The 57,043-nt window shown below is 54.5% G+C and carries 53 protein-coding genes and 4 tRNA genes (2 of these 57 running past the window's edge); 30 read left to right on the top strand and 27 right to left on the bottom strand.

Annotated elements, in window-relative coordinates:
- Positions 1-99, top strand: the 3' portion of a protein-coding gene (gene rpmG, locus AC2T6E_RS17000; protein WP_003024094.1) for a 50S ribosomal protein L33. Its footprint begins 69 nt before the window's first position; the window shows 99 of its 168 coding nt (coding positions 70-168); its start codon lies off the left edge, out of view; it ends in the stop codon at positions 97-99.
- Positions 100-171: 72 nt separating this feature from the next.
- Positions 172-981, top strand: coding sequence for a bifunctional DNA-formamidopyrimidine glycosylase/DNA-(apurinic or apyrimidinic site) lyase (gene mutM / locus AC2T6E_RS16995; protein ID WP_214606060.1), 810 nt, complete (start codon positions 172-174; stop codon positions 979-981).
- A gap of 2 nt (positions 982-983) precedes the next feature.
- Here the strand turns inward: mutM and coaD are convergent, their stop codons facing one another.
- The 7 genes from coaD to rfaQ all read right to left on the bottom strand — a co-directional run bounded on the left by coaD (position 984) and on the right by rfaQ (position 7,876).
- Positions 984-1,463: a pantetheine-phosphate adenylyltransferase gene (gene coaD / locus AC2T6E_RS16990; protein WP_042717767.1), complete on the bottom strand. Its 480-nt coding sequence runs from the start codon at positions 1,461-1,463 to the stop codon at positions 984-986.
- Between the two features lie 3 nt (positions 1,464-1,466).
- Positions 1,467-2,237, bottom strand: coding sequence for a glycosyltransferase family 2 protein (locus AC2T6E_RS16985; protein WP_486692579.1), 771 nt, complete (start codon positions 2,235-2,237; stop codon positions 1,467-1,469).
- Positions 2,237-3,511, bottom strand: a complete 1,275-nt coding sequence (gene waaA / locus AC2T6E_RS16980; RefSeq protein WP_010426410.1) for a lipid IV(A) 3-deoxy-D-manno-octulosonic acid transferase — start codon at positions 3,509-3,511, stop codon at positions 2,237-2,239. The genes AC2T6E_RS16985 and waaA overlap by 1 nt, the downstream gene beginning before the upstream one ends.
- Before the next feature lie 66 nt (positions 3,512-3,577).
- Positions 3,578-4,567, bottom strand: a complete 990-nt coding sequence (locus AC2T6E_RS16975; protein WP_108417291.1) for a glycosyltransferase — start codon at positions 4,565-4,567, stop codon at positions 3,578-3,580.
- Positions 4,568-4,581: 14 nt separating this feature from the next.
- A complete protein-coding gene (locus tag AC2T6E_RS16970) occupies positions 4,582-5,679 on the bottom strand; it encodes a glycosyltransferase (protein WP_108417292.1) in 1,098 nt (365 codons plus the stop codon).
- A gap of 2 nt (positions 5,680-5,681) precedes the next feature.
- Positions 5,682-6,809, bottom strand: coding sequence for a glycosyltransferase family 4 protein (locus AC2T6E_RS16965; RefSeq protein ID WP_260663238.1), 1,128 nt, complete (start codon positions 6,807-6,809; stop codon positions 5,682-5,684).
- Positions 6,809-7,876 (bottom strand): putative lipopolysaccharide heptosyltransferase III, encoded by a 1,068-nt coding sequence (gene rfaQ / locus AC2T6E_RS16960; RefSeq protein ID WP_260663239.1) that lies wholly within the window; start codon positions 7,874-7,876, stop codon positions 6,809-6,811. Before rfaQ ends, AC2T6E_RS16965 begins: the two co-directional genes overlap by 1 nt.
- A gap of 150 nt (positions 7,877-8,026) precedes the next feature.
- Between rfaQ and AC2T6E_RS16955 the strand changes: the two genes are divergently transcribed.
- Positions 8,027-8,983, top strand: a complete 957-nt coding sequence (locus AC2T6E_RS16955) for a polysaccharide deacetylase family protein (protein WP_260663240.1) — start codon at positions 8,027-8,029, stop codon at positions 8,981-8,983.
- 23 nt (positions 8,984-9,006) lie between these two features.
- Here AC2T6E_RS16955 and AC2T6E_RS16950 read toward each other — a convergent pair whose 3' ends face one another.
- The 6 genes from AC2T6E_RS16950 to rfaD are packed head-to-tail and all read right to left on the bottom strand — an operon-like array spanning position 9,007 to position 15,201.
- Positions 9,007-10,218, bottom strand: a complete 1,212-nt coding sequence (locus AC2T6E_RS16950; RefSeq protein ID WP_126815715.1) for an O-antigen ligase family protein — start codon at positions 10,216-10,218, stop codon at positions 9,007-9,009.
- Positions 10,206-11,114, bottom strand: coding sequence for a glycosyltransferase family 2 protein (locus AC2T6E_RS16945; RefSeq protein ID WP_148400197.1), 909 nt, complete (start codon positions 11,112-11,114; stop codon positions 10,206-10,208). The genes AC2T6E_RS16950 and AC2T6E_RS16945 overlap by 13 nt, the downstream gene beginning before the upstream one ends.
- 5 nt (positions 11,115-11,119) lie before the next feature.
- Entirely contained in the window at positions 11,120-12,229 is a 1,110-nt protein-coding gene (locus AC2T6E_RS16940; protein ID WP_174340352.1) for a glycosyltransferase family 9 protein, read from the bottom strand.
- Between the two features lie 3 nt (positions 12,230-12,232).
- The gene (gene rfaC / locus AC2T6E_RS16935; RefSeq protein ID WP_174340353.1) at positions 12,233-13,216 is read right to left on the bottom strand and encodes a lipopolysaccharide heptosyltransferase RfaC; all 984 of its coding nucleotides are present in this window, start codon (positions 13,214-13,216) and stop codon (positions 12,233-12,235) included.
- A 3-nt stretch (positions 13,217-13,219) separates the two neighbouring features.
- On the bottom strand, positions 13,220-14,266 hold the full coding sequence (gene rfaF / locus AC2T6E_RS16930; RefSeq protein ID WP_108417300.1) for an ADP-heptose--LPS heptosyltransferase RfaF: 1,047 nt from the start codon (positions 14,264-14,266) through the stop codon (positions 13,220-13,222).
- Positions 14,267-14,268: 2 nt separating this feature from the next.
- Positions 14,269-15,201, bottom strand: a complete 933-nt coding sequence (rfaD, locus tag AC2T6E_RS16925) for an ADP-glyceromanno-heptose 6-epimerase (protein ID WP_008502707.1) — start codon at positions 15,199-15,201, stop codon at positions 14,269-14,271.
- A 215-nt stretch (positions 15,202-15,416) separates the two neighbouring features.
- On the opposite strand from rfaD, the gene kbl reads away from it, so the two are divergent.
- Both kbl and tdh read left to right on the top strand, forming a co-directional pair.
- Entirely contained in the window at positions 15,417-16,613 is a 1,197-nt protein-coding gene (kbl, locus tag AC2T6E_RS16920) for a glycine C-acetyltransferase (RefSeq protein ID WP_042717746.1), read from the top strand.
- A gap of 9 nt (positions 16,614-16,622) precedes the next feature.
- A complete protein-coding gene (gene tdh / locus AC2T6E_RS16915) occupies positions 16,623-17,651 on the top strand; it encodes an L-threonine 3-dehydrogenase (protein WP_174340355.1) in 1,029 nt (342 codons plus the stop codon).
- A 27-nt stretch (positions 17,652-17,678) separates the two neighbouring features.
- Here the strand turns inward: tdh and AC2T6E_RS16910 are convergent, their stop codons facing one another.
- From AC2T6E_RS16910 to gpmM, 5 genes are read right to left on the bottom strand one after another with little or no spacing between them, the layout of a single operon-like run.
- Positions 17,679-18,593, bottom strand: a complete 915-nt coding sequence (locus AC2T6E_RS16910; RefSeq protein WP_010426382.1) for a hypothetical protein — start codon at positions 18,591-18,593, stop codon at positions 17,679-17,681.
- A gap of 15 nt (positions 18,594-18,608) precedes the next feature.
- Positions 18,609-19,814, bottom strand: a complete 1,206-nt coding sequence (locus tag AC2T6E_RS16905) for a glycosyltransferase (protein WP_486692572.1) — start codon at positions 19,812-19,814, stop codon at positions 18,609-18,611.
- A 9-nt stretch (positions 19,815-19,823) separates the two neighbouring features.
- On the bottom strand, positions 19,824-20,774 hold the full coding sequence (locus AC2T6E_RS16900) for a divergent polysaccharide deacetylase family protein (RefSeq protein ID WP_214606051.1): 951 nt from the start codon (positions 20,772-20,774) through the stop codon (positions 19,824-19,826).
- A gap of 3 nt (positions 20,775-20,777) precedes the next feature.
- On the bottom strand, positions 20,778-22,037 hold the full coding sequence (envC, locus tag AC2T6E_RS16895) for a murein hydrolase activator EnvC (RefSeq protein WP_486692684.1): 1,260 nt from the start codon (positions 22,035-22,037) through the stop codon (positions 20,778-20,780).
- Between the two features lie 33 nt (positions 22,038-22,070).
- Positions 22,071-23,615: a 2,3-bisphosphoglycerate-independent phosphoglycerate mutase gene (gene gpmM, locus AC2T6E_RS16890; RefSeq protein ID WP_316466887.1), complete on the bottom strand. Its 1,545-nt coding sequence runs from the start codon at positions 23,613-23,615 to the stop codon at positions 22,071-22,073.
- Between the two features lie 248 nt (positions 23,616-23,863).
- On the opposite strand from gpmM, the gene AC2T6E_RS16885 reads away from it, so the two are divergent.
- The 5 genes from AC2T6E_RS16885 to cysE all read left to right on the top strand — a co-directional run bounded on the left by AC2T6E_RS16885 (position 23,864) and on the right by cysE (position 26,973).
- Positions 23,864-24,295, top strand: coding sequence for a rhodanese-like domain-containing protein (locus tag AC2T6E_RS16885; RefSeq protein ID WP_010426372.1), 432 nt, complete (start codon positions 23,864-23,866; stop codon positions 24,293-24,295).
- Between the two features lie 11 nt (positions 24,296-24,306).
- Positions 24,307-24,558 carry a glutaredoxin 3 gene (gene grxC, locus AC2T6E_RS16880; protein ID WP_010426371.1) on the top strand — a complete coding sequence of 84 codons (252 nt, stop codon included), beginning with the start codon at positions 24,307-24,309 and terminating at the stop codon, positions 24,556-24,558.
- Between the two features lie 32 nt (positions 24,559-24,590).
- Entirely contained in the window at positions 24,591-25,058 is a 468-nt protein-coding gene (secB, locus tag AC2T6E_RS16875) for a protein-export chaperone SecB (RefSeq protein ID WP_003860835.1), read from the top strand.
- Positions 25,058-26,077, top strand: a complete 1,020-nt coding sequence (gene gpsA, locus AC2T6E_RS16870) for an NAD(P)H-dependent glycerol-3-phosphate dehydrogenase (RefSeq protein ID WP_108417309.1) — start codon at positions 25,058-25,060, stop codon at positions 26,075-26,077. Before secB ends, gpsA begins: the two co-directional genes overlap by 1 nt.
- A gap of 74 nt (positions 26,078-26,151) precedes the next feature.
- Complete coding sequence (gene cysE, locus AC2T6E_RS16865) at positions 26,152-26,973, top strand: serine O-acetyltransferase (protein WP_010426365.1); 822 nt, start codon at positions 26,152-26,154, stop codon at positions 26,971-26,973.
- A gap of 55 nt (positions 26,974-27,028) precedes the next feature.
- Here cysE and ppiC read toward each other — a convergent pair whose 3' ends face one another.
- Positions 27,029-27,310 (bottom strand): peptidylprolyl isomerase PpiC, encoded by a 282-nt coding sequence (ppiC, locus tag AC2T6E_RS16860; protein WP_006812396.1) that lies wholly within the window; start codon positions 27,308-27,310, stop codon positions 27,029-27,031.
- A gap of 85 nt (positions 27,311-27,395) precedes the next feature.
- Between ppiC and rep the strand changes: the two genes are divergently transcribed.
- Complete coding sequence (gene rep, locus AC2T6E_RS16855; RefSeq protein WP_042717736.1) at positions 27,396-29,420, top strand: DNA helicase Rep; 2,025 nt, start codon at positions 27,396-27,398, stop codon at positions 29,418-29,420.
- A gap of 51 nt (positions 29,421-29,471) precedes the next feature.
- Here the strand turns inward: rep and gppA are convergent, their stop codons facing one another.
- Positions 29,472-30,956 (bottom strand): guanosine-5'-triphosphate,3'-diphosphate diphosphatase, encoded by a 1,485-nt coding sequence (gene gppA, locus AC2T6E_RS16850; protein ID WP_108417311.1) that lies wholly within the window; start codon positions 30,954-30,956, stop codon positions 29,472-29,474.
- 6 nt (positions 30,957-30,962) lie between these two features.
- On the bottom strand, positions 30,963-32,231 hold the full coding sequence (rhlB, locus tag AC2T6E_RS16845; RefSeq protein ID WP_010426359.1) for an ATP-dependent RNA helicase RhlB: 1,269 nt from the start codon (positions 32,229-32,231) through the stop codon (positions 30,963-30,965).
- 144 nt (positions 32,232-32,375) lie between these two features.
- Here rhlB and trxA point away from each other — a divergent pair, with 144 nt between their 5' ends.
- The 17 genes from trxA to AC2T6E_RS16760 all read left to right on the top strand — a co-directional run bounded on the left by trxA (position 32,376) and on the right by AC2T6E_RS16760 (position 47,526).
- A complete protein-coding gene (trxA, locus tag AC2T6E_RS16840) occupies positions 32,376-32,705 on the top strand; it encodes a thioredoxin TrxA (protein WP_004386384.1) in 330 nt (109 codons plus the stop codon).
- A gap of 341 nt (positions 32,706-33,046) precedes the next feature.
- Positions 33,047-34,306 (top strand): transcription termination factor Rho, encoded by a 1,260-nt coding sequence (gene rho / locus AC2T6E_RS16835; protein WP_001054528.1) that lies wholly within the window; start codon positions 33,047-33,049, stop codon positions 34,304-34,306.
- A 240-nt stretch (positions 34,307-34,546) separates the two neighbouring features.
- Positions 34,547-35,650: a UDP-N-acetylglucosamine--undecaprenyl-phosphate N-acetylglucosaminephosphotransferase gene (wecA, locus tag AC2T6E_RS16830; RefSeq protein ID WP_174340360.1), complete on the top strand. Its 1,104-nt coding sequence runs from the start codon at positions 34,547-34,549 to the stop codon at positions 35,648-35,650.
- Positions 35,651-35,662: 12 nt separating this feature from the next.
- Positions 35,663-36,709, top strand: coding sequence for an ECA polysaccharide chain length modulation protein (gene wzzE / locus AC2T6E_RS16825; protein WP_126815769.1), 1,047 nt, complete (start codon positions 35,663-35,665; stop codon positions 36,707-36,709).
- 56 nt (positions 36,710-36,765) lie between these two features.
- A complete protein-coding gene (wecB, locus tag AC2T6E_RS16820; RefSeq protein ID WP_174340361.1) occupies positions 36,766-37,896 on the top strand; it encodes a non-hydrolyzing UDP-N-acetylglucosamine 2-epimerase in 1,131 nt (376 codons plus the stop codon).
- Positions 37,893-39,155, top strand: coding sequence for a UDP-N-acetyl-D-mannosamine dehydrogenase (gene wecC / locus AC2T6E_RS16815; protein ID WP_444508411.1), 1,263 nt, complete (start codon positions 37,893-37,895; stop codon positions 39,153-39,155). Before wecB ends, wecC begins: the two co-directional genes overlap by 4 nt.
- Positions 39,152-39,829: a dTDP-4-amino-4,6-dideoxy-D-galactose acyltransferase gene (gene rffC / locus AC2T6E_RS16810; protein WP_444508410.1), complete on the top strand. Its 678-nt coding sequence runs from the start codon at positions 39,152-39,154 to the stop codon at positions 39,827-39,829. The genes wecC and rffC overlap by 4 nt, the downstream gene beginning before the upstream one ends.
- Positions 39,830-39,833: 4 nt before the next feature.
- Positions 39,834-40,964, top strand: coding sequence for a dTDP-4-amino-4,6-dideoxygalactose transaminase (gene rffA, locus AC2T6E_RS16805; RefSeq protein ID WP_486692682.1), 1,131 nt, complete (start codon positions 39,834-39,836; stop codon positions 40,962-40,964).
- Position 40,965: 1 nt separating this feature from the next.
- A complete protein-coding gene (gene wzxE, locus AC2T6E_RS16800) occupies positions 40,966-42,216 on the top strand; it encodes a lipid III flippase WzxE (protein WP_108417314.1) in 1,251 nt (416 codons plus the stop codon).
- Positions 42,213-43,292: a TDP-N-acetylfucosamine:lipid II N-acetylfucosaminyltransferase gene (locus AC2T6E_RS16795; protein WP_108417315.1), complete on the top strand. Its 1,080-nt coding sequence runs from the start codon at positions 42,213-42,215 to the stop codon at positions 43,290-43,292. Before wzxE ends, AC2T6E_RS16795 begins: the two co-directional genes overlap by 4 nt.
- Complete coding sequence (gene wzyE / locus AC2T6E_RS16790) at positions 43,289-44,641, top strand: ECA oligosaccharide polymerase (protein WP_089598259.1); 1,353 nt, start codon at positions 43,289-43,291, stop codon at positions 44,639-44,641. Before AC2T6E_RS16795 ends, wzyE begins: the two co-directional genes overlap by 4 nt.
- Positions 44,642-44,653: 12 nt before the next feature.
- On the top strand, positions 44,654-45,394 hold the full coding sequence (wecG, locus tag AC2T6E_RS16785; protein ID WP_108417316.1) for a lipopolysaccharide N-acetylmannosaminouronosyltransferase: 741 nt from the start codon (positions 44,654-44,656) through the stop codon (positions 45,392-45,394).
- Positions 45,395-45,590: 196 nt separating this feature from the next.
- Entirely contained in the window at positions 45,591-46,976 is a 1,386-nt protein-coding gene (gene thrP / locus AC2T6E_RS16780; RefSeq protein ID WP_108417317.1) for a bifunctional threonine/serine APC transporter ThrP, read from the top strand.
- A 102-nt stretch (positions 46,977-47,078) separates the two neighbouring features.
- A tRNA-Arg gene (locus AC2T6E_RS16775) sits at positions 47,079-47,155 on the top strand.
- A 64-nt stretch (positions 47,156-47,219) separates the two neighbouring features.
- Positions 47,220-47,295: transfer RNA gene (locus AC2T6E_RS16770), tRNA-His, on the top strand.
- 22 nt (positions 47,296-47,317) lie between these two features.
- A tRNA-Leu gene (locus AC2T6E_RS16765) sits at positions 47,318-47,403 on the top strand.
- A 46-nt stretch (positions 47,404-47,449) separates the two neighbouring features.
- Positions 47,450-47,526 (top strand) — tRNA-Pro (locus AC2T6E_RS16760).
- A 505-nt stretch (positions 47,527-48,031) separates the two neighbouring features.
- Here AC2T6E_RS16760 and AC2T6E_RS16755 read toward each other — a convergent pair.
- From AC2T6E_RS16755 to hemC, 5 genes are all read right to left on the bottom strand, one after another.
- Positions 48,032-49,243 carry an MFS transporter gene (locus tag AC2T6E_RS16755; protein ID WP_486692561.1) on the bottom strand — a complete coding sequence of 404 codons (1,212 nt, stop codon included), beginning with the start codon at positions 49,241-49,243 and terminating at the stop codon, positions 48,032-48,034.
- A 171-nt stretch (positions 49,244-49,414) separates the two neighbouring features.
- Positions 49,415-50,614, bottom strand: coding sequence for a protoheme IX biogenesis protein HemY (hemY, locus tag AC2T6E_RS16750; RefSeq protein WP_029484909.1), 1,200 nt, complete (start codon positions 50,612-50,614; stop codon positions 49,415-49,417).
- A 2-nt stretch (positions 50,615-50,616) separates the two neighbouring features.
- Positions 50,617-51,810 carry a uroporphyrinogen-III C-methyltransferase gene (gene hemX / locus AC2T6E_RS16745; RefSeq protein WP_126815698.1) on the bottom strand — a complete coding sequence of 398 codons (1,194 nt, stop codon included), beginning with the start codon at positions 51,808-51,810 and terminating at the stop codon, positions 50,617-50,619.
- A 20-nt stretch (positions 51,811-51,830) separates the two neighbouring features.
- Positions 51,831-52,571, bottom strand: coding sequence for a uroporphyrinogen-III synthase (hemD, locus tag AC2T6E_RS16740; RefSeq protein ID WP_108417320.1), 741 nt, complete (start codon positions 52,569-52,571; stop codon positions 51,831-51,833).
- Entirely contained in the window at positions 52,568-53,509 is a 942-nt protein-coding gene (gene hemC, locus AC2T6E_RS16735; RefSeq protein WP_139157908.1) for a hydroxymethylbilane synthase, read from the bottom strand. Before hemC ends, hemD begins: the two co-directional genes overlap by 4 nt.
- Positions 53,510-53,859: 350 nt before the next feature.
- Between hemC and cyaA the strand changes: the two genes are divergently transcribed.
- Entirely contained in the window at positions 53,860-56,403 is a 2,544-nt protein-coding gene (gene cyaA, locus AC2T6E_RS16730; protein ID WP_108417322.1) for a class I adenylate cyclase, read from the top strand.
- A 75-nt stretch (positions 56,404-56,478) separates the two neighbouring features.
- Here cyaA and cyaY read toward each other — a convergent pair whose 3' ends face one another.
- The gene (gene cyaY / locus AC2T6E_RS16725; protein ID WP_126815696.1) at positions 56,479-56,799 is read right to left on the bottom strand and encodes an iron donor protein CyaY; all 321 of its coding nucleotides are present in this window, start codon (positions 56,797-56,799) and stop codon (positions 56,479-56,481) included.
- Between the two features lie 135 nt (positions 56,800-56,934).
- Here cyaY and lptM point away from each other — a divergent pair, with 135 nt between their 5' ends.
- On the top strand, positions 56,935-57,043 hold the 5' portion of the coding sequence (gene lptM, locus AC2T6E_RS16720; RefSeq protein ID WP_042716806.1) for an LPS translocon maturation chaperone LptM. 95 nt of this gene lie beyond the right edge of the window; 109 of the gene's 204 nt are visible here — the first part of the coding sequence; the start codon lies at positions 56,935-56,937; the stop codon falls past the right edge of the window.

Here is a 57,043-nt window from a genome sequence, read left to right as displayed (position 1 = left end):
ACGAAGAACAAACGTACTAAGCCGGAAAAACTGGAACTGAAAAAATTCGATCCAGTTGTACGCCAGCACGTACTGTACAAAGAAGCTAAAATCAAATAATTTTAGTCTCCTTGTATTGAAAAACCCCGCATCTGCGGGGTTTTTTGCATTCTGCATCTCAACGGAGGAACCATGCCTGAATTACCAGAGGTAGAGACCAGCCGTCGCGGCATTGAGCCCCATCTGGTCGGCGCAACCATTCTTCACGCAGTTGTCCGTAATGGGCGCCTGCGCTGGCCGGTGTCCGATGAGATCCACGCGTTAAGTGACAAACCCGTCCTTAGCGTGCAGCGTCGCGCCAAGTACCTGCTGCTGGAGCTGCCTGACGGCTGGATTATTATCCATCTGGGGATGTCCGGGAGCCTGCGCATCCTTACTGAAGAGCTGCCTGCGGAAAAGCACGATCACGTTGACCTGGTGATGAGCAACGGTAAAGTGCTGCGTTACACCGACCCGCGGCGTTTTGGCGCATGGCTGTGGACGAAGGAGCTGGAAGGGCACAACGTGCTGGCGCATCTCGGGCCTGAACCGCTGTCAGATGCGTTTAATGCGGAATACCTGAAAGAGAAGTGCGCAAAGAAAAAGACCCCGATTAAGCCCTGGCTGATGGATAACAAGCTGGTGGTCGGCGTGGGGAATATTTACGCCAGCGAATCGTTGTTTGCGGCCGGGATCCATCCCGATCGGCTGGCCTTGTCGCTGTCGTCGCAGGAGTGCGAACTGCTGGTCAGAGTGATTAAAGCGGTACTGCTGCGTTCTATTGAGCAGGGCGGGACAACGCTGAAGGACTTCCTGCAAAGCGACGGGAAGCCGGGCTATTTTGCCCAGGAGCTGCAGGTATATGGCCGTAAGGGTGAACCGTGCAGAGCCTGCGGGACGCCAATTATTGCCACGAAGCACGCCCAGCGCGCCACGTTCTATTGCCGTCAGTGCCAGAAATAGCGTTACTTTAGCTTTTCCATCAAGGCCTGGTGGACGTTAACCGGCAGGAAGTGGGTGACATCGCCGTGATGACGCGCCACCTCTTTTACCAGCGTGGAAGAGATAAACGACCACTCTTTGGAGGGCATCAGGAACACGCTCTCCAGCTCCGGCATCAGATGGCGGTTCATGTGCGCCAGCTGCATCTCATACTCAAAATCTGCTACGGCGCGTAAACCCCGGATCAGAATGTTTGCCTGCTGAGCGCGGGCGAAGTTAGCCATCAGGTCGCTAAACCCAACCACCTCAACGTTCGGCAGATGCGAAATGGCATCGGTGGCGAGCGTAACGCGCTCGTTCAGGTCAAACATCGGCTTCTTGCTGGGGCTGGCGGCAATCGCCAGTATCACTTTGTCGAACATGCACGCCGCACGGGTGATGATATCAACATGACCGTTGGTGATCGGATCGAAGGTACCCGGATAAATCGCTTTTGTGCTCATGGCTCACGTTTTCTCAGAGTAGCCGCGGCAGAGCGCCCACAGCTCGGTGTATTTGTTGAAAGTATACTGGGCATTGACCACCGCGAGTAACCAGCCCTGTTTACCGTCCAGTATGCCACCACGCAGTAGCAGCGTTTTCAGAAACGCGCCCAGCGTGTGGGTGAAGATACCCGTCAGCGAGGCCTTCTTGCCGCGCTGGTGACGCTCCTGCGCCCATGCGGTGGCATAGTTGAGCTGTTTACGCTGGAAGCTCGCGAAATCACGGCAGGTCAGGTGCAGCAAATCGCCCGTCAGGGGGATGACCTGGGCGCTATCGCAGCTCAGGGATTCATGCACCAGATTGTCGTTGTACTGATACCGCTCGCGCTCGTAGAGGCGCATCACGCGGTCAGGATACCAGCCGCTGTGGCGCATAAAGCGGCCAAGAAAGTAGTTGCGGCGGGCAATGCTGTATACCGCACCTGGCTGAGGCGAGGAAAGCACTGCCTGAATAGCCTGCTGCAGTTCTGGCGTGATGCGTTCGTCAGTGTCGAGCATTAGCACATAATCGCCGGTGGCATATTCCTGCGCGCGCTGGCGCTGAATGCCATAACCTTGCCAGTCAGTATTGGTATAGATTTTCGCGCCCGCCGCGCGGGCGACGTCTACCGTGTTGTCCGTGCTGCCGGAGTCCAGTATGACGATTTCGTCAGCCCAGGCGACGGAGGCCAGGCAGTCCGGAAGCAGGTCGGCGGCGTTTTTGGCGATCATCACGACCGACAGACGCGTTGACATTAGTGGCTCCGCTGAGGCAGATAAGGTTGCAGAAGCTGCAGCAGACGGGTCAGTGCGCCCTGGTTCTGGTGCAGCACTTCGACGGCATGACGCCCGTACCACAGGCGATAATCTTCGTCAGTCAGAAGGGTAGACACCTCTTTGACCACCGAATCCGCGTCGGTCACGGTAATTAAACCATCGGCCTGCTGCAATTTCGCGCAGATATCTTTGAAGTTAAACGTGTGCGGTCCCATCAGTACCGGAATGGCGTGTGCTGCCGGTTCCAGTGGGTTATGACCGCCGCGCTCGACCAGGCTGCCGCCGACAAAGGCGAGGTCAGCAATGCCGTATAAAAGCATCAGCTCGCCCATCGTATCGCCAATCACTACCTGAGTGCTGCCGGAAGGGATCTCACCGCTGCTGCGCAGGGTGTAGCTGAAACCCCCTTTTTGCACCATATCGCGGGCATCTTTGAAGCGCTCAGGATGGCGAGGCACGAGGATAAGCAGTAAATCAGGGAATGTTTCCAGCAGCTTGCGGTGCGCCTGGAGGATGATCTCTTCTTCGCCGTCGTGGGTGCTGGTCGCAATCCAGACCTGACGTCGCGGGGCCCACTGGCGACGCAGTGTGATAGCACGGGCGGCGAGTTCAGGCGTGACGGAAATATCGAATTTAAGGCTGCCCGTTACCGCAAGCTGGTTGCGTTTCAGGCCTAGCGCGATGAAGCGCGCCGCATCTTCTTCATTCTGCGCCGCAATCAAGGTGATTTTACTCAGCAGGCGACGCATAAATTTGCCCAGCTTGCCGTACCCTTTCGCCGAGCGCTCAGACAGGCGGGCATTAGCGATAACCAACGGGATCTTACGGGCATGAAGGGCGGAAATCATATTCGGCCACAGCTCGGTTTCCATCACGATCACCAGTTTCGGGCGAACGGTATTCAGGAAACGGTTCATGGCGCAGGGCAGATCGTAAGGCAGATAGACGTGATGCACGTCTTTTCCGAAAGCGGATAACGCACGCTCAGAGCCGGTGGGCGTCATGGTCGTGACGGTGATCGGCAGTGACGGGTATCGGTGACGCAGGGCGCGAACCAGCGGGATAGCCGCCAGCGTTTCACCAACTGAAACGGAATGGAGCAAAATACCGTCCGGGGCAACTTTATTACGGCAGTAGCCATAGCGTTCAGCCCAGCGTTTTCGATACGCGGGTGCTTTACGGCTACGAAGCAACAGTCGCAGCCACACCAGTGGCTGAATGAGATAGAGCAGGGCGGTATACAACAATTCCAATCGATTATCCGTTTTTTTAGTTTCGGCGGGCAAATTCTAAGCATTTAAGCCAGGTAAAGCTATCTCTTATGCCAGATACCGCTTTAAGCGGAAGTAACGGCGGCCCAGTCGCCAGCGCAAACGCGGACTTTTTGCACTTTTCCAGATGAGTTTCCAGATGCCCGTTTCGAAGAACTCTTTAATAATCATGGATTTCTTCTTCTCATCCTTCATGTTGTCGAAGGTGTGAATAATCCCCAGTCCCTCTTTGGCGATTTGCCAGTGGCAAGCCGGGATACCTTTCACTTTATCCGGGTAGCGCTGATTGATGGCATCAAGCATCTGCAGGATTTTCATGTAATGGCGCGCCGAGCGAATGAGCGTGTCGTCATTGTCTGGCATATGGGACACCGATGCGGAGTGAATGTAGTAGTCATAATAACGTTCACTGGTGTACTGAACCCGCTCAGCCGCGAGCAGCACTTCAGTCGTCCACGGGATATCCTGATGGCGCAGGCCGGGTTCGAAATGGAAACTGTGTTTACGGATAAAGTCGTGGCGATAGATATTCAACCAGGTGACGTGGAGGAACTTACGAGAATCCAGCGCCATCTTTAACCATGCCGCGCCAGTCATAACGCCTGTCGAGGCCAGTTTGTCCTCAGGGAAAATCGGGCGCGAGGGTTTTTTATTATTTTCCCAGACGTAGTTCCCGTTACAGGTGGCGACGTCCAGATCCTGCGTAACGGCCATATCCAGCAGATGCTGATACATGCCGGGTTTAAAGACATCATCAATATCCGGGAAGGAAAGATATTGACCCGTCGCGATGGCCAGACCGCTATTCCGCGCGATGGAGACACCCTGGTTTTGCTGCTCAATGACCTGCAGCTGCGGCAGCTTTTCTCGCCAGTTTTCGACGATCTCCATCGAGCGGTCAGTGGAGCCGTCATTGACGATGATGACTTCCATGCTGTCGATGCGTTGATTGACAAGGCAGGTAAAGAACTGATCCAGGAACGCTTCGCCGTTATAAACGGCAACCACCACGCTTAATAATGGCGCTGAATTTTGCATAAGAAACCTGATTATTATGGATTGTCGACCAAAGCAATATATTGCTGGCAGATGGCATTGATGCCGAACGATGCGATCGTTGCGCGATCAACGACTGGCGGAGAGGCATAGATATCTGCCAGCGTTTTTGCCAGTGACTCATCATTTAATGCTGTCAGCCCGCGCGCTAAGTCGCCTGTGAGGATTTCAGCGGGTCCACCCGGACAGTTTGTACTGACGGGCGGTGTCTGACAGATAATGGATTCGACCAATACATTACCAAAACCTTCACAGTCAGAGCTTAACACTAAGAGGCGTGCGCCTTTGATCCATGGATAGGGATTGGGCTGGAACGGACGGAAAACAATTTTGTTTTCAATGCCCAACTCGATAGCCAGCTGTTTTAGTTTTTGAATTTTAGCGTCGGCGCCATTTCCCATCATGACCAGTGTTGTCTCTATCTGGCTCAGTGCAAAGGCGCGTAAGAGACGATCGTGACGTTTGTGCTCGTGGAAGCGGCCGACGTGAATGAGGTAATCCTGTCCCTGCATCTCATAGGGTTCGTCCGCCAGACGCTGGATTTCTGGAATATCGAAAGGATTATGGATAACGGCCTGGCGACGAAGATCGATTGCCAGCGTTTCCGAGAGGTCTTTCAACACGGCGGCTGAGACGGCCACAACATTGCGGTTTTCGTAGGTATGACGAATCTTATAATGTTTAAACCAGCGCGAAAGACCGCTGCGATGGCGCAGATAGGAGAACGAGAACATGCCATGTACGCAGAACCAGACTTTATCGCGTTCCAGTGCGCGGCAGTGCGCCACGATGCGGTCAGTTTTATGCAGGTGGGAGAACACCACATCAAATTTTCCACTGCGTTCAGCCTGCTTAATCGCATTATCCAGCAGTCGGGCGCGGCGCGGGATCTCCGTCAGCTTCCGCCACGGTTTTTTACACGTATCCTGAATAACCTGAAAATCGATGCCTTCCGGGATGGCGTAGTCGCACACTTTCCGCAGGGAGAACAGGGAGACCTGATGTCCCATTTCGATCAATCCGCTGGAAAGTGTAAGAACTGTTTTTTCAGCTCCTCCACCGGGTAAACCATCAATAATCATTAGGATGCGCATTTTTAATCCAGTAATTTTTGATAAAGCGAAATAAGCTGACTTGATAGTTTTTCGGGGGTGGCCTCTTTTACACGTTCACGTGCCGCTAGCCCCATATTGTTATTCTTTTCCAGAGAAGGAATGGCGGTTACTGCCTCCTTCAATGTGTTGATATCAAGTGCGTCACAGTAAAATCCGTTGTTGCCTTGCACAATAAATTCGGCTCCGCCGCAACTCTCTGAAGTAATGACAGGTAAACCGCAGGCCATCGCTTCAAGAATAACGTTAGGAAAGGGATCATACAGCGTTGGCAGCAGTAAACCATCGGATAGCTGGTAAAATGGCAACGTCTCTTTTTGCATCCCCAGGAAACGGATTTGCCCTTCACAGCCGAGTGAACGGGCGAGTTCACGATAACGATTTTCCGCTTTATCCTGCCCAACCACAATCAGCCACGCCGCGGTTCCCGCGATAGCGCGTATGGCGCTGGCTAATCCCTTTCGTTCAAATCCTGAGCCTACAAAGCAAAACACAACGGCGGTGGTGGGTAAACCAAACTGCTGACGCAGCGCGGCACGCTGTGCTTCCTCGGCCGGAACGAAGCGGCTGGAATCAATTGAATTATAAATCACATGTATCTTTTTTGCGTCAATATCAAAGTCTTCGACGATTTCGCGTTTGATCATCTCCGCATTACAGATAACGGCCTTCAACTCAGGAGCCTGGTACATTTCACGTTCGGCATTCATCACGTAGCGGTGGTAGCGATCGTGCATGAGCATTTGTGCGCGCCAGGCGGGCAGAATCCGCGCACGCTGCAGCAACCAGCGGCGATGAACGCCATCGCCTGCGCGGTAAATATCGCAGCCCGGGATGCGCTCGTGGCTTTGTACAATATCAAATTGCTGCTGCTGCCACAGTGCGCGGGCGGCATGCGCAAAACCGCGTTCGCGGCTGATGCGTCCCCACTTGCGCGGGTCACAAATGTGGATATGCCAGTCGTCCTGCTTTTCTCCCTGCCATTCGCGGGTGATAACGTTGAGCTCTAGGTTTTGATTGCTTAACGCCGTCAGCGCGCGGGAGACGAAACGTTCCGCTCCGCCATCAGGGCGATATTTTTGGCGAACAATCGCCAGGCGATGGTGTTTCATTACAGGTATCTCTTTGCAGCGGAGACGACAGCATCTACGGGAATGGCGTCGAGATAGCGTTCTTTGGTGTTGGTATCAATGGCGTCCGGATTGGGGAGCGGGCCGTAGTCACCGGCCCAGATAACCTCCCCGTTGACCTGCCACGGAGACCAGAACGTCAGCTTTGAGGGGCCAAACAGCGCCACGCAGGGTGTCTGAAGCGCCGCGGCCATATGCATCGGCACGGAATCCACGCCGATAAACAGACGCGCATGATCGATAAGGGATGCCAGTTGACGCAGCGTCAATTGACCTGCCAGCGAGACGACACCCGTTTTCGGTGAGGCAGCGAGAATGCGATCGATCATTGCCATCTCTTTTTTATCCGGGCCAGCCGTGAGAACGATGGTGTGGCCTTTCTGCTGCAGGGCGGTAATGGTTTGCGCCATCTTTCCTTCATCCCAGCATTTGAAGAACCAGCGCGACGTGGGTTGAATCACGATGTATCGCTCTCCCACACCTTTTTGCGTCAAGAGGTGGTGTGCGTGTTGCCAGTCATCCGGGCGGTAAGCCATGGTGACGGCGGGTTTTGGGTCAACCGGCAGCGCTGAAAGGATGGAAAGATTTTGCTCAACGGTGTGCAGTGACGAGTGATTGGCGACAGAGACCAAATTGCTATGACAAAAACGCCAGAATGCACTCTTGCGCTTATTAAAGGCAAACCCAAGGCGAACCGGGGCACCGGTGAAGCGCGTGACGATGGCGCTGCGCCACTGATCGGCAAGGTTAATCACCAGGTGATAATGCTGTCTTCTTAATGTGCTAAGCAGTTGCCACTCTTTCTGGAGATGCTTCAGCGTGCCCAGCTGCTTCCATTTGCGATCGATACCATAAATTGTGCCGATCGCCGGATGCGCGGCGAGCATATCGCGTGTCTCTTCATAAAGAAGCACGTCGATTTGCGCCTCAGGCCATTTTTGGCGTAACGAATCGATGACGGGGGTGGTGAGTAACATGTCACCATGATGGCGAAGTTTGATCAGTAAAATGCGCAAATCAGGCGTGTCAGGTAAGTTATTCATCATCATCTTATCGGCGTTGTACTGTTGGCAATTCTAATAGACCTGGTAGCGACTTGCACTCTTTCTCCACAATGTCAGGAATTTCCCTGGAAGGGTTTACTCCTGCTTTGAGGCGTGCGTAACATAGCGCTAACTACTTTGTCTCATGGACTCATTATGAAAAAACCAGCGTTTATCATCACGATCGATACCGAAGGCGATAATCTCTGGCAAAACCATCGGGTGATCAAAACGGAAAACGCACGCTACCTGGCGCGCTTTCAGGCGCTTTGCGAACGTTTTGGTTTTAAGCCCGTCTGGCTGACAAACTATGAGATGGCAATCGAGCCCGTTTTCATTGAATTCGCAAGGGACGTTATTGCTCGCGGTCAGGGGGAAGTGGGTATGCACCTGCATGCCTGGAATAGCCCGCCGGAGCACGATCTCACGGGTGATGACTGGCGCTGGCAGCCGTATCTGATTGAGTTTTCAGACGAGATGATGCGCGAAAAAGTGCTCTTCATGACCCGCCTGCTGGAAGAGACCTTCCAGATCAAAATGCTGAGCCATCGTGCCGGGCGCTGGGCCTTTGATAGCCGCTATGCCAAATTGCTTATTGAACTGGGCTATCAGGTTGATTGTTCCGTTACGCCGCGCGTGAACTGGCGCAACGCGAAAGGTGCCCCGCAGGGGAGTGGCGGAACGAATTATCAGCATTTCCCTGACCATGCCTACTTCATGGACACGGATGATATTTCCCGGGCGGGTAATAGCCCGCTACTCGAAGTCCCGATGAGTATTCAATATAAACACCCGGCCTGGTTGAATACCGTCAAGCAGGGCTACGATCGTCTTCGCGGTAAATATCGCTCACCGTCCGTGAACTGGCTACGACCGTCTGGTGGGAACGCCGCGCAGATGATTCAGGTCGCGCAACAGTGCTTATCGCAGGGGAATGATTACGTGGAGTTTATGCTTCATTCATCTGAGTTTATGCCTGGCGGGAGCCCCACGTTTAAGGATGATGCGGCGATTGAGGGCTTGTATCGCGATCTGGAAGCGCTGTTTACGTGGTTGTCAGATAAAACCGTAGGGATGACGCTGGCGGAGTTTTATCAGTACAAAAAAAATTAATGCCCGCGCAGCGGGCATTATCATCAGCGTTGTCTGGTTTGCGAAAAGGGTGTACTCAAGGCAAACAGGGTAACAAAGAAGATCAAGGCTTCTGAGCTCAACAATATAACGTCGGTCAGGCCATATAGTAAAAGCAGGAGCATGGTTGTCAGCAGTAGGCCATTTTTATTTCTCATCGCATAAGCGATGACGGAAAAAAAGAAGAAACACAATATTACAACCCCTGGTATTCCCTGCAGCGAAAATCTCTCTATGAATTCATTATGTAAATGAATTTTAATGTAACCAAGCGCTGCTGCTACATGAGAATGACCATTTTTGACGTAATCCCGAGCCCACAACTCCCTACTTTCAATGGACTGTCCCAGTGGATGCGCAATGCCAGTCATAAGACCAACATTCCACATTGAAAAACGAGCACCCAGGGAAGTTGCATCATGACCTTTCTGATAATTCTCTATTTCACTTACTGTTTGTTTTATTTTAGGGGAGATGAGCGGCTTGTAACTAACAATAATGATGCCTGCAACTATGCATAAAAAAATCATCAAGGAATTAAGATGTATTTTTCTGAACTGATAGAGGGTGAGAAAAATAGCCAGTATGAGATAAAGTCCCATGGCGGCGCGCGTAGCAGTCAATAGAATCAGGAAGAACGATATCAAGACGACGAAGCCCGCCAATACATAAAACGTCACATTTTTCTTAAGGTACAAGCAATATACAAGTGCTAATGATAGAACAGAGTAGATATAAGCTGCGATGGTTGGGCGATTTATAGCCATCTCTACACGAATAATCCCTTGTGTAGCCTGATAAATACCATAGCCTGTAGCCAGGATAAAACCGAACGCCGTTGTGACTAAAAAATATTTCTCAAAATCTTCTTTTTTTACATAACTTTTAAAACGGTCAAGATAAAAGATTAAGAGACTGGATAGAATTAATTTTTTACTGGCTCCAAGATAATCGCTGTAAGCATTAAGGCCCTCATTGTGTAGTTCATAAGTAAAATACCAAATTAGATTAAGTAACCCTACTAACATTACAGGATAAGCTATGCTAAAAGGACGCCAGAATATTTTTTTATATTCAAATGCTAAACCGACTATACTGATATAGATAGCAATATAGAAAAACTCTCTTTGCTTTCCAGAGTTAACAAGTACCAGAGCTAAAGAGATAAGGCTCAATACTAGTGTTAACTGATAAAGTCTTAACTTTACTTTTTCCATAATGCCTCAATAACCCTTTTTTTATAGCTGAAACGAACATCGCTGGATAAGAAAAATGATAGCGAATAAAGCGCATTTACCCGTGATTTAACGAATTTGAGCTGCTGATCGGTAAGGTGTTGCCGATGGTTACTGTAGATATCAAACCAGTGACAATTAATCAGATTTTTAAACGCTTGCGGAAACGTTTTTTCCATCTTTAATGTACATTCAACAAGTGTCGTAATTTTACTGGCGTCTAGACGACTCGACAAACTGTCGCTACGTTTGATGTAATAGTAATGGCCCTGGCGTTGATAGCTGATTTTTTCTGCCTGCATGAGCATGGCAGGAAATACCGCAAAGTCTTCGTAACAGACCATCGATGGAATGGGATTGCTCTCGTACAACTTCCGATGAATAAATTGACCGATGAGATGTGCCTGAAACTCTTTATGCTGCAAGAAACGCTTTATCGCCTCTTTCTGTGATAAAGCGATGGGTGTAAAGCCCTGCCAGAACGCGGTGATTTTCCTGATATCACGAATTTCCAGCAAGCGCGTCAGGAGCATATCTGGACGCTGTGCTTTTAAAAAAGCCACTGCGTCCCTGAGGCTGCAAGGCTTCAGTCGATCATCACTATCCAGCATCGTGATGTAATCGCCTGATGCCAGAGACACTGCACTGTTCCGAACATGACCGACGTTACGGTACTCAACGTACCGGGATTGCGCGTGCGGGAACGCAGGCAACCATTTCTCGATAATATCCTGGGTGGCATCATCGGAACTGTCATTAAAGATAATGACTTCAACAGCATCACCCGCATTATCAATCGCGGCGTGCAGGCTTTCTAACGTAGCATGAAGCGTATCTTCGGCGTTATGCGCGGCAATAATGACGCTAAGAAAAGCCATAGAAATTAGTTTCCCTGAGCATCAAAAGCATAGGTGGTTGCGTTAACGGTAGGTAACTCGCAGATAAAATGTTTAAGCTCGCGTAGCGCGTCTTCTGTTACCGCGAATAACGCTTCGCGTTCTTGTGAAAAATAATAACGCGTTTCAAACACATAAGAACAAATATTGTCGTCATTACCAATCAACAACACATTGCCAAGCGGACGCTGTTCATAGTGACAGCATGGTCCAAACAGCAACACCACCGGCACACCTACCGCGTCGGCAATATAAACGTTCCCCGAATCCGATGCGATATAGCAATCCATCTTTGAAATCGCCCAGGGAAGCTCTTCAAGGGAGATTTGCCCGATGAGGTTGGTGAAATTAGGCATTTCACCATAAGCACGGGTGATATCATCCATCCACGGCTGCTCATTGGGCGCACCAAATACATAAAACTCGCAGGGCAGGTCAGCGAGATGCTCAACAATTCGCTTCCAGATAATGGGCGGAACGGTTTTCGCTTTATTCCCGGCAGCGATACTGATGCCGATGCGGATAACGCCGGGTTTATCAAGGATTTCCGGCCAGGTCTGCGGCTTAAAAAGTGGCCTGGTAGCGTGCTTTGGGGAGTCTTGCCACGTTAGCGAGCGGTCCGCCAGCTTTAGATAGTTTGTGACCGACAACGTTTGTTTACCATGCTCAACGGTACCGTCAGCCGTGGTATAGAAAATGCCGTGATACCATCTGCGCGTATAAGTGCTTAAAAATTGTTTGTTTTTTGCATTACAGACGGAAGCGAAAAAGAGGTTCACGCTGTTGGGTTGCAGGAGATACACGTTGTCATAGCGATTCATGATCCTGCAGGCAAAGCAGAGCTTACGCCACAGATTGCGCTTATGCTGCTCGATAAAATAAATCTGCTCGATAGTGTCATCATGCTTCGCCAGCGCACCCACGCTGCGACTGATAAGCACGTCGCTTTTTTGCAGGTACGCCAGGAGGGGCGTAGCATTAACAAAGTCACCGATTTTGGCTGTTTGAATGACAAGGTTTTTACCTGTGTCCTTACGAAACAGCTTCCGGATGAGCTTCACCGGAAAGAGTAAAATCAGCAGAAATACATAACTCATGGGTTAAATATCCCTGTTGGAAAGCCAGTGGCTACCCTGTAAAAATAAAAAAATCGCATCTGCGCTAATATCCTTTGTTTGCTGAGTCGGGCTGACCATCTGATGCTGGTTTTTACCGTAACCCCCAATCAAACCCGGATCGGTCGGGCCAAAAATCGTCAGATTTGGACGATCCAGCGCAGCGGTTAAATGGCTTAATCCCGTATCAACGGAAACGACAGCATTCGCACCCGCTAACTGCGCAGCAACCTGTGCCAGCGTGAGTTTAGGCAAAACCTCAACATGCGAAAATCCTGCGGCCAGACGCTCCGCACGCTGTCGTTCATGTTCAGCGCCCCACGGGAGTTTAATATGGATACCGCAAGGTTGCATTAGTTCAATCAGCCTTCGCCAGTGCGTTTCCGGCCAGTGCTTATCGTCGCGCGTTGTGGCATGCAGGAAGACAAGATAAGGCTGAGTGTAGGGGGCCGTATTACGCAAAAAATGCTGCGCAATGGCGTAATCGCCCTGAGTGTCGGGTTTCGCATAGCCGAGGCTTTTCGCGAACAGCTCCCGGGTGCGTTCGACGGCGTGCTGCTGTTTTGCAATGTGGTGGCGACGGTTATAGAACAGGCTTGCCAGCGGTTCGCGGGCGGTGTGCCAGTCCATACCGTGCTTTACGCCGTGCGCCAGACGCGTCACCAGCGCGGCGCTTTTGACCAGCCCCTGCGCGTCGATGATGGCATCGTAACGCTGAGCCTGCACCGCATCGCGAAAGGCTTTGCGCTCGGCTTTAATGGGGGCGGAGAACCACGCTTTGCGCCAGCGGCGAATCGCCACCGGGATCACGCGATCAACCGCTTCATGCCAGGTGGGGATCTGCGCGAAGCCTTCTTCCACCACCCAGTCGAAACGAATGCCGGGAATGGCCTGCATCGCATCCGTCAGCGACGGCAGCGTATGCAGAACATCACCCATTGAAGACGTTTTAACGATCAATACCCGCATTCGTTATCCTTCTTCGCTCAACAGCAGGGCGTTGAGCTCTTCAAGGACGCGCTCTGGCGTAATGTCGATCAGGCTCTGATGATAACCCTCAGCAGCATCACCTTTACGCACCTTGTGGTAGCCGGTGATGAGACGAATGACGCGCGCTTTATGCGACAGCGGCGGCGTGAAGTCCGGGCTGCTTGGGCCATATAGCGCCACCAGCGGGCGGTCCAGCGCGGCGGCCACGTGCATCAGGCCAGAGTCGTTGCTGACCACGGCCTTACAGGCGGCGATCAAAATAACCGCCTGCTCAAGCTGCGTTTCGCCAGCCAGATTGCGGCACCAGGCCTGCTGCTCGTTGCTCAGCGTGGCGAGAATTTCGTTACCCGCCTCGTGATCTTTCGCCGAGCCAAACAGCACAATCTGGTAGCCTTCGTCGATCAGCTGTTTCGCCAGTTCGGCGTAGTGATAGTGCGGCCAGCGTTTCGCCGGACCGAACTCTGCACCGGGGCAGAAGCCAATCATCGGGCGTTCGGATGAAAGTCCAAACGCATTGCAGGTGTGGGATTTCTCCCCGTCGTTAACCTGAAGCTGTGGCCAGAGCAGCGGCTGCGGCAGGTCTTTCGCGCTGCGCATCACCCCTTTGTCGTAGGCCAGCGCCACGTAGCGCTCCACCATCAGCGGCCAGGCCTCTTTATCCAGCACCCGCGCGTCGTTCAGCAGGCCATAGCGCATTTCACCGCGCCAGCCGGTACGGTGCGGAATGCCCGCAAAGAAAGGCACGAGGGCGGACTTAAAGGAGTTTGGCAGCACGTACGCGCGGTCATAGCGCTTCTCGCGAAGGCTGTGGCCGAGCTTGCGGCGTTCACCGATTTCCAGCGCCCCGTGGCCGAGCGGCATCGGGATCGCCTCGTTCACTTCCGGCATACGCGACAACAGCGGACGGCACCAGGCGGGTGCCATCACGTCGATTATCGCCTGGGGATAACGCGCCTTGAGCGTGCGATAGAGACTTTGCGACATCATCATGTCGCCCACCCATGACGGGCCGATCACCAGAATCTTCATACTTATGCGTCGCGGTTCAGCCAGGCCATATATTCCGTTACGCCTTCGGCAACGGTCTTGAACGGCTTGTCGTAGCCTGCGGCGCGCAGGTTGGTCAGGTCCGCCTGCGTGAACGCCTGATAACGGCCTTTCAGCTTATCCGGGAACGGAATGTACTCAATGCTGCCTTTCTTGTGGTACGCCAGCGTCGCGTCTGCCACCGCCTGGAAGGATTCCGCGCGGCCGGTGCCCAGGTTGAAGATACCGGACACGCCGTTTTCCCAGAACCACAGGTTTACGGCTGCAACGTCGCCTACGTAGACGAAGTCACGCTTGAAGCCGTCGCTGCCTTCAAACAGTTTTGGACTTTCGCCGTTATTCAACTGGGTGTTCAGGTGGAACGCCACGCTTGCCATGCTGCCTTTGTGGCCTTCGCGCGGCCCGTAAACGTTGAAGTAGCGGAAGCCGACGATCTGCGAGTTCGCTTCTGGCAGAACCTGACGCACGTATTCGTCGAACAGGAACTTAGAGTAACCGTAGACGTTCAGCGGCTGCTCGTACTCGCGCGATTCGATGAAGTCAGAGGTGCGGCCGCCGTAGGTTGCCGCGGAAGAGGCATACAGGAACGGAATTTCACGCTCCAGGCAGTAGTGCAGGATCTCTTTGGAGTACTGATAGTTGTTGTCCATCATGTACTTGCCGTCCCACTCTGTGGTGGAAGAACACGCACCTTCGTGGAAGATGGCTTCGATCTCGCCGAACTCTTCACCCGCCATAATCTGGATAAGGAAGTCTTCTTTATCCATGTAATCAGCGATGTTCAGATCCACCAGGTTTACAAACTTGGTGCCGTCTTTCAGGTTGTCCACCACCAGGATGTCGGTGATGCCTTTGTCATTGAGGGCCTTAACAATATTGCTGCCGATAAAGCCCGCGCCGCCGGTAACGATGATCATAACTGTAACCTTTGAAGTGTGGAGCCCGGGGACAATCCCGGACGCTAATATTCATATCATATCATTAGTATGGCGACCCTTCAGCCATTCACCGATATGCAGCAGGGTTACACGTGATTTATGCTGCAAAAACGAGAAGAGATACTGCGTCATCTCGTCATGAACTATAGGTTTGGGTAATATGTGCCGAAATTTGCCGAGTCTGGAGAATTGCAATGCGTGGTGATTTTTACAAACAGTTAAACAGCGACCTCGACACCGCACGTGCGGAAGGGTTGTTCAAGGAAGAGCGTATTATCACGTCTGCTCAGCAGGCGGACATCACCGTTGCCGACGGCAGCCATGTGATCAACTTTTGTGCGAATAACTACCTGGGTCTTGCGAATCACCCTGAGCTGATTGCCGCTGCAAAAAAAGGCATGGACACCCACGGTTTCGGCATGGCCTCCGTACGCTTTATCTGCGGTACGCAGGACAGCCACAAGCAGCTTGAGCAAAAGCTGGCGAGCTTCCTCGGAATGGAAGACGCGATTCTGTACTCCTCCTGCTTCGACGCTAACGGCGGTCTGTTTGAGACCCTGCTTGGCGCAGAAGATGCGATTATCTCCGACGCCCTGAACCACGCCTCCATCATCGACGGCGTACGCCTGTGTAAAGCGAAGCGTTTCCGCTACGCCAACAACGACATGGTTGAGCTGGAAGCGCGTCTGAAAGAGGCCCGCGAAGCGGGGGCTCGCCACGTGCTGATCGCCACAGACGGCGTGTTCTCCATGGACGGCGTGATCGCTAACCTGAAGGGCGTGTGCGACCTGGCAGACAAGTACGACGCGCTGGTGATGGTCGATGACTCTCACGCGGTCGGCTTTGTCGGCGAAAACGGCCGCGGTTCCCACGAATACTGCGACGTGATGGGCCGCGTGGACATCATCACCGGTACGCTGGGCAAAGCGCTCGGCGGCGCATCTGGCGGCTACACCGCCGCGCGCAAAGAGGTGGTTGAGTGGCTGCGTCAGCGCTCTCGCCCGTATCTGTTCTCCAACTCCCTGGCACCGGCGATTGTTTCTGCCTCCATCAAAGTGCTGGAGATGGTGGAGTCCGGCGCTGAGTTGCGCGACCGCCTGTGGTCCAACGCCCGTCTGTTCCGTGAAAAAATGAGCGCCGCAGGGTTTACCCTGGCCGGAGCTGACCACGCGATCATTCCGGTCATGCTGGGCGATGCGGTCGTTGCGCAGAAGTTTGCCCGCGAGCTGCAGAAAGAAGGGATTTACGTCACCGGGTTCTTCTTCCCGGTGGTGCCAAAAGGTCAGGCGCGTATCCGCACCCAGATGTCTGCGGCGCATTCGCCTGAACAAATTGAGCGTGCGGTGGAAGCCTTTACCCGCATCGGCAAACAGCTGGGCGTAATTGCCTGAGGACGTGTGATGAAAGCGTTATCCAAACTGAAAGCGGAAGAAGGGATTTGGATGACCGACGTGCCGGAGCCGGAAGTCGGTCATAACGATCTGCTGATCAAAATTCGTAAAACAGCCATCTGCGGCACTGACGTTCACATCTACAACTGGGACCAATGGTCGCAGAAAACCATTCCGGTACCGATGGTTGTCGGTCACGAATACGTCGGCGAAGTGGTCGGTATCGGCCAGGAAGTGAAAGGCTTCAAAATTGGCGATCGCGTTTCTGGCGAAGGCCATATTACCTGCGGCCACTGCCGTAACTGCCGCGGCGGACGTACGCACCTGTGCCGCAACACCGTCGGCGTGGGCGTAAACCGTCCGGGCTGCTTCGCGGAATACCTGGTGATCCCGGCGTTTAACGCGTTCAAAATTCCGGACAACATCTCTGACGATCTGGCCTCTATCTTCGACCCGTTCGGCAACGCGGTACACACGGTGCTCTCCTTCGACCTGGTGGGTGAAGACGTGCTGGTCTCCGGCGCAGGCCCCATCGGCATTATGGCGGCAGCCGTAGCGAAGCACGTAGGGGCGCGCAACGTGGTGATCACCGACGTGAACGAATACCGTCTGTCGCTGGCGCGTAAGATGGGCGTTACCCGCGCGGTGGATGTCTCGAAAGAGAGCCTGACCGACGTGATGGAAGAGTTGGGCATGACCGAAGGCTTTGATGTGGGTCTGGAGATGTCCGGCGCGCCACCGGCGTTCCGCACCATGCTCGACACCATGAACCACGGTGGCCGTATCGCGATGCTGGGTATTCCGCCGTCAGATATGTCCATCGACTGGAACAAAGTCATCTTTAAGGGGCTGTTCATCAAGGGTATCTATGGCCGCGAGATGTTCGAAACTTGGTACAAGATGGCGGCGCTGATCCAGTCCGGTCTGGATCTGTCCCCGATTATTACTCATCGTTTCTCCATTGATGAGTTCCAGCAGGGCTTTGACGCGATGCGTTCCGGCCAGTCAGGGAAAGTGATCCTGAGCTGGGATAAGTAATCAAAAAGGGGCCTGCGGCCCCTTTTTTCACTGATTCTTTTTCTCTTCGTCCGTCAGGTAACGCACCTTGCGGGTGTAGTCCTGACCTTTGAACAGCAGCGCGTTATCCGGCGATTCAAGATACTTCTGCCATTCGGAGAGAGGGAAACCGCCGTGCGCGCCAATCACCTCTTTCGGTACAACGGCTTCCTGACCACCGATCTTCTTGGAGACCGGCCAGTTCATCCAGTCACCCAGGTTAACCGTTTTTAAATCCAGCATGTCCAGCAGCGCGGCGAGCGGCAGCTGATCGGTCGGCGGCTGCGTGTCGTCCATCAGTTCCCAGGTATCCTGGAACAGCGTCAGCCACAGCGGGCAGATGCGGCGCCAGGTTTTTTTGGTTGCCGCAAGAAACGCGCCGTTAACGTGATCGACCAGATATGGACGCACCGTCTCCTTGTAATACGCCGGCACTTTCTCCGCTGGCGCGCCGTCCAGCTTGGCAATCATTTTGCCCTGACGGAAGCTGGAGTAGATGTGCATGTCTGCCATGTTGATCTCGGGCATCTTGAGCAGGTTGAGATCGGAGTCGATCATCAATACGCCTTCACCGCGCGCCTGCAGCGGGGCGTTAAGCTTCACCAGACGGCTGAGGTAGATCTGCTTATAGCGGTAACCTTCCTCACGAACCGGAAGATTCAGCGTCACTACGCGGGTTTTCGGCGGCAGTACCCCGAAGGCGGATTCAGGCTGATCGCTGACGATGACGATCTCGCTGACGGCAGTGGCGTAACGTTCTGCAAACGTCGCTGACAATAACGCTTCTTCGACGAAATCTGCGCCCGTACACGGGATCACGATGGAATCCACCGCAACGAGATCGCGCGTGACCGGAAGGGAAGCGTACGGAATGTTATGTCGCCCGGTGATGTGGCGGTAGCGAGCATTCAGGAATTTAAACATGTTCTTCTCGTTTGGTTAGTGCGCGCCAAGAACGGCTTCGACACCACTGACATAGTTTTCGATAGCGTAGGTATGGCAGACGTTCTGGTATGCCGCCGCAGCCAGTCGAGCCCGCAGGTCTGCATCCGCCCAGATATTATTCAGATGCTGAGCAAGCTGTGAAACATCGCTCCAGGGGAAGAGCAGCCCCGTTGACTCATGATCAATCAATTCAGCCGTACCCGTCACCTGAGAGCCAATAACAGGGATTTTAAGCAGCATCGCTTCCAGCACTACCCGAGGCAACCCTTCGCTTTTTGAGGCGAGTATAAACGCGTCAAACGTGGCAAGGTAGTCAAATGGCGTATTCTGGAAGCCCGTGAAAATCACGTTGTTCTCAATGCCCAATTCTTTGGCTTGCGCGGTTAATGCGGCACGCTCTGCACCTTCACCCACCAGCACCATCTTCCATTTTGCGTCGGGTTCCCTGCGGCTGAACTGTGCCAGCGCCGCCAGCGTGTGGTGGTTGGCTTTGCGAGGAATTAACGATCCAATGCTGCCAAAGACAAACGTATCGTCATCAATGTTCAGGCGATGACGCATGGCGCGTCGATCCGGTAAAGGCTGGTGGATGTCGATGGCATTGTTGACCGTTGTGCACACCTCTGGCCGGACGCCATGCTGAAGTAACACGCGCTCAACGCCGTGCGAGACGGCGATGATTTTTGTGGCATGGGCATTCACCAGCTTTACCAGCGGCGGCGTCAGCACCGGTTCAATGCGGCAGTGCTGGATGATCCGCGCACGCAGTTTAGCTCCCGCCAGGTAACCCTCTTCGTTAGAGCCTGGCTGGTTGTTCATGTACAGCGTATCGAAACCGCCTTCCCTGAAAATCGTCTCGATTTTGCTAACGTTGGGGCGAATACGCCAGAGCGTATCAATATGGCGCGTGACGGCCTTGCGGCCGCTGCGCGAGAGGAAAAGCAGGCTGCGACCCAGTTCTTTTGCAATCTTCGCCCACGCGGGCTGCTTATGCTGAGGGATGACAATTAACGGGATGCCAATGCCATTCAACACCTGACCGATGGTTTGCCCTTCGGCCCGGCTGTAGTCGGAGTAAAAACAACAGGTGATATCAAACTTCTCGCGATTAATGCGCTTCAGAAGTTCGAGCATGCTGTTGGTGCCTCCTCCCCATTCTTTACCGGTATCGAGGAGCAGGATTTTGTGTCGTTGCGGCATCTTTCTACCTTAGTCACCTGTCGCGGGGAAGGGTTTTTTACCCCAACCTTGCCACTGATGCTGGAAATATTGCACCAGCGTACTCTGGCTCACGCTTTCGCTAATTACTGTGAAGAAGCGGGTCGCATGCACCGGTTCAAGCGGCCGTTTTGGCTTGCAGTTTTTTACGCCGCTGAACGGATTACGCGGCTGCGTTGCTGGCGGCTGTGTGCTGCCAGGACGAGACGTATCCACCTGCGGTTCATTGAGTAGATCGCTCGGTCGCACCAGCGTGATATCAGCAGGTAAGGTCGGCAGCATCTGTTGCAGCACGCGCACCGTTGAAGGATGCGGATGACCGATGGCAATGGCTGAGCCGTTGCGGCGGGCTAGCTGTACAGCACGATTAAACTGCACCCGAATATCCGCTTCATTTTGCGTGTCATCCAGGAACACCTTGCGCTTGATCACCTTCACGCCGGTTCCCTGAGAGGCTCGCAGGGCCTGGCTGTTGCCGATGGTCATGCTGTCGAGGAAATAGAGGTTGTAGCGCTCCAGCGACTGCATCACTTTCAGCATTCCGTACAGACTGGACGTCATCGCGCTGCCCATGTGGTTATTCAGGCCGACGGCATACGGCACTTTATTGTAGGCGTCGCGGATGATGCGGTCGATCTCATCGCTGCTCATGTCCGGACGAAGCGTGTCTTTTTCCAGCGGCTGTTTGCTAAGCGGTGCCATAGGCAGGTGGATCAGGACCTGATGACCGCTGTTATGGGCCTTGGTCGCCATTTCCCGCGCGTGAGGCGCATTGGGGAGGACCGCAACGGAGATCGCTGACGGCATCGCCAGCACCTGATTTTCATAGTGCGGACGATAACCGAAGTCATCAATGACAATAGCGAGTTTGCCGGCGTATACCGGTGCAGCCAGCGCCAGTGCGCTGGCGACGGAGAGAATCATTCGACGAAATTGAAGCAAAACTTATCTTCCCAACCACGGCTGTGGATTGACCGCCTGACCCTGGCGACGAATTTCGAAATAGAGTGACGGGCGGCCCTGACCGCCACTGCTGCCCACAAGGGCGATGGGTTGACCTGCGCGCACCTGAGTGCCGACGCTGACCAGCGCGCTCTGGTTGTAGCCGTAAAGGCTCATGTCGCCTTTACCGTGTTCAACCACCACGACCAGCCCGTAACCCTGCAGCCAGTCGGCCAGGATCACGCGGCCATCGGCGATGGCTTTCACTTCGCTACCTTCAGACGCACCGATAACGATCCCTTTCCAACGTAGTTCACCCTGCAGCTGTTCGCCATAGCGATGCAGAATGGAACCGCGAACCGGCCAGTAAGCCTGGCCGCGAGGCGAGCCTAAACCGCCGGTGCGCGCCATCAGAGAACGTTCGCTTTCGCTTGGTTTGTAGGTGGTACCTTTACGGGACGCTTCCTGCTGCTTGTTGCGAACGGCCTGCGCCTCGCGCGCCTCTTTTTCCGCGCGCGCTTTCGCCGCGGCTTCTGCTCGCGCAATGCTGTTACGCAGTTTCGATTCGTTGGCGCGCATTTCGCTCAGCTGGCTCTGACCTTGCTGAATGGAAGACTCAAGGCCGGACAGGGTTTTCTTACGCTCGTTGCGCGCCTGCTCCAGCTTCGCCTGCTGGGCCTGCTGATCGTAGAGCAACGTCTGCTGCTGGGTCTGCTTCTCTTCCAGCTCGGCTTTTTGCGTGGTGACCTCTTCGCGCGTCTGCTTCAGCTGCGCGATCGTCTCCTGACGCGCCTGGTTCAGGTAGCCAAAGTAGGCCTGCAGACGCTGGCCGCGCTGGCTCTCTTCCCCACTGAGGATCAGCTGGAGGCCGGTGTGTTCACCCTGACGAAACGCGGCGTCAAGCTGTGCGGCAAGATTGCGCTCCTGGGCATCACGCTGGCGTTCCAGTTTGGCTATCGACGCGTTCATCTCATCGATCTGTTTGTTCAACTGGGCGAGGGTGTTTTGCGTTTCACGGAGTTTGCGTGCGGCGGCGGAGATCGCCTCTTCCTGCTGCTTAAGCTGGGCAAGAAGTGAGGAACGCTGTTGCTGTTGCTGGCGTACCGCACGCTCTTTGGCGGCGATATCGGCCTGAATGGATTTCAGCTGGTCGCGGTCATCCGCGTGGGCGGATGCGGCGCACAGCAATACGCCAGCGCTGAGTGCGCTGGCGTAAAACAGAGGTCTGACTGATAACCTAAGCGGCTTCACGACCCATGTGATTGAAAAAATCGCCTTTCCCCTCATGGGGAGCGATTATTCCACGATGAACAGCGGCTTACCAGTCATCTCTTCAGGGATCGGCATGCCCATCAGCGTCAACATGGTTGGCGCGATGTCGGAAAGCTTGCCGCCTTCCACTGCTTTCAGTGATTTATCACCCACATAAATCAGCGGAACAGGCAGGTTAGTGTGCGCGGTGTGTGCCTGGCCGGTCGCCGGGTCGCGCATTTGCTCTGCGTTACCGTGGTCAGCGGTGATCAGCAGCTGGCCGCCCACAGACTCAACGGCTTTTGCTACCTGCTCGACACAGTTGTCCAGCGCTTCAACTGCTTTAACCGCTGCTTCCATCACGCCGGTGTGGCCCACCATGTCACCATTCGGGTAGTTACAGATGATGGTGTCGTACTTACCGCTTTCGATGGCCGCAACCAGTTTTTCAGTCAGCTCGGCAGAGCTCATCTCTGGCTGCAGATCGTAGGTAGCGACTTTCGGCGAGTTGATCAGAATGCGGTCTTCACCTTTGAACGGCTCTTCTACGCCGCCGTTAAAGAAGAAGGTGACGTGCGCGTATTTTTCGGTTTCAGAGATACGCAGCTGCGTTTTGTCGTTCTTCGCCATCCACTCGCCGAAGGTGTTTGCCAGAGATGCTGGCGGATAAGCGCAAGGCGCTTTGATGTCTGCGGCGTATTCAGTCAGCTGGATGAAGTCCAGTTTCACCACTTTCTTGCGGGCGAAACCGTCGAAGTCGCTGTTCACGAATGCACGGGTGATTTCGCGCGCGCGGTCAGCACGGAAGTTCATGAAGATCAGCGCGTCGCCATCTTCCAAGGCGGCATCAGCCTGGCCTTCAGCACGAATGACGGATGCTTTCACGAATTCATCGTTTTCATCGCGTGCGTAAGCGGCTTCCAGTGCTTCAACGGCGGTCGCGAACTGGAATTCACCTTTTGCCTGGGTCATCAGGTCATAGGCCTGTTCAACGCGATCCCAGCGGTTGTCGCGGTCCATCGCGTAGTAACGACCAATGATGGACGCCACGCGGCCTTTGCCCAGCGCGGCGAATTTCTCTTCGAAGGCGTGCAGAGAGCCTTTTGCGCTGCGTGGCGGCGTATCGCGGCCGTCCAGGAAAGCGTGCAGATAGATTTTTTCCGCACCGCGCTCGGCGGCCAGTTCAACCATCGCCATGATGTGATCTTCGTGGCTGTGCACGCCGCCTGCAGAGAGCAGGCCCATAATGTGCACGGCTTTACCTGCGGCAACGGCTTTATCTACCGCACCTGCGAGCGTTGGGTTGGAGAAGAAGGTGCGTTCTTTGATTTCAACGTCCAGACGCGTCAGGTCCTGATACACGATACGACCCGCGCCCAGGTTAACGTGACCGACTTCGGAGTTGCCCATCTGGCGGTCCGGCAGGCCCACTTCCAGGCCAGACGCGTCAATCAGGGTATGAGGGCGTTTCGCCCAAAGTGCATCCATCACTGGCGTTTTGGCGTTGAAAATAGCGTTATCCTGGCTGTCTTCACGGTAGCCATAGCCATCCAGAATCACCAGTACCATAGGTTTTTTAGAAACCGACATTGCGACAACCTCATGCTCAAGAGACGAAAAATTTGCGTAATTTTACTACAGCTGAATCGATCAAATAGCCGCAGAAGATCAAAGAATGCGTAGGGGCAAGGCACTTCCCCGGACATTTTGAGGCTTTTTTTTCGTGGCATGCCGCAGAAAATCGATTAGCTTATTGTCGCTGGCTGTATTTGCCACAACGCACAGGTATACTCCTGTCCTGGTTTTTTTAATCACTTAGTCGGGAGTTGTTACCCCCCATGCAAGAAATTATGCAATTCGTTAGCCGCCACCCGGTTCTGAGCATCGCGTGGATTGGCCTGCTGGTCGCTGTGCTGTTCACCACCTTTAAGGGACTGACGTCTAAAATTAAGGTGATCACCCGCGGTGAAGCGACACGTCTGATCAACAAAGAAGACGCCGTCGTCGTCGACTTGCGTCAGCGCGACGATTTCCGCAAAGGTCACATTGCAGGCTCTATTAACCTGCTGCCTGCTGAAATCAAAGCGAACAACATTGGTGAGCTGGAAAAACATAAAGCCCAGCCGATCATCGTTGTTGACGGCACCGGCATGCAGGCGCAGGAATCTGCCAACGCACTGCATAAAGCAGGCTTCGAAAACGTAACGGTACTGAAAGAAGGTATTTCCGGCTGGAGCGGGGAAAATCTTCCTTTAGTTCGCGGTAAATAAGGAGTTCAGTGATGGCCAATATTGAGATCTACACCAAAGCAACTTGCCCGTTCTGCCACCGTGCGAAAGCACTGCTGAACAGCAAAGGCGTAACGTTCCAGGAACTGCCGATCGATGGTGACGCGATTAAACGCGAAGAGATGATCCAACGCAGTGGTCGCACGACGGTTCCGCAGATTTTCATTGATGCGCAGCACATTGGTGGCTGTGATGACTTGTATGCGCTCGACGCCCGTGGTGGACTCGATCCGCTGCTGAGCTAAGAGACTTTAGGACAATTAAAAAGGGTTTTTCCATGTCAGAACAAAACAACACTGAAATGACTTTCCAGATCCAGCGCATCTACACCAAAGATGTCTCTTTCGAAGCGCCAAATGCGCCACACGTTTTCCAGAAAGATTGGCAGCCAGAGGTTAAACTTGATCTTGATACCGCATCCACCCAACTGGCGGATGATGTGTATGAAGTTGTACTGCGTGTGACCGTAACCGCATCTCTGGGCGAAGAAACGGCGTTCCTGTGTGAAGTACAGCAGGGCGGCATCTTCTCCATTGGCGGTATCGAAGGCAACCAGATGGCACATTGCCTGGGTGCATACTGCCCGAACATCCTGTTCCCGTATGCTCGCGAATGCATCACCAGCCTGGTCTCTCGCGGTACATTCCCGCAACTGAACCTTGCGCCAGTTAACTTTGATGCGCTGTTCATGAACTATCTGCAGCAGCAGGCTGGCGAAGGTGCCGAACAACATCAGGATGCCTGATGAGCACTGTTAATGCGTCAATGATTGTGATCGGTGCCGGCTCTTACGGCACCGCTCTTGCCATCACGCTGGCAAGAAATGGTCACGACGTGGTCCTGTGGGGCCACGATCCCAAACATATTGCGACGTTGCAACGCGACCGCTGCAACGTGGCTTTTCTCCCGGACGTTCCGTTCCCTGACTCCCTGCACCTGGAAAGCGACCTCGCGACCGCGCTGGCGGCCAGCCGCAACATTCTGATTGTGGTGCCGAGCCATGTGTTTGGCGAAGTACTGCGTCAAATCAAGCCGCTGATGCGCCCGGATGCACGCATTGTCTGGGCGACAAAAGGGCTGGAAGCGGAAACCGGACGCCTGCTGCAGGACGTAGCCCGCGAAGCGCTGGGCGATGATATCCCGCTTGCGGTGATTTCCGGACCGACGTTTGCCAAAGAGCTTGCTGCTGGCCTGCCGACAGCGATTTCACTGGCATCCACTGACCAGGCCTTCTCTGACGATCTCCAGCAGCTGCTGCACTGCGGCAAGAGCTTCCGCGTCTACAGTAACCCCGATTTCATCGGTGTACAGCTGGGCGGTGCGGTGAAGAACGTGATTGCTATCGGTGCCGGGATGTCCGACGGTATCGGTTTTGGTGCGAACGCACGTACTGCGCTGATCACCCGAGGGCTGACGGAAATGTCTCGCCTGGGCGAAGCGCTGGGTGCCGATCCGGCCACCTTTATGGGCATGGCAGGCCTGGGTGACCTGGTGTTGACCTGTACCGATAACCAGTCTCGTAACCGCCGCTTCGGCATGATGCTCGGTCAGGGCAGCGATGTAAAAAGCGCGCAGGAGAAGATTGGTCAGGTGGTTGAAGGCTACCGCAATACCAAGGAAGTCCGCGAGTTGGCGCACCGTTTCGGTGTCGAAATGCCAATAACCGAGGAAATTTATCAGGTATTGTATTGCGGAAAAAATGCGCGCGAGGCAGCATTGACCTTATTAGGTCGTGCGCGCAAGGACGAGCGCAGCAGTAACTAGTCGGAACCGTTGTCACCTGAATGACCCAGCTAGCGCAGAACTGGCTGGTCATTAACTATCGTCTGGAGTAAGCAATGCCGTGTGAAGAACTGGATATCGTCTGGAACAATATAAAAGCCGAAGCCCGGGCTTTGGCCGACTGCGAGCCTATGCTGGCCAGTTTCTACCACGCGACGCTACTCAAGCACGAAGACCTCGGCAGCGCCCTGAGCTATATGCTCGCCAATAAACTGGCTTCCTCCATCATGCCTGCTATCGCTATTCGTGAAGTGGTGGAAGAGGCCTATGCCGCTGACCCGGAGATGATCGCCTCTGCCGCCTGTGATATCCAGGCCGTGCGCACGCGTGACCCGGCGGTCGATAAATACTCCACGCCGCTACTGTATCTGAAGGGCTTCCACGCGCTTCAGGCTTATCGCATCGGCCACTGGTTATGGAATGAAGGCCGCCGCGCGCTGGCTATCTTCCTGCAAAATCAGGTTTCTGTGACCTTCCAGGTGGACATTCACCCTGCGGCGAAAATTGGTCGTGGCATCATGCTCGACCACGCCACTGGCATCGTTGTCGGCGAAACGGCGGTGATTGAAGATGATGTCTCTATCCTGCAGTCGGTTACCCTGGGCGGTACCGGTAAAACCAGCGGCGATCGCCATCCGAAGATCCGTGAAGGGGTGATGATTGGCGCGGGAGCGAAGATCCTCGGTAATATCGAAGTGGGACGTGGGGCCAAAATAGGGGCGGGCTCAGTTGTGCTGCAGCCTGTACCGCCGCACACCACCGCTGCTGGCGTACCGGCGCGCATTGTCGGTAAACCGGATAGCGATAAACCGTCGATGGATATGGATCAGCACTTCAACGGTATTCATCATACGTTCGAGTATGGCGACGGCATTTAGCCTGTCGGCAGCCATTGACAAAAAAGCCCGGTGCATTGACTCACCGGGCTTTTTGTTAGTTGCGGTATAACACTTTGATAATGTGGTATCCGAACTGCGTGTGCAGGGGACCGGTTGGCTCCAGTACCGGGCAAGAGAAGACCACTTTATCGAATGCCGGAACCATCTGGCCCTGGCGGAATTCACCCAGGTCACCGCCGCGTTTACCTGACGGACAGATAGAGTGCTTCTTCGCCAGCTTGCCGAAGTCGGCGCCGTTTTTAATCTGTTCCAGAAGATCCTGTGCCAGTTTCTCTTCTTTAACAAGGATATGCAGTGCTGCTGCTGTTTTTGCCATGATCGTGCCTTGAGTCGACTAGTTTACGCTCGGTATACTACCACGCGTTTTTCCTCCTCTCCCGACTTTCATTGAGTGATCTTTTATGCGTTTAAACCCCGGACAACAACAAGCCGTCGAATTCGTCACCGGACCCTGCCTGGTGCTGGCGGGTGCGGGATCGGGCAAAACGCGAGTCATCACCAATAAAATTGCCCACCTGATCCGTGGATGCGGGTATCAGGCGCGGCACATCGCTGCCGTAACGTTTACCAACAAAGCCGCGCGCGAGATGAAAGAGCGCGTCGGGCAGACGCTGGGCCGTAAAGAGGCGCGCGGGCTGATGATCTCCACCTTCCACACGCTGGGGCTGGATATTATTAAACGCGAATACGCGGCGCTGGGGATGAAGTCCAACTTCTCGCTTTTCGATGATACTGACCAGGTGGCGCTGCTTAAGGAGCTGACGGAAGGGCTGATTGAAGATGACAAAGTCCTGCTGCAACAGCTGATCTCGACGATCTCCAACTGGAAAAACGATCTGATGACGCCAGCCCAGGCGGCAGCCAGCGCGAAAGGGGAACGGGATCGTATCTTCGCTCACTGCTATGGTCTGTACGACGCGCACATGAAAGCGTGTAACGTGCTGGATTTCGACGACCTGATCCTGCTGCCGACGTTGCTGTTGCAGCGTAATGAAGAGGTGCGCGAGCGCTGGCAGAACAAGATCCGCTACCTGCTGGTGGATGAATATCAGGACACCAACACCAGCCAGTACGAGCTGGTGAAATTGCTGGTAGGACAACGCGCGCGTTTCACCGTGGTAGGCGACGACGACCAGTCGATCTACTCCTGGCGCGGCGCGCGACCACAAAACCTGGTGCTGCTGAGCAAAGATTTCCCGGCGTTGCAGGTGATTAAGCTGGAGCAGAACTACCGTTCGTCCGGTCGCATCCTGAAAGCGGCGAATATCCTGATCGCCAATAACCCACACGTGTTTGAGAAGCGTCTGTTCTCCGAGCTGGGCTACGGTACAGAGCTGAAAGTGCTCAGCGCCAACAATGAAGAACACGAAGCTGAACGCGTCACCGGTGAGCTGATTGCCCATCACTTCGTGAATAAAACAGAGTACAAGGATTACGCGATCCTTTATCGCGGTAATCACCAGTCGCGCGTCTTTGAAAAGATGCTGATGCAGAACCGTATTCCTTACAAAATTTCGGGTGGAACCTCATTCTTCTCGCGCCCGGAAATCAAAGATCTGCTGGCCTATCTGCGCGTGCTGACTAACCCAGATGATGACAGTGCCTTCCTGCGCATTGTGAATACGCCGAAACGCGAGATCGGCCCGGCAACGCTGCAAAAGTTGGGCGAGTGGGCGATGACCCGCAATAAAAGCCTGTTTACCGCCAGCTTTGATATGGGGCTAAGCCAGACGCTGACGGGACGCGGATATGACAACTTAACCCGCTTCACCCACTGGCTTGGTGAAGTACAGCGGCTGGCAGAGCGTGAGCCTGTGGCTGCCGTGCGCGACCTGATCCACGGTATCGACTACGAATCCTGGCTGTACGAAACCTCTGCCAGCCCGAAAGCGGCCGAGATGCGGATGAAAAACGTCAACCAGCTCTTTAGCTGGATGACCGAAATGCTGGAAGGCTCGGACATTGACGAGCCGATGACGCTGACCCAGGTCGTCACCCGCTTTACGCTGCGCGATATGATGGAGCGCGGTGAGAGTGAGGAAGAGGCCGACCAGGTGCAGTTGATGACCCTGCATGCGTCCAAAGGTCTGGAATTCCCGTATGTCTATCTGGTCGGTATGGAAGAGGGCTTACTGCCGCACCAGAGCAGCATTGATGAAGATAACGTCGATGAAGAGCGTCGACTGGCCTACGTGGGGATCACCCGCGCGCAGAAAGAGCTGATTTTTACCCTGTGTAAAGAGCGCAGACAGTACGGTGAACTGGTGCGCCCTGAGCCGAGCCGTTTCCTGCTGGAGCTACCTCAGGACGATCTCATCTGGGAGCAGGAACGCAAAGTCATTACCGCGGAAGAGCGCATGCACAAGGGACAGGCTAACGTGGCGAATATTCGCGCCATGCTGGCAAAAGCCAAAGAGAAGGGATAATGATGAGTAGGCCGGGTAAGGCGAAGCCGCCACCCGGCATTGTTCAGCGACTTACTTTATCTCAAGCGCCCAGTGCACGTAGCTCTGCCACTGGCACTCTTGCTCGATCAGCTCTGCCCCAAGTGGATGATTATCCAGCCAATTTTCCGGTAGCGTCAGCGTGAGCTTTTCATCGTCTGCCGCCAGCGTAATTGCCGGGAGGAGATCGTCGCGGCGACGGCTGGCAAACAAAATCGCCAGACGAAGCAAACGGCACAGATGCTCGGCCACGCGCGGCGGCACCGCGTTTTGCTGGTGGAGTGAAGAGAGGTCCACGGCATTGGTCTGGTTTAGCAGCAGGGTAGCGAGCAATTTTTTCTGCGCAGGGGTATAGCCCGGCAAATCAAGATTACGCACCAGCCAGGCGGCATGCAGCGGCGCTTGCTTGTACTCAACGCTCAGGCCAATTTCATGCAGCGCACATGCACTTAGCAGCAAATCGCGACTTAATGGTTCAATATCCCAACGCTGTTTGACCTGGTCCGCAAAGAGCGACGCCAGCTGTCCCACCCGTTGTGCCTGCTCGGTATCCACAATGAAGCGACGCTGGACGTTACGCAGCGTACGGCTGCGGATGTCCAGATCAACCGACAGATGCAGCATTCCGTAGACCAGACCTTCGCGCAGCGCGCCGCCTGCAAGGGTCATGCACTGGATGTTCAGTTCGGTGAAAATGGCGATCAGAATGGCCAGACCGCTTGGAAAAACCAATGCACGCTCAAGCGTCAGGCCTTCAATTTCCAGCTCTTCCAGCCGACCACACTGAATAGCGCGTTGCTTCAGTTGCTGGAGTTTGGCAAGCGTGATCCGCTCGTCCATCCCCTGCGCCATCATGATTTCCTGCAACGCCTGTACGGTTCCGGACGCGCCAACACACACTTTCCAGCCGTGGTAGCGCAATTCGTCCATGACCGGACGCAGCACCTCGCGCGCGGCGTTTTCAGCCTCGTCGAAGTTCTCTTGTGCGAGATTGCGGTCGGTAAAGTAGCGCTCAAGCCAGGTCACGCAGCCCATCGACAGGCTGAACAGCGACGTCGCCTGGGCGCCCGTGCCGGTGACCAGTTCGGTGCTCGCTCCGCCAATATCCACCACCAGACGGCGATCGTCACCCCCGGTGGTGTGCGCCACGCCCTGATAGATCAGACGCGCTTCTTCTTCACCGCTGATGACCTGCACCGGGCAACCGAGAATTTCCTGCGCTTTGGCAATAAAATCCACGGCATTAACCGCCAGGCGAAGCGTCGCGGTAGCGACAACGCGGATTTGGGTATGGGGTATGTCCTGCAGGCGCTCAGCAAAGAGGCGCAGACACTGCCAGCCACGTTCCATGGCTTCGGGGGAGAGGTGATTGTCGCTGCTCAGGCCCGCCGCCAGGCGGACCTTGCGCTTAATGCGCGTCAGCGTCTGTATGCTTCCCGCCACCTCGCGCACAACCAGCATATGAAAACTATTCGAACCGAGATCAATTGCCGCATATAGCGAGGTGGAACTGAGCATAATTTCTTAACCTGAACGACGACGATTACGCGGTGCGCCACCAGAACGACGCGGACCATTGCCGGAACGTGGGCGAGTAAGACGCTTCGGCGGCGGCAGTTCGCTTAACAGCGCTTCCGGGTTGTATTTGCTCTGCGGAATAGAGTGACCGATGTAGGTCTCAATGGCTGGAAGATTCAGCGCATACTCTTCACACGCAAGGCTAATAGAGTGACCGCTTGCGCCCGCACGACCGGTACGACCGATACGGTGTACATAGTCTTCGCAGTCATCTGGCAGATCATAGTTAAAAACGTGCGTTACGGCTGGGATGTGCAGACCACGAGCGGCAACGTCGGTTGCGACCAGAATATCGAGATCGCCACGGGTAAATTCTTCAAGAATACGCAGGCGTTTTTTCTGTGCAACGTCGCCGGTCAGCAGACCAACACGGTGACCGTCTGCAGCCAGATGGCCCCAGATATCTTCACAGCGGTGTTTGGTGTTCGCAAAGATGATGGCGCGATCGGGCCATTCTTCTTCGATAAGCGTTTGTAGCAGACGCATTTTCTCTTCATTCGAAGGATAGAAGAGCTCTTCTTTAATGCGGTGACCTGTTTTCTGCTCTGGCTCCACTTCCACATACTCGGCGTTGTTCATTTGTTCGAACGCCAGTTCGCGAACGCGGTAAGAAAGGGTTGCAGAGAACAGCATGTTCAGACGCTGATTCGCAGCTGGCATGCGGCGGAACAGCCAGCGGATGTCTTTAATGAAGCCCAGATCGTACATACGGTCGGCTTCATCCAGCACGACAACCTGGATGGCACCGAGGTTGATATGGTTCTGTTTGGCGTAGTCGATAAGACGGCCAGTGGTACCGATCAGGATATCCACACCGCTTTCCAGCACCTTCAGCTGCTTATCGTAGCCGTCGCCGCCATAGGCCAGGCCAAGCTTAAGGCCAGTAGCCTGCGCCAGAGGTTCAGCGTCTGCGTGGATCTGTACCGCCAGTTCTCGCGTCGGGGCCATAATAAGCGCGCGCGGCTGGTTAACTTTGCGGTCTGCAATCGCTGGATGAGACAGTAAATAATGAAACGTTGACGTTAAGAACGCCATCGTTTTGCCAGTACCGGTTTGCGCCTGCCCTGCAACATCGCGACCGGCCAGCGTAAGCGGCAGGGCGAGAGCCTGAATGGGCGTGCAGTTATGAAACCCTTTATTTTCAAGGGCTTCGATCACTTTTGGGTGCAGGGCGAAGTCGGAAAACTTCTGTTCTGTTAAATGTGTTTTGCTCATAGTGTGGTAGAATATCAGCTTACTATTGCTTTACGAAAGCGTATCCGGTGAAATAAAGTCAACCTTTAGTTGGTTAATGCGACATCAACACGTCGTTGGTGGAGACAAAACCAACGTACCAGGCTTATTCCTGTGGAGTTATATATGAGCGATAAAATTATTCACCTGACTGACGACAGTTTTGACACGGACGTGCTTAAGGCTGACGGGCTAACCCTCGTCGATTTCTGGGCTGAATGGTGTGGTCCTTGCAAAATGATCGCCCCGATTCTGGATGAAATCGCTGACGAATATCAGGGCAAACTGACCGTTGCCAAGCTGAACATCGACCAGAACCCGGGCACCGCGCCAAAATACGGTATCCGTGGCATCCCGACCCTGCTGCTGTTCAAAAACGGTGAAGTGGCAGCGACCAAAGTGGGCGCACTGTCCAAAGGTCAACTGAAAGAGTTCCTCGACGCTAATCTGGCGTAAGGTTTCTCGGCTGAGCGTCCTGAGCGCCTAAATTGTGTGGATCTCTGGACGCCCGGCTTTAGTCGTGCTAAGTTAGCTATGACTTCGTTTTAAACATATCTTGTTGTTTGAATCTTGTTTTACCCGATACTTCCCGTTGTTAACATGAACAGTGCGTGAAGTTGCTAGATTCCGGGCTTGTCACTCAATCCGTCTTGTCGTTTCAGTTCTGCGTTCTTTCCCTGTGACCAGACAGCGAACAGACATGAGTTGATGGCCGCTAAACAGGCATGGATGACCCTGCCATACCATTCACAACATTAAGTTCGAGAATCACCCCGAGTTTAAGAACCCACACCATTATGAATCTTACCGAATTAAAGAATACGCCGGTTTCTGAGCTGATCACTCTCGGCGAAAATATGGGGCTGGAAAACCAGGCTCGTATGCGCAAGCAGGACATCATTTTCGCCATCCTGAAGCAGCACGCTAAGAGTGGCGAAGATATCTTTGGCGACGGTGTGCTGGAAATATTGCAAGACGGATTTGGTTTCCTCCGCTCTGCAGACAGCTCCTACCTCGCCGGCCCTGACGACATCTACGTATCCCCTAGCCAAATCCGCCGTTTCAACCTCCGCACTGGTGACACCATTTCAGGTAAGATTCGTCCTCCAAAAGAGGGTGAACGCTACTTTGCGTTGTTGAAAGTTAACGAAGTTAACTACGACAAACCGGAAAACTCGCGCAATAAGATCCTCTTTGAGAACTTAACGCCGCTGCACGCGAACTCTCGCCTGCGCATGGAGCGTGGTAACGGTTCTACCGAAGACTTAACCGCTCGCGTTCTGGATCTGGCATCACCTATTGGTCGTGGTCAGCGTGGCCTGATTGTGGCACCGCCAAAAGCGGGTAAAACCATGCTGCTGCAGAACATCGCGCAGAGCATTGCCTACAACCACCCAGACTGCGTGCTGATGGTACTGTTGATTGACGAACGTCCGGAAGAAGTAACCGAGATGCAGCGTCTGGTTAAAGGTGAAGTGGTTGCTTCTACCTTCGACGAGCCAGCATCTCGCCACGTTCAGGTTGCGGAAATGGTCATCGAGAAGGCGAAACGCCTGGTTGAGCACAAGAAAGACGTGATCATCCTGCTCGACTCCATCACCCGTCTGGCGCGTGCGTACAACACCGTGGTGCCAGCTTCCGGTAAAGTATTGACCGGTGGTGTGGATGCCAACGCCCTGCATCGCCCGAAGCGCTTCTTCGGTGCGGCACGTAACGTGGAAGAGGGCGGCAGCCTGACCATCATTGCGACCGCGTTGATTGATACCGGCTCCAAAATGGACGAAGTTATCTACGAAGAGTTTAAAGGTACAGGCAACATGGAACTGCACCTCTCTCGTAAGATCGCTGAAAAACGCGTCTTCCCGGCTATCGACTACAACCGTTCCGGTACCCGTAAGGAAGAGCTGCTCACCACTCAGGAAGAGCTGCAGAAAATGTGGATCCTGCGCAAAATCATCCATCCAATGGGTGAAATCGACGCAATGGAGTTCCTCATCAACAAACTGGCGATGACCAAAACCAACGACGATTTCTTCGACATGATGAAACGCTCGTAACGTAAATTATCCCAGTGAACGCCACGTTTTTACGTGGCGTTTTTCTTTTACGGACTATACGCTATTATCACAGACTCCCAATTTTGACCGGTCAGTGCGACAATAAGATAATTCGCACAGTAAAAATATTAATAGCTTGAATAATAAACAAATGGGTCGCAAGAGGTTTGCTTTATGCCTTCTGGCTTGATGCCATCATAGTTATACTTCTTTGACTGACATTTGTTGAGAACATCCATTGTGAACCTATTCGATACGTTTGCTGAACTAACCAGTATTTTTTTATTTACTACTTGCTTTCTGTTTTTTGCGCGCAAGATAGCAAAATATCTGGGATTAGTGGATAAACCCAACTTCCGTAAACGCCATCAGGGTATGATCCCATTGGTGGGTGGCATCTCCGTATTTGCAGGTATCTGCTTCACTTTCGCTATCGCTGATTACTATATTCCTCATGCCCGGTTGTACCTGACATGTGCGGCGGTTCTGGTTGTTGTTGGTGCACTGGACGATCGCTACGATATCAGTGTAAAAATTCGCGCCTTTGTACAGGCTGCTGTTGGTATTGCCATGATGGTTGCGGCAAAACTTCACTTGAGCAGTCTTGGCTATATTTTTGGGGCCTGGGAGATGGTGCTCGGCCCATTTGGTTACTTCCTCACACTCTTTGCCGTATGGGTCGCAATCAATGCCTTCAATATGGTCGATGGGATCGATGGTTTACTGGGGGGATTGTCATGTGTTTCATTTGCTGCTATTGGCATCATCCTGTGGTTTGATGGTCAATACAGCCTGGCAATGTGGTGCTTCGCCATGATTGCGGCCATTCTACCTTACATCCTCTTGAATCTTGGCGCTCTGGGTCGTCGCTATAAAGTTTTTATGGGCGATGCGGGTAGCACATTGATCGGTTTTACTATTATTTGGATTTTGCTGGAAACCACGCAGGGTAAAACACACCCTATAAGCCCGGTTACTGCACTATGGATTATCGCCATCCCGCTGATGGACATGGTGGCGATTATGTATCGTCGTCTGCGTAAAGGAATGAGTCCTTTTACAGCCGACCGTCAACATATTCATCATCTTATCATGCGGGCGGGATTCACTTCCCGTCAGGCTTTTATGCTGATTACATTGGCTGCCGCTATCCTTGCGGGGATAGGAGTTGTAGCGGAATATGCCCACTTTATTCCTGAATGGGTAATGTTGGTACTGTTTTTGCTTGCGTTTTTATTGTATGGCTACTGCATTAAACGGGCCTGGAAGGTAGCTCGTTTCATTAAGCGTATCAAACGCAAGATGCGTCGAAATAGTGATAATAATCCAACCTTAACGAAATAAAATGGGATGATGATGACTCAACCGTTGGCGGGAGAAAAATCAGAAATGAATGAGAATGCGTTGGATATTCGTGGTCTGTTTCGTGTTTTATGGGCAGGGAAACTATGGATTGCTGGCGTTGCGATAGGTTTTGCGCTCATTGCGCTGGCCTACACATTCTTTGCAAAACAAGAGTGGAGCACCACGGCGATTACCGACAAACCAACGGTTAACATGCTTGGCGGCTTCTATTCCCAGCAGCAATTCCTGCGTAACCTGGATATCAAGGCGAATCTCGCTACGCCGGATCAGGTTTCCGTTATGGATGAGGCCTACAAAGAGTTCGTGATGCAGCTCGCCTCATGGGATACGCGTCGCGATTTCTGGTCGCAGACCGATTACTTCAAGCAGCGTCGGGTGGATAACACCAAAGCGGATGCCGCGCTGCTGGATGATCTGATTAACAATATCCAGTTTATGCCGGGCGATGCCCTGCGCAATGTCAGCGACAGCGTGAAGCTGATTGCCGAAACGGCACCGGATGCCAATAATCTGCTGCGTCAGTACGTCGCGTTTGCCAGCCAGCGTGCGGCGATCCATCTTAATGACGAGCTGAAAGGCGCCTGGGCTGCGCGAACGATTCAGATGAAAGCGCAGGTAAAACGCCAGGAAGAGGTGGCAAAAGCCATTTTCGACCGCCGCGTGCATAATATTCAGCAGGCGCTAAAAATTGCGGAGCAGCACAATATCTCCCGCAGCGAAACGGATGTCCCTGCTGATGAACTACCTGACTCTGAAATGTTCCTGCTAGGTCGTCCAATGCTCCAGGCTCGACTGGAAAATCTCCAGGCCGTTGGCCCTGATTTTGACCTCGATTACGACCAAAACCGCGCCATGCTTAACACCCTGAACGTTGGCCCAACGCTGGAACCGCGTTTTCAGACGTATCGTTATTTGAGAACGCCTGAAGAACCTGTAAAACGCGATAGCCCACGGCGTGCATTCCTGATGATCATGTGGGGGATTGTGGGCGCACTGACTGGCGCGGGCGTAGCGCTAATGCGTCGTCGCACAAATTAAGAACGCCATCTACGATGAAGGCTACGGCCTTCATCGCCTAATCGAAGAGAATCGATGTGAAAGTACTAACCGTATTTGGCACCAGGCCGGAGGCCATCAAGATGGCGCCTCTGGTTCATGCGCTGGCCAGAGATCCTGATATTGACGCGAAAGTCTGCGTGACTGCCCAGCACCGTGAGATGCTCGATCAGGTCTTAACTCTCTTTTCTATCGTCCCGGATTACGATCTCAACATTATGAAGCCGGGACAGGGGTTAACGGAGATTACCTGCCGTATTTTGCAAGAGTTAAAGCCTATTCTGGAATCCTTCAAACCTGATGTGGTGTTGGTGCATGGTGACACCACAACCACCGTGGCGACCAGCCTTGCCGCGTTCTATCAGCGTATTCCCGTTGGGCATATTGAAGCAGGCCTGCGTACAGGCAACCTTTACTCGCCCTGGCCGGAAGAGGCCAACCGCACGCTGACCGGACATCTGGCGATGTACCATTTTGCGCCAACCGAAAACGCGCGTCAGAACCTGCTGCGGGAAAATATTGCCGACAATAAGATCTTTGTCACCGGGAATACGGTTATCGATGCGCTGATCTGGGTACGTGACCGCGTGCTGGCAAACACCGATCTGCAGGCAGAACTCGCTGCGCGCTATCCTTTCCTGCATAACGGCAAGAAAACGATCCTGGTGACGGGCCACCGTCGCGAAAGTTTCGGTCGCGGCTTTGAGCAAATCTGCCACGCGCTGGCTGAGATTGCCGCGCAGAATGAAGATGTGCAGATTGTCTATCCGGTACACCTCAATCCTAACGTCAGCGAGCCGGTGAACCGTATTCTGGGTCATGTGGATAATGTCCTTCTGATCGAACCGCAGGACTACATGCCATTCGTCTGGCTGATGAATCACGCCTGGCTGATCCTCACCGATTCCGGCGGGATTCAGGAAGAAGCGCCGTCTCTCGGCAAACCGGTGCTGGTCATGCGTGAAACCACCGAGCGCCCGGAAGCGGTAAAAGCGGGCACGGTACGTCTGGTGGGCACGGATATGCGCCGCATCGTCGACGAGGTGACGCGCCTGCTGCACGATGAAGAAGAGTATCAGGCGATGAGCCGCGCCCATAACCCGTATGGTGATGGGCAGTCTTGTGGTCGTATTTTGCATGCACTTAAACACAATCGGGTAACGCTATGAGTTTTACTACCATCTCTGTCGTGGGTCTTGGCTACATTGGACTGCCTACTGCGGCGGCCTTTGCCTCTCGTCAAAAGCAGGTTGTAGGCGTCGACATCAATGCGCGCGCGGTGGACACCATTAACCGTGGTGAAATTCATATTGTGGAGCCCGATCTCGACCTCGTGGTGAAAAAGGCCGTCGACGGGGGATTCCTGCGCGCCAGCACCACGCCGGTCGACGCCGATGCCTTTCTGATTGCGGTTCCGACGCCATTTAAAGGCGATCATGAGCCCGACATGGTTTACGTTGAGGCGGCAGCAAAATCTATCGCGCCTGTGTTGAAAAAAGGGGCGCTGGTGATCCTCGAGTCCACGTCGCCGGTGGGCGCTACCGAGCAGATGGCCCAGTGGCTGGCAGAAGCCCGTCCAGATTTAACCTTCCCACAGCAGGCGGGTGAGCAGGCCGAAATTAATATCGCCTACTGTCCGGAGCGTGTGCTGCCGGGTCAGGTCATGGTCGAGCTGATTAAAAACGACCGCGTGATTGGCGGCATGACGCCGGTATGTTCCGCGCGCGCCAGCGAGTTGTATAAGATTTTCCTTGAAGGCGAATGCGTGGTGACCAACTCCCGCACCGCCGAGATGTGCAAACTGACCGAAAACAGCTTCCGCGACGTTAACATCGCTTTTGCGAATGAACTGTCACTGATTTGTGCCGATCAGGGGATTAACGTCTGGGAGCTGATTAGCCTTGCGAACCGCCATCCACGCGTCAACATTCTCCAGCCGGGTCCGGGCGTGGGCGGTCACTGCATCGCCGTCGATCCCTGGTTTATCGTGGCGCAAAACCCCGATCAGGCGCGCCTGATCCGCACCGCGCGAGAAGTCAACGACAGCAAACCTCACTGGGTACTCAATCAGGTAAAAGCGACGGTGGCGGATTGTCTGGCTGAAAGCGGCAAGCGCGCCAGCGAGCTGAAAATTGCCTGCTTTGGCCTGGCCTTTAAACCGAACATTGACGATCTGCGCGAAAGCCCGGCGATGGAAATTGCTGAGATGATAGCAGGCTGGCACAGCGGTGAGACGCTTGTGGTTGAGCCGAATATCCATGAGCTGCCAGCGAAGCTGGCGGGCCATTGTACGCTGACCGCGCTAAACGATGCGTTGGCGACGGCGGATGTGCTGGTGCTGCTGGTGGATCACAACGCGTTCAAAGCGATCCCCGGTAAGACCGTGTCCCAGAAGTACGTGGTTGATACCAAAGGCGTGTGGCGTTGAGTCAACTCAACGGCGTGCTGGAATCCCTTGAGTGGGAAAGCACTTTTTTTGCCCGACCTTCGGCGATTGTTCGTCTGCGTGACGATGCGCCTGCATTGCAGGCGTCCGACTTCGCGGTCTGGCCGCGCGTGCAGGCGAAGATCCCGGCGGGCCGTGCCGATCTGCTGGATGCGCTGCAGCAACATGGTTTTCAGCTGGTCGAAGGCGAGATTGATCTCTCCATAACGGTTTCCCGCCACCCGTCGGCAGGGGCAGAAATTGCAGCAGAGCAGGACATTCCCGCGCTGCGCCAGATGGCGACGCAGGCCTTTGCCCAAAGCCGCTTTCGTGCTCCCTGGTATAAGCCTGAAGACAGCGGCCGTTTTTATGCTCAGTGGATTGAAAATGCGGTAAAAGGCACGTTCGACCACGTGTGTCTGGTTTTCCGCGCGGTGGATGGACAGATTCAGGGCTTTGTTTCCCTGCGTAAGGTGAATGAGCAGGACGCGCGTATCGGCTTACTCGCCGGACGCGGCATGGGGAAGAAACTCATGCAGGCCGCGCTGCACTGGGCTGAGCAGGAACAGTTATCGACGCTGCGGGTGGCGACCCAGATGGGCAACACCGCCGCGCTTAAACGTTATATTGCGAGTGGGGCCAACGTCGACGCCACCGCTTACTGGTTATACAGGTGACATGATGATTCCATTTAACGCACCACCCGTCGTGGGAACGGAACTCGACTATATGCAGTCTGCCATGGGCAGCGGCAAACTTTGCGGCGACGGCGGTTTCACCCGTCGCTGCCAGCAGTGGATGGAGCAGCGTTTTCACAGCGCCAAAGTGCTGCTGACGCCATCCTGTACGGCCTCCCTGGAGATGGCCGCACTGCTGCTGGACATCCAGCCCGGCGATGAAGTGATCATGCCGAGTTATACCTTTGTCTCTACGGCGAACGCGTTTGTCCTGCGCGGGGCAAAAATTGTCTTTGTGGATATCTGTCCGGATACCATGAACATCGACGAAACGCTGATTGAAGCGGCGATTACCGACAAAACGCGCGCGATTGTCCCGGTTCATTATGCGGGCGTGGCGTGCGAAATGGACACGATTATGGCGATCGCCAAAAAGCACAACCTGTTCGTGGTGGAAGACGCCGCGCAGGGCGTGATGTCCACCTACAAAGGGCGCGCGCTGGGCACGATCGGCCACATCGGCTGCTTTAGCTTCCACGAAACCAAAAACTACACCGCAGGCGGTGAGGGTGGGGCGACGCTGATTAACGACCGTGCGCTGGTGGAGCGTGCCGAGGTGATCCGCGAAAAAGGCACCAACCGCAGCCAGTTCTTCCGTGGTCAGGTTGACAAGTACACCTGGCGCGATATCGGCTCAAGCTACCTGATGGCCGATCTGCAGGCCGCATATCTTTGGGCGCAGCTGGAGGCGGCGGAGCGTATTAATCTGCAGCGCCTGTCCCTGTGGCAAACCTACTACGACGCGCTGGAGCCGCTGGCGAAAGCCGGGCGTATTGAACTGCCGACGATCCCGGCAGACTGCGTCCACAACGCCCATATGTTTTACATCAAGCTGCGCGATAACGACGATCGCAGCAGCCTGATTGCCTGGCTGAAAGAGGCTGAAATTCTGGCGGTATTCCACTACATCCCGCTGCACTCCAGCCCGGCTGGAGAAGCGTTTGGCGTATTCGCGGGCGAAGACCGTTACACCACCAAAGAGAGCGAGCGTTTGCTCCGCCTGCCTCTGTTCTACAACCTCGCACCCGTTAATCAACGCACGGTGATCAATACCCTTCTGAGTTATTTCGGCTGATATGTCTCTGGCAAAAGCATCGGTGTGGACGGCTGCGTCCACGCTTGTAAAAATTGGTGCCGGATTGCTGGTCGTCAAGTTGCTGGCTGTCTCATTCGGCCCGTCGGGCGTCGGGCTGGCGGGCAATTTCCGCCAGCTGGTCACGGTTCTCGGCGTGTTGGCCGGGGCGGGAATATTTAACGGCGTCACCAAATACGTGGCTCAGCATCATGATGATGCCGAAAAACTGCGCACGGTTGTGGGAACATCCTCGGCCATGGTCCTGGGATTTTCCACGCTGCTGGCCGTTGTGTTTTTACTGGCGGCGGCACCGATTAGCCAGGGGCTGTTTGGACACACGCAGTATCAGGGGCTGGTTCGCCTGGTCGCGCTGGTTCAGATGGGGATTGCCTGGGCCAACCTGCTGCTGGCACTGATGAAGGGCTTCCGTGATGCGGCGGGCAATGCGCTGGCGCTGATCCTGGGAAGCGTCATCGGCGTGATTGCCTATTATTTCTGCTATCGTCTGGGTGGCTATGAGGGCGCACTGCTGGGGCTGGCGCTCGTGCCTGCTCTGGTTGTCGTTCCGGCAGCGTTTATGCTGATGCGCAGAGGGGTCATCCCGCTACGTTACCTGAAACCGCAGTGGGACACGATGCTGGCGGGGCAGTTAGGTAAATTTACCCTGATGGCGCTCATCACTTCGGTGACGCTTCCGGTGGCCTACGTCATGATGCGAAACCTGCTGGCTGCGCATTACAGTTGGGATGAAGTCGGGATTTGGCAGGGCGTGAGCAGCATTTCCGATGCCTACCTCCAATTTATAACGGCTTCCTTTAGCGTCTATTTGCTGCCAACCTTATCCCGGCTGACCGTAAAAAAGGATATTACCCGCGAGATTTTCCGCTCACTGCGTTTTGTGCTTCCTGCCGTGGCGGCCGCCAGCTTTACCGTCTGGTTATTACGTGATGTCGCCATCTGGCTGCTCTTCTCGGCAAAGTTTATCGCCATGCGCGATCTGTTTGCCTGGCAGCTGGTAGGCGATGTGTTGAAAGTCGGCGCTTACGTTTTCGGCTATCTGGTGATTGCGAAAGCCTCGCTGCGGTTGTATATCCTGGCGGAGATTAGTCAGTTTGCGCTGCTGACGGCGTTCTCTCACTGGCTGATCCCTTCGCACGGCGCGCTGGGGGCTGCTCAGGCCTATATGGCAACTTATATCGTTTATTTCGCTGCCTGTTGCGGCGTATTTTTACTTTGGCGTAAACGCGCATGACTGCACTGATTCACATCCTGGGATCGGACATCCCACACCATAACCAGACCGTACTGCGGTTCTTCAACGATGAGCTGGCGTCGGGCAATCCTGATGCGTGCGAGTTTATGGTTGCAGGTCAGGACAATGGCCTGGGCGCGGCGTGTCCGGCGCTTAACATCACCTTCTGGCCAGATAAAGCTGCGCTGGCGAAAGCGGTCATCGCGAAGGCAAAAGCCGATCGTGAACAACGCTTCTTCTTCCATGGGCAGTTCAATACGGGCCTGTGGATGGCTCTGCTGAGCGGCGGGATAAAGCCTTCCCAGTGTAGCTGGCATATCTGGGGCGCCGATCTCTATGAAGTGTCGCGCGGCTGGAAGTTTCGCCTGTTCTATCCTCTGCGCCGTATGGCTCAGGGGCGCGTGGGCTGCGTGTTCGCGACCCGTGGCGATCTTAACTACTTTGCTGAACGGCATCCGAACGTGCGCGGTGAGCTGCTCTATTTCCCGACTCGCATGAACCCGGCGCTGAACAATATGGCGAACGATACGCTGCGCGAGGGCAAACTGACGATTCTGGTGGGGAACTCCGGGGATCGCAGTAACGAACATGTTGCGGCGCTCCGGGCGGTGCATCAGCAGTTTGGCGATACGGTGAACGTGGTAGTGCCAATGGGCTACCCGGCGAATAACGACGCCTACATCGCTGAGGTCCGTCAGCAGGCGCTGGCGTTATTCAGCGCTGAGCATGTGAATATTCTGCAGGATAAGCTGGAATTTGATGACTATCTCGCGCTCCTGAGACAGTGCGACCTGGGTTATTTTATCTTTGCCCGTCAGCAGGGGATTGGTACCTTATGTCTGCTTATCCAGGCAGGCGTTCCATGCGTGCTGAACCGCGAAAACCCGTTCTGGCAGGATATGACCGAGCAGCATATTCCGGTATTGTTTACCTCGGACACGCTGAACATCGATATCGTGCGGGAAGCGCAGCGCCAGCTGGCGCTGGTGGATAAAAATAGCATCGACTTCTTTAGCCCGAACTACCTCACGCCGTGGCACCGCGCGCTGCGTATCGCTGCAGGAGACAACGCATGAGCCAGTTGCAATTTAGCGGCTTGTTGGTGGTTTGGCTGCTGAGCACGCTGTTTATCGCCACGCTCACCTGGTTTGAGTTTCGTCGCGTGCGCTTTAACTTCAATGTCTTCTTCTCGCTGCTGTTTTTGCTGACCTTTTACTTCGGCTTCCCGCTGACCAGTATTCTGGTTTTCCGTTTTGATGTGGCCGTTGCCCCGCCGGAAATTTTGCTGCAGGCGCTGCTCTCCGCAACCTGCTTCTACGCCGTCTACTACGTCACCTATAAAACGCGCCTGCGCTCAGCGACAGCGTCCGCACCGCGGCGACCGATTTTCACCATGAACCGGGTGGAGACGCACCTTACGTGGGTGATGCTGATGACTATCGCGCTGGTCAGCGTCGGCATCTTCTTCATGCATAACGGCTTCCTGCTGTTTAAGCTCCAGTCCTACAGCCAGATTTTCTCTGCTGAAGTGTCAGGCGTGGCGCTCAAACGGTTCTTCTACTTTTTCATTCCGGCGATGCTGGTGGTCTTTTTCCTGCGCCAGGACAGCAAGGCGTGGCTGTTCTTCCTCGTGAGTACCGTCGCCTTCGGCATCCTGACCTACATGATTGTGGGTGGGACGCGCGCTAACATTATTATCGCCTTCGCCATCTTCCTGTTTATCGGCATCATTCGCGGGTGGATCTCCCTGTGGATGCTGGCGGCGGCAGGCGTATTTGGCATTGTGGGAATGTTCTGGCTGGCGCTGAAGCGCTATGGGTTAAACGTTGCCGGTGACGAAGCGTTTTACACCTTCCTCTACCTCACGCGCGACACCTTCTCGCCGTGGGAAAACCTGGCGTTGCTGCTGCAAAACTACGACAAGATCGACTTCCAGGGATTAGCGCCGATTGCCCGCGACTTCTACGTCTTTATTCCGACCTGGCTGTGGCCGGACCGTCCGGGCGTGGTGCTCAATACGGCGAACTACTTTACCTGGGAAGTGCTGAACAACCATTCTGGCCTGGCAATCTCGCCAACGCTGATTGGCTCGCTGGTCGTGATGGGCGGCGCGTGGTTTATCCTGCCTGGCGCGATTGCGGTTGGGCTGATCATTAAATGGTTCGACTGGCTTTACACGCTCGGTAACGAAGAGACCAACCGCTACAAGGCGGCTATTTTGCACAGTTTCTGCTTTGGTGCCATTTTCAATATGATTGTTCTGGCACGCGAGGGGCTGGATTCGTTCGTCTCGCGCGTGGTGTTCTTCATGGTCGTTTTCGGTGTGTGTCTGGTGCTGGCAAAACTGTTGTACTGGCTGTTTGACAGCGCAGGGCTTGTCCACCGACGCGAGCATCAAGGCAGCACAACGCTGTCGCAAGTCTGAGTAGGGATTGTAATGACTGACACAACTTCTGCGCCGCGCTATGCGCTGCGCGGTCTACAGCTTATAGGCTGGCGTGATATGCAACACGCGCTGGATTTTCTGTTCTCGGACGGGCAGATGAAATCGGGCACGCTGGTGGCCATTAATGCGGAAAAAATGCTCGCGGTTGAAGATAACGCGGAAGTGAAAGACCTGATTACCGCCGCCGAATTCAAGTACGCAGACGGCATCAGCGTCGTGCGCTCTATCCGCAAAAAGTATCCTGGCGCTAATGTTTCACGCGTGGCGGGGGCTGACCTCTGGGAGCAGCTCATGGCGCGCGCGGGAGCGGAAGGCACGCCGGTCTTCCTGATCGGCGGTAAGCCGGAGGTGCTGGCCCAGACGGAGCAGAAGCTGCGTAGCCAGTGGAATGTTAACATTGTGGGAAGCCAGGACGGCTATTTTAAACCTGAAAGTCGGCAGGCGTTGTTTGAACGCGTGCGCGACAGCGGGGCGAAAATTGTCACCGTGGCGATGGGCTCGCCGCGTCAGGAGATCCTGATGCGCGATTGCCGTCTGGTCTGCCCGGATGCCCTGTACATGGGCGTGGGTGGCACCTACGACGTCTTTACCGGCCACGTTAAGCGCGCGCCGAAAGTCTGGCAAAACCTCGGCCTGGAGTGGCTGTATCGTCTGTTATCACAACCGACGCGTATCAAACGGCAGATCCGTCTGCTGCGCTATCTCGCCTGGCACTACACCGGTAAAATGTAATCAAAATGTAGCGCGATATGCTGTTCGCGCTGCAACTCCCCTGCAAAACTGCTGCTAATCTGTGCAATGCATTCATTTTTTTAATGCATCGTTTGCCATTTAGCAGAATTTAAGAAACCATTCGCACCGTATTTTAGTTCCCCTAAAAAACAATAACCGGCTTAAGCCGGTAACCAGCAGACACAACCGAGGATTTATGGCAGAGAAAAAACCGGAGCTACAGCGTGGGCTGGAAGCTCGACACATTGAATTGATAGCGCTGGGCGGCACTATCGGCGTTGGCCTGTTTATGGGCTCCGCAAGTACGCTCAAATGGGCGGGTCCTTCCGTATTACTGGCGTACATCATCGCCGGGCTGTTCGTTTTCTTCATCATGCGTTCAATGGGCGAAATGCTCTTCCTGGAGCCTGTCACCGGCTCTTTCGCCGTTTACGCGCACCGCTATATGAGCCCGTTCTTTGGCTACCTTACGGCCTGGTCGTACTGGTTTATGTGGATGGCCGTGGGCATCTCGGAAATCACGGCGATAGGGGTCTACGTACAGTTCTGGTTCCCGGACATGGTCCAGTGGATACCTGCGCTCATTGCTGTGGGGCTGGTGGCGCTGGCTAACCTGGCTGCCGTGCGACTCTACGGTGAGATCGAGTTCTGGTTTGCGATGATCAAAGTCACCACCATTATCGTGATGATTGTCGTGGGTCTCGGGGTTATTTTCTTTGGCTTCGGCAACGGCGGGCACGCGATTGGCTTCGGCAACCTGACCGAGAACGGTGGCTTCTTCGCGGGCGGCTGGAAGGGCTTCCTGACGGCGCTCTGCATCGTTGTCGCCTCCTATCAGGGCGTGGAGCTGATCGGTATTACTGCCGGTGAAGCGAAAAACCCGCAGGTCACGCTGCGTAGCGCGGTGGGCAAAGTACTGTGGCGTATCCTGATTTTCTATGTGGGCGCAATTTTCGTTATCGTGACCATCTTCCCGTGGAATGAAATCGGCACCACCGGCAGCCCGTTTGTCTTAACCTTCGCGAAGATTGGTATTACGGCAGCAGCAGGGATTATTAACTTCGTGGTGCTGACGGCTGCGCTCTCTGGCTGTAACAGCGGGATGTACAGCTGTGGCCGCATGCTCTACGCGCTTTCTAAAAACAACCAACTGCCTGCGACGATGGGGAAAGTGTCCCGTGCGGGCGTGCCGGTTATGGGCGTGGCAGTATCGATCGTGATTCTGCTGATTGGTTCATGTCTGAATTACATCATCCCGAATCCGCAACGCGTGTTCGTTTACGTTTATAGCGCCAGCGTGCTGCCGGGCATGGTGCCGTGGTTTGTGATCCTGATTAGCCAGCTGCGTTTCCGTCATGCGCATAAAAAAGCGATCGCCAGCCATCCGTTCCGCTCCATTTTGTTCCCGTACGCGAACTATTTGACGATGGCGTTCCTGATTTGCGTATTAATTGGGATGTACTTTAATGAAGATACCCGCATGTCGCTGTTTGTCGGGATGATCTTCCTGGCTGCCGTCACAGCGGCATATAAGCTTTTTGGCCTGGGTCGCCGCGCCACCACGCATAAAGTGGAGGAATAAGCGGCAAAATGTGCAAACCATAACCAAACGCGCATTTTTTTCAAAAAAGCACTAGACAGCGGGGACGGAGGTACGTAATATCCAGCCCCGCAACGGCGCTAAGCGCCCGTAGCTCAGCTGGATAGAGCGCTGCCCTCCGGAGGCAGAGGTCTCAGGTTCGAATCCTGTCGGGCGCACCATTAACCCGGTGCTAGAGCTGCGGTGGTCTGAGAAGTAGTCAGTACCGCGTGAAAGAATACAGTGGTGGCTATAGCTCAGTTGGTAGAGCCCTGGATTGTGATTCCAGTTGTCGTGGGTTCGAATCCCATTAGCCACCCCATTATTTGAAAGAGTTGTGAATTGCGAAGGTGGCGGAATTGGTAGACGCGCTAGCTTCAGGTGTTAGTGTCCTTTGGATGTGGGGGTTCGAGTCCCCCCCCTCGCACCACGACTTTTTAAGTGAATTGAACTAAAAATTCAAAAAAGCAGTACATCGGCGAGTAGCGCAGCTTGGTAGCGCAACTGGTTTGGGACCAGTGGGTCGGAGGTTCGAATCCTCTCTCGCCGACCAATTTTGAACCCCGCTTCGGCGGGGTTTTTTGTTTTCTGCGGTTTTAATCCCTGTCGTTATTCCCCAACAACACACTTCTCCATTGTCGCGATTTGGCGACATGCAATACCTTGAAAATAAACAATTTACTATTTCGGCGGCTTTATTGTCTCTTTCCGACGACAGGTTGAATCTCTTATCGGTACATTATCGGGCTTCAGGCGGTTCTTAACAGCAGAATTTCCTTTTATCTTAGAATGTTGCGCAATGTAAAAGTTCTGCGTGTAAACCTGGCATGTAACGTGCAATAATATGCGTGTAGATGCTCATTCCATCTCTTATGTTCGCCTTAGTGCCTCATAAACTCAGGAATGACGCAGAGCCGTTTACGGTGCTTATCGTCCACTGACAGATGTCGCTTCGGCCTCATCAAACACCATGGACACAACGTTGAGTGAAGCACCAAATATGTTGTCTTACAGACCTGTTTTAACGCCTGCTTTTATAGCAGGCGTTTTTTTATGTCTTAATCACTGAAACGCCTCAGTACCAGCGTAACGAAAAGCAGCGCGGTGCCAGAGACCATATACAGCGCCTCAACTGCCCCGAACGCTGTCGCTACCATCGCTGCGAGGCCAGTAAAGAGAGAAGCGCTAAGCGTTTGCCAGCGCCAGGCTTTACTGCTTGCTGACGAAATCTGGGCCTTCTGAAAGTTACTAAGCACCCCAAACGTACCTGCCGCAAACACAATATTCGACGCCAGATGTGCAATGAAGATCATTCCCAGCGCGGGCACAACCCAGCCGGATAACAGCGGAAGCACCCCATAAGCACCCAGAAAGAGAGCAAGGTAGCCCATCAGCAGGAGAGGTTGGGTCGCGACGCGCGTCAGACTGTCTCTCTTGAGCAACATTGGACCGCAAAGCTGCCCCATGCTCCTGGCGAAAAGCAGGGGCAGCGCGAGACCTGCCGCATTCTCAGGCTGTATCTCCTGCGCCAGGGCGGGCAGTAACGCCATAGCTGGTGAGCCTACGGCAGCCAGTGCTGGCAGCAGGAGCAAACAGCGTTTTTGCCGCTGGGTTAGCCTCTGCCAACGTAGCGCGACGAGTGCGTGAGCGTCGGTGGGAGAGGGTTTTATCCGTGCCGCAAACACTCGCCTCGCCAGCAGAAGCATCAAGAGCGATCCCAGAAAACTGGCGGCATCGATTGCCAGCAAATCGACGACCGGCATTTTCTGAAAAAGCACGACGCCAAGTCCGCTTCCCAAAAGGACTTGAGAAGCAAATATGAGATTCTCCAGAACGGTTGCGGCAGGCAGCTCGGCATCACTGAGGCCGCGTTTGAACAGCAGCGTTAGCGCAGGCCAGCCGATCCCACTCAATAATGCTTCAGCGGATTGCATGGCAAGCAGGGCGGGTATGCTGTGATAATGCACGCCGAGAAAGGGAAAGAGCAGGGCGAGCAATCCCAGTACCTCAGTCAGAATCAGTAAAGACAACGGGGAAAATCGAGAGCACAATTTTTCGCCGATCATACTGCCGAGGAGTCCCGGCACCGTGGCAAAAAGAAAAGCGAGCGTCAGCAGCACCGGTGGTGCTGCCCACTGCAGCAGTAAGCCGAAAACAACAACCTGGGTCAAACCATTCCCCAGTGAAGAGAAGATAAACGCGCAGGCAAGCAGGCGCAGCCAGCGGTGGCAGCGCAGCGCTTCAATAAGCGCATACAAAAGCGAATTCATGACGATTTCCTTTCAAAAACGTTTTACTCCACGCTGCAAAATGCGCGTGTGCGAAAAAGGGGTTAATGAAAAGCGATCGTTACATTGGCGGGTTCGTTTCCTGCGGAAGATGCAATGAATGTAGCAGGAGAGTGAAGATAAAAAAAGGAGGCCTCAAGGCCTCCATTTCAATTACGGCTGGTTACCGTTATTTTGCAACGTCAACAGCAACCCGTCACGCCGCATGGCGGCGGCCTCTTCCGGCTTATGCTGCTTATCCAGTGAATCGGCAAGCCAGGCGTAGTCAAACGCGTCCGGACGCTGTTTTAGCGCCGCGCGGAAGGCGAGGCTCGCCTCCTGCCACTCGCCGTGCTTCATCAGCGACTGGCCCAGCGTGCTCCACAGCAGCGGGCGGTCGCCCACGGTTTTGATCTGCTGGCGCAGCACTTTTTCGATCTGCTCAGGATTATTGGTTTTCAGGCGCGGGATCACCATCACCAGGCGGTCGTCGTACTGGCGCTTCAGACCGTCGAGGAGGATCTCCTGCGCAGTGTCATGATCGTCACATTCAATCAGATGTTCCGCCATCGCTACCTGCAGTGGAACCTGCTGACGCGTTTTACGGCTCTGGTTCTTCCACCAGGTTTTCAGACCGTCGCTGCCCAGGTCGGCGCGCGCCTGATCCATCAGCCCAATCCACGCCATGCGCTGCAGTTCGTCACGATGTTCATCGTCACCGACGTCTGCTTTTGCCATCGAAGGAATGATATCCAGCAGTGAACCCCAGGCACCGGTACGGATGTAGGCCTGTTCAGCAAGGCGCAGCACTTCGGGATGACGTGGGGTGATTTCCAGCAGTCGGTCAACGCCGTGGCGCGCCGCATGGTTTTCGTTCCGCGCCAGCTGCAGGCGAACGCGGGTGATCTCCACCGGAATCGGATCTTTAGGTGAAAGCTCGGACGCGCGCTCAAGATGTTGATTAGCACGGGCTTCATCGCCGCGCTGCTGTGCCGCTTCAGCGGCCAGCAGATAGTTCACCACCGGCTGTTCTGCGTGATCGGCATTTTTCGACATCAGCTTTTCTACCTGCTGATAATCACCTTCGGCCAGTTTCAGCAGCGCTTGCTCTGTTTGCTTACGGGCACGACGGCGCTTACGACCAACGAACCAGCCGCGGGTATGCGCCCCGGTGCGAAAAATACGGCGCAGGATCCATTCCACAGCAAGCAGCACCACCACGCCGAGGACCAGGATAATCACTAAGCCGGTAACGCTGGTTTCAATGTTGTAGTTATCAGTCTGGATCAGCACATAACCTTGATGGCCCGCGAGCATCGGCCCCAGGACGATCCCGGCGATCAGCAGGATAAAGAGTAAGAGGACTTTAAGCATCATTACTCTCCTTGTGGCGCGCTTTCAGGCGCTGGCGCGGCGGCCGGTGCTTCAGCCGTGCCTTCCGCCGGAACGCCGGGCTGGGCCAGCAGGTTACGCACGCGCGTCTGCATCAGCTTCTCCAGAATCGGCTGACTTTCCAGCTTATCCGGCACGTTCATGGTGATGTTTTGCTGGCTCAGCTTATCAATGTCTTCCAGGAAGGCCGTGGTCGTCGCGTCATCAGTGTTGTAATACGCACGCACCCACGTCGAGACGTTATCCAGCGCCTGCTTGTAGGTCTCTTCCTGATGACGCGGTACGGCCTGTGCCGCAACCAGCAGGCGGGAGCGGATGTTTTCGCGCAGATAGATATCCTGGTTCGGTGCTAACAGCGGCACGGCGGTTTCATCGCGGCGGCGGATGGTGATGAAGCTGTCCATAAAGTTCTGCCAGCTTTTTTGCAGGTTTATGCGCCATTCGCTCAGGGAGCTGGAAAGCTCGGTACCGTCGGAATCCATCGGGGAGTCGTCGTCGTTGTTATCCGCCAGCTGCAGGTTATCAATCTGGTTCGAAAGCTGGTTCACCTTGAGGATAATGCCGTCGTAATCCACCTGCGAGACGGCGGAGAGGCTGGCGATATCTTCGGTAATCGCGCGGCGCGCGGCGATCAGGCTTGGGTCGTTCATGTCTGCCAGGCTCGCGTCGGCGCTTTTCAGCAGCGCGGCGGCCGTGGTAACGTCCTGATCGCTCCAGAGCTTACGTCCGGCCAGTTTCACCAGAAAATCGGCCTGTGAGAGCAGCCAGGTTTTGGCATCGGTACCGGAAATCGTGGCGACTTTCTCCTGCACTTCACCCAGCTGTTTGGTCAACTCTTCCCGCTTGCTGTTCGCATCGGCAAGCGCGGCGGCCTGCTGTTTGATCACGCCTTCCAGCTCGGTTTTCTGCGTCTCCTGCGCTTTTTGCAGGGCGGTAATTTGATTGACCAGCGCATCGCTGGTGGCCGTCTGGTTAGAGCCTTGCTGCTTAACAAGACCGTACAGGCCAACGCCTGCCGCCAGGGCAATGGCGATGGCAATTGCGCTCAGCGCGAGGCTGGTTTTGTTGCTGCCGTTTTTCTTCTCAGCGGTTTTCTCTGTCGTCTCTGGCTGTGGGGTTGTGTCCACAGTCTCCCTGGTCTCTTCAACCACGGCGGAGGATTTTTCGTGTTCCGTCATTATGGCTTCCCATTTGAGAGTTATTGTAATGCGCGCAGCAGCGCATCGTTGTCGGCGTTATCAGCGATCCGAATATCTTGCCAGCCCAGTTCCCGGGCGTGGTTCGCCAGACGCTCACTGACGACCAGAAGCCGACAGTGGAGTAACCAGTTCTCACGATACCATTGTGGAATAAGCGACCATAGCTGCTGCAGCATTTCACCGCTGGTTACGACCAGGGTATCGATGCCGCGCATATGCCAGCGCATTGCCTCTTCCGCGCCATCGTAGTGTTTCGCACAACGCTGATAGCATTCGCAGAACGTGACGTTGGCCCCGCGTTCCCGCAGCGTTTCACCCAACAGTTCACGTCCACCGTTACCGCGTAAAATGAGCGCACGTTTTCCGGCAATAGTTTGTAATTCAGGTAATTGTAGCAAGACTTCGCTGATTTCCCGATCTAACGGGTAGCGAACGTCTGTTCCGCTCACGGTATGTAAGGCCAGTGCGGTTGTTCGCCCGATAGCGAAATAGCGGGGAGCGGTTGGCCACTCTCTCCCTGCTTGTTGCAACTGCGCATGGGCAAATTCCACGGCATGTTGCGACAGCGCGAAGATCAGGTCGCCTTCCTGCAGGGCATTCATCTGGTCGACGAGCATGGACAGCTCCCGACCGGGGGAGAATTCAATCAGCGGAAAACTCCAGGCCACCTGCCCCAGTGCGCGCAGACGGCTCACTAATTGCTCTCCTGCGGGAGAAGGGCGGGTGACAAGAATACTCATGCAGGGGGTTCTCCATTATAAACGTCAGCCAGAATTTCGCGGGCACCGTTATCCAGTAACTCTTCGGCCAGCGACACGCCAAGCTGCTCGGCATCTTGCGCCTTACCGCGACGTTCGCCGCGTACCATCTGTGAACCGTCCGGCGCGCCAACCAGCGCACGCAGCCACAGCTCACCGTCGGTTAATTCAGCATAGCTGCCAATTGGCACCTGACAGCCGCCTTCGAGGCGAGTGTTCATGGCGCGCTCGGCTTTTACGCGGATGGCGGTCTCGTCATGGTTCAGCGGTGCAAGCAGCTCGCGCGTGCGCGCATCGTCAAGACGGCACTCAATGCCCACCGCACCCTGGCCCACGGCCGGGAGCGACAGCTCTGGCGGCAATGCGACGCGAATGCGTGATTCCAGTCCCAGACGCTTCAAACCGGCAACGGCGAGGATAATGGCATCGTAGTCGCCGTTATCCAGCTTGCCCAGACGCGTGCCCACGTTTCCGCGCAGCGAGCGAATCACCAGGTCCGGGCGGCGTTCAGCCAGCTGGCACTGACGGCGTAAACTGGACGTGCCAACCACGCTGCCTTCCGGCAACGCGTCAAGAGAATCATACTGGTTGGAGACGAACGCATCGCGCGGATCTTCACGTTCGCAGATGGTCACGAGCCCCAGCCCTTCCGGGAATTCAACGGGCACATCCTTCATGGAGTGCACGGCGATGTCAGCACGGTTCTCAAGCAAGGCCATTTCCAGCTCTTTGACAAACAAGCCTTTTCCGCCAACCTTCGCCAGCGGCGTATCAAGGATCACGTCACCGCGCGTCACCATCGGCACCAGCTCGACGCGCAATCCGGAATGGCAGGCTTCAAGGCGCTGCTTCACATAATGTGCCTGCCAGAGCGCAAGAGGGCTTTGGCGTGTGGCAATTCTCAAAACATTGTCTAACATGCTTGTTACCGTCATTATCAATCGCTAACCATCCTAACATTGTTGACTCTGGGATGGCAGTTTTACGGTTGATGAAGGGTGAGAGGGACAAGGCGGCGTATTCGTCTGCCGTAGCCGTATTCAGGAATTTACACGTACAGAACGGTGCTACACTTGTATGTAGCGCATCTTTCTTTACGGTCAACCGGCAAGGTGTTAAATTGATCACGTTTTAGACCATTTTTTCGTCGGTACCACCATAATGATAAAGGCGAAAGAAGGGTAACGGTTATCTTTTTGAAATACTGCGGGCTCGCTGTTATTCGTGTTTTGAATAGCTTACGACACCCGGAAACATCAGGCGATACGTCTTGTACCTCTATATTGAGACTCTGAAACAGAGACTGGATGCCATAAATCAACTGCGCGTGGATCGCGCGCTTGCTGCCATGGGCCCTGCTTTCCAGCAGGTATACAGTCTGCTGCCGACATTATTGCACTATCACCATCCGCTGATGCCGGGTTACCTCGATGGTAACGTTCCCCAGGGCATTTGCCTTTTCACGCCTGATGAAACCCAACAGCACTATCTGAACGAGCTGGAACTCTACCGCGGCATGCCGCCTCAGGTTTCTCCGAAAGGTGAACTGCCAATCACTGGCGTTTACACAATGGGGAGTACCTCATCGGTAGGGCAAAGCTGTTCTTCTGACCTGGATATCTGGGTCTGCCATCAATCCTGGCTCGATAACGAAGAGCGCCAGCTGCTGCAGCGTAAATGCAGTCTGCTGGAGAGCTGGGCGGCGTCGCTCGGCGTGGAAGTGAGCTTCTTCCTGATTGATGAAAACCGTTTCCGCCATAACGAAAGCGGCAGTCTCGGTGGTGAAGACTGCGGCTCGACTCAGCACATCTTATTGCTGGATGAGTTCTACCGTACTGCCGTTCGCCTCGCCGGGAAGCGTATTCTGTGGAATATGGTGCCGTGCGATGAAGAAGAGCATTACGACGATTACGTCATGTCGCTCTATTCTCAGGGCGTACTGACGCCAAACGAATGGCTGGATCTGGGGGGGCTCAGCTCTCTGTCCGCCGAAGAGTACTTTGGCGCGAGCCTCTGGCAGCTTTATAAGAGCATCGACTCACCGTACAAAGCGGTGCTGAAAACGCTGCTGCTGGAAGCCTATTCCTGGGAATACCCTACGCCGCGCCTGCTGGCGAAAGACATCAAACAGCGTCTGCACGACGGGGAGATTGTCTCCTACGGGCTTGATGCCTACTGCATGATGCTGGAACGCGTTACCGAATACCTGAAAGCCATTGATGACACCACGCGTCTCGATCTGGTGCGTCGATGTTTCTATCTTAAAGTCTGTGAAAAACTGAGCCGCGAACGCGCCTGCGTGGGCTGGCGTCGTGAAGTGGTCAGTCAGTTAGTCAAAGAGTGGGGATGGGACGAAGCGCGTCTGTCCATGCTCGACAACCGCGCCAACTGGAAGATCGATCAGGTGCGTGAAGCGCACAACGAACTGCTCGATGCAATGATGCAAAGCTACCGTAACCTGATCCGCTTTGCGCGCCGTAACAACCTCAGCGTTTCCGCCAGCCCGCAGGACATCGGGGTATTGACCCGCAAGCTGTACGCCGCGTTTGAAGCGCTGCCGGGTAAAGTCACCCTGGTGAACCCGCAGATTTCACCTGACCTGTCAGAGCCGAACCTGACCTTTATCTTTGTGCCACCGGGCCGCGCAAACCGCACCGGGTGGTATCTGTACAACCGTGCGCCAAGCATGGATTCGATCATCAGCCATCAGCCGCTGGAGTATAACCGCTATCTGAACAAGCTGGTGGCCTGGGCCTGGTTCAACGGCCTGCTGACCTCGCGCACGCGCCTGTTTATCAAAGGCAACGAGGTGGTTGATCTCGCTAAGCTGCAGGAGATGGTCGCGGATGTGTCGCACCACTTCCCGCTGCGTCTGCCTGCGCCAACGCCAAAAGCGCTCTACAGCCCGTGCGAGATTCGCCATCTGGCGATTATCGTCAACCTGGAGTACGACCCGACGGCGGCCTTCCGCAATCAGGTGGTCCATTTTGACTTCCGCAAGCTGGACGTCTTCAGCTTTGGCGAGCAGCAAAACTGCCTGGTGGGCAGCGTAGACCTGCTGTACCGCAACTCGTGGAACGAAGTACGTACCCTGCACTTCAACGGCGAGCAGGCGATGATCGAAGCGCTGAAAACCATTCTTGGCAAGATGCACCAGGACGCCGCGCCGCCGGACAGCGTCGAAGTGTTCTGCTACAGCCAGCACCTGCGCGGTTTGATTCGTACCCGCGTGCAGCAGCTGGTCTCTGAGTGCATCGAGCTGCGTCTTTCCAGCACCCGTCACGAAACCGGGCGCTTTAAAGCGCTGCGCGTCTCCGGCCAGACCTGGGGGCTGTTCTTCGAGCGCCTGAACGTGTCAGTACAGAAGCTGGAAAATGCCATCGAGTTCTACGGCGCGATTTCACACAACAAGCTGCATGGCCTGTCGGTGCAGGTGGAAACCAACCACGTTAAGCTGCCGCAGGTGGTGGATGGTTTTGCGAGCGAAGGGATTATTCAGTTCTTCTTCGAAGAGTCAGGTGAGGATGCCGGTTTCAATATCTACATCCTTGATGAGACTAACCGCGCCGAGGTGTATCACCACTGTGAAGGCAGTAAAGAGGAGCTGGTGCGCGACGTCAGCCGCTTCTACTCCTCTTCGCACGATCGTTTTACCTACGGCTCAAGCTTCATTAACTTCAACCTGCCGCAGTTCTATCAGATTGTGAACGTCGATGGTCGTACGCAGGTGATCCCGTTCCGGACCCAGGCCGTAACGCCTGCCGCGCCGGCGAATCAGGATACCGCGCCGCTGTTGCAGCAGTATTTCTCCTGATCCTTTTTGCCGGGTGGCGCTAACGCTTACCCGGCCTACGGTTCAAGTCGCTGTTGCCGCCACCCGGCAACAAAACTACCTGAAACTCACTTTCTCACCCGCCTGCGCGGTCGCCGCCTGTTCCAGCAGATCCCAGAACGGTACGCCGCTACGGTCGCAGACCCACTCATCACCCTTCAGATCGAAGTGATAGCCGCCCTGTTTGGCCGCCAGCCACACCTGGTGAAGCGGTTCCTGACGGTTAATAATAATTTTGCTGCCGTTTTCAAAGCTTAAGGTCAGGATACCGCCGTTGATTTCACAATCGATATCGCTGTCGCCGTCCCAGTCGTCCAGGCGCTCTTCGATGGTCATCCACAGGGTGTCGGCAAGGCGATGGAATTCACTGTCATTCATGGTTTTGTTCCTGTTTTTCGTGATGGCGGCAGTATAACGCTAAATAATTCCCGTTGCAGGAAAGCGGCAAACTCTTGCTTTTGTGTCTTCTCCTGCGATGATAGAAACAGATTTGAACTTACGAGCAACTTGATAATGAAAAACGTCTTCCGAACGCTTGCCGTTCTCATCACGCTGTTTAGCCTGACGGGTTGTGGACTGAAAGGGCCACTGTACTTCCCGCCAGAGGATAAAAACGCACCGC

Source organism: Enterobacter sp. B79-1 (genome assembly GCF_057444735.1).
The sequence above is the reverse complement of the archived record's forward strand: the minus strand, read 5'-3'. Positions and strand labels throughout refer to the sequence as shown.

Excerpts from the sequence above, each read along its gene's own strand:
- hemY (WP_029484909.1), bottom strand. The coding sequence starts at position 50,614 with ATGCTTAAAGTCCTCTTACTCTTTATCCTGCTGATCGCCGGGATCGTC.
- wzxE (WP_108417314.1), top strand. The coding sequence starts at position 40,966 with ATGTCTCTGGCAAAAGCATCGGTGTGGACGGCTGCGTCCACGCTTGTA.
- AC2T6E_RS16885 (WP_010426372.1), top strand. The coding sequence starts at position 23,864 with ATGCAAGAAATTATGCAATTCGTTAGCCGCCACCCGGTTCTGAGCATC.
- rhlB (WP_010426359.1), bottom strand. The coding sequence starts at position 32,231 with ATGAGCAAAACACATTTAACAGAACAGAAGTTTTCCGACTTCGCCCTG.
- secB (WP_003860835.1), top strand. The coding sequence starts at position 24,591 with ATGTCAGAACAAAACAACACTGAAATGACTTTCCAGATCCAGCGCATC.
- wecG (WP_108417316.1), top strand. The coding sequence starts at position 44,654 with ATGACTGACACAACTTCTGCGCCGCGCTATGCGCTGCGCGGTCTACAG.
- thrP (WP_108417317.1), top strand. The coding sequence starts at position 45,591 with ATGGCAGAGAAAAAACCGGAGCTACAGCGTGGGCTGGAAGCTCGACAC.
- cyaY (WP_126815696.1), bottom strand. The coding sequence starts at position 56,799 with ATGAATGACAGTGAATTCCATCGCCTTGCCGACACCCTGTGGATGACC.
- gppA (WP_108417311.1), bottom strand. The coding sequence starts at position 30,956 with ATGCTCAGTTCCACCTCGCTATATGCGGCAATTGATCTCGGTTCGAAT.
- trxA (WP_004386384.1), top strand. The coding sequence starts at position 32,376 with ATGAGCGATAAAATTATTCACCTGACTGACGACAGTTTTGACACGGAC.
- rho (WP_001054528.1), top strand. The coding sequence starts at position 33,047 with ATGAATCTTACCGAATTAAAGAATACGCCGGTTTCTGAGCTGATCACT.
- mutM (WP_214606060.1), top strand. The coding sequence starts at position 172 with ATGCCTGAATTACCAGAGGTAGAGACCAGCCGTCGCGGCATTGAGCCC.
- AC2T6E_RS16965 (WP_260663238.1), bottom strand. The coding sequence starts at position 6,809 with ATGAAACACCATCGCCTGGCGATTGTTCGCCAAAAATATCGCCCTGAT.
- rfaF (WP_108417300.1), bottom strand. The coding sequence starts at position 14,266 with ATGAAGATTCTGGTGATCGGCCCGTCATGGGTGGGCGACATGATGATG.
- AC2T6E_RS16955 (WP_260663240.1), top strand. The coding sequence starts at position 8,027 with ATGAAAAAACCAGCGTTTATCATCACGATCGATACCGAAGGCGATAAT.
- AC2T6E_RS16985 (WP_486692579.1), bottom strand. The coding sequence starts at position 2,237 with ATGTCAACGCGTCTGTCGGTCGTGATGATCGCCAAAAACGCCGCCGAC.
- tdh (WP_174340355.1), top strand. The coding sequence starts at position 16,623 with ATGAAAGCGTTATCCAAACTGAAAGCGGAAGAAGGGATTTGGATGACC.
- AC2T6E_RS16975 (WP_108417291.1), bottom strand. The coding sequence starts at position 4,567 with ATGCAAAATTCAGCGCCATTATTAAGCGTGGTGGTTGCCGTTTATAAC.
- gpsA (WP_108417309.1), top strand. The coding sequence starts at position 25,058 with ATGAGCACTGTTAATGCGTCAATGATTGTGATCGGTGCCGGCTCTTAC.
- AC2T6E_RS16950 (WP_126815715.1), bottom strand. The coding sequence starts at position 10,218 with ATGGAAAAAGTAAAGTTAAGACTTTATCAGTTAACACTAGTATTGAGC.
- cysE (WP_010426365.1), top strand. The coding sequence starts at position 26,152 with ATGCCGTGTGAAGAACTGGATATCGTCTGGAACAATATAAAAGCCGAA.
- hemD (WP_108417320.1), bottom strand. The coding sequence starts at position 52,571 with ATGAGTATTCTTGTCACCCGCCCTTCTCCCGCAGGAGAGCAATTAGTG.
- rffA (WP_486692682.1), top strand. The coding sequence starts at position 39,834 with ATGATTCCATTTAACGCACCACCCGTCGTGGGAACGGAACTCGACTAT.
- AC2T6E_RS16795 (WP_108417315.1), top strand. The coding sequence starts at position 42,213 with ATGACTGCACTGATTCACATCCTGGGATCGGACATCCCACACCATAAC.
- hemC (WP_139157908.1), bottom strand. The coding sequence starts at position 53,509 with ATGTTAGACAATGTTTTGAGAATTGCCACACGCCAAAGCCCTCTTGCG.
- AC2T6E_RS16940 (WP_174340352.1), bottom strand. The coding sequence starts at position 12,229 with ATGAGTTATGTATTTCTGCTGATTTTACTCTTTCCGGTGAAGCTCATC.
- wecC (WP_444508411.1), top strand. The coding sequence starts at position 37,893 with ATGAGTTTTACTACCATCTCTGTCGTGGGTCTTGGCTACATTGGACTG.
- coaD (WP_042717767.1), bottom strand. The coding sequence starts at position 1,463 with ATGAGCACAAAAGCGATTTATCCGGGTACCTTCGATCCGATCACCAAC.
- kbl (WP_042717746.1), top strand. The coding sequence starts at position 15,417 with ATGCGTGGTGATTTTTACAAACAGTTAAACAGCGACCTCGACACCGCA.
- rfaD (WP_008502707.1), bottom strand. The coding sequence starts at position 15,201 with ATGATCATCGTTACCGGCGGCGCGGGCTTTATCGGCAGCAATATTGTT.
- AC2T6E_RS16905 (WP_486692572.1), bottom strand. The coding sequence starts at position 19,814 with ATGCCGCAACGACACAAAATCCTGCTCCTCGATACCGGTAAAGAATGG.
- rfaQ (WP_260663239.1), bottom strand. The coding sequence starts at position 7,876 with ATGATGATGAATAACTTACCTGACACGCCTGATTTGCGCATTTTACTG.
- gpmM (WP_316466887.1), bottom strand. The coding sequence starts at position 23,615 with ATGTCGGTTTCTAAAAAACCTATGGTACTGGTGATTCTGGATGGCTAT.
- AC2T6E_RS16755 (WP_486692561.1), bottom strand. The coding sequence starts at position 49,243 with ATGAATTCGCTTTTGTATGCGCTTATTGAAGCGCTGCGCTGCCACCGC.
- hemX (WP_126815698.1), bottom strand. The coding sequence starts at position 51,810 with ATGACGGAACACGAAAAATCCTCCGCCGTGGTTGAAGAGACCAGGGAG.
- wzzE (WP_126815769.1), top strand. The coding sequence starts at position 35,663 with ATGACTCAACCGTTGGCGGGAGAAAAATCAGAAATGAATGAGAATGCG.
- rep (WP_042717736.1), top strand. The coding sequence starts at position 27,396 with ATGCGTTTAAACCCCGGACAACAACAAGCCGTCGAATTCGTCACCGGA.
- AC2T6E_RS16910 (WP_010426382.1), bottom strand. The coding sequence starts at position 18,593 with ATGTTTAAATTCCTGAATGCTCGCTACCGCCACATCACCGGGCGACAT.
- AC2T6E_RS16945 (WP_148400197.1), bottom strand. The coding sequence starts at position 11,114 with ATGGCTTTTCTTAGCGTCATTATTGCCGCGCATAACGCCGAAGATACG.
- grxC (WP_010426371.1), top strand. The coding sequence starts at position 24,307 with ATGGCCAATATTGAGATCTACACCAAAGCAACTTGCCCGTTCTGCCAC.
- AC2T6E_RS16970 (WP_108417292.1), bottom strand. The coding sequence starts at position 5,679 with ATGCGCATCCTAATGATTATTGATGGTTTACCCGGTGGAGGAGCTGAA.
- ppiC (WP_006812396.1), bottom strand. The coding sequence starts at position 27,310 with ATGGCAAAAACAGCAGCAGCACTGCATATCCTTGTTAAAGAAGAGAAA.
- wzyE (WP_089598259.1), top strand. The coding sequence starts at position 43,289 with ATGAGCCAGTTGCAATTTAGCGGCTTGTTGGTGGTTTGGCTGCTGAGC.
- rfaC (WP_174340353.1), bottom strand. The coding sequence starts at position 13,216 with ATGCGGGTATTGATCGTTAAAACGTCTTCAATGGGTGATGTTCTGCAT.